This window comes from Tenuifilum sp. 4138str (genome assembly GCF_041102575.1).
Taxonomy (GTDB): domain Bacteria; phylum Bacteroidota; class Bacteroidia; order Bacteroidales; family Tenuifilaceae; genus Tenuifilum; species Tenuifilum osseticum.
Genome location: NZ_JBGCUE010000007.1, coordinates 115,344 through 173,014, shown reverse-complemented (window position 1 = coordinate 173,014; position 57,671 = coordinate 115,344). Strand labels below are relative to the sequence as shown.

The window sequence follows — 57,671 nt, the reverse complement described above, 5'->3', positions numbered from 1 at the left end:
TTTATACCCGTTCCTATTGCGGTAGCCCCCATGTTAACCTCTAGGAATAGCCGTACATTCTGATTCAAGCGCTCCACCTCCTCGGAAAGGGTAACCGCATATGCCTCAAACTCCTGACCAAGAGTCATGGGAACAGCATCCTGAAGCTGCGTTCTTCCCATTTTTATTACATGGGCAAACTCTTTTGCCTTTGCTCTAAACGATTCAATTAGGGATTCAAGAACTCTTACCAGTTTTTTGTTTGAGTTGATAAGCGCAATTTTAACAGCAGTAGGGTAAGCATCGTTGGTTGACTGCGACATGTTCACATGGTTCAGTGGATGGCAGTACTGATACTCCCCCTTTGAATATCCCAAATGTTCCAGTGCGCGGTTAGCAATAACCTCGTTGGCATTCATATTTGTGGAGGTGCCCGCCCCACCCTGAATCATATCAACCACAAACTGGTTGTGGAACTTCCCATTGGTTATTTCAGTGCAAGCTTTAATTATGGCGTCTTTAATGGTGGGTTCAAGTAAACCTAGTTCATGGTTTGCCTCGGCGGCAGCCTGTTTCACCATTGCAAGAGCATCAATTAAATCGGGGTAAAAGTTCAGGGTTACCCCGGAGATGTTAAAATTCTCCAAAGCCCTTAGGGTTTGTACTCCATAGTAGTACTCGGCAGGCACTTCCCTCTCTCCAAGCAAGTCGTGCTCAAGGCGGGTTGCACCTGATTCATACTGGCTAGCAGGGTTTACCATGCGGTTGTTGGCATACCTCATCCGCCGCTGCATAACCCTGGTAATATTGGTAAGTACCTTGAGGGCAATTGCAGGATTTGCATTCAAATCCTCAACCCTCAGGAGTAAAACCTTTGTTGGAGCTATAGCCCTTGCCGATGTAGAATGAGTAGATTCTGAGGCCAGAACCCCTTCGCCAAGGAAATCGCCCTTTGAGAATTGGGTTAGCTTAAGCTCAACTCCATAAGGATTGCTCTTAAAAAGTTCAACCTGCCCCTCATATATCACCAGAATGCCCTCGCGTTTATTATTCTCAATGAACAACATGCTTCCGGTAGGGAATTCCCTTTCAACAATCCCTTTGACAAGTGTATTTAGCTCCTGCTCACTCAATCCCCTGAAAAGTTCGATATTACTCAGAAAATCAACATAACTCTTTCGACTCATTTCCTTATTATTTAAGTTTCACCATAAAAAACTAACACAAAACTAAGTATGCTTGATTCTTTTTGTTCATGCAAAATACAAACATTTTACTTTTTATAATTGTTTAACATAAAAAAGAAAGGGCACTGCATGATAGCAGTACCCTACCAACCCATGAAAACAAAAACACTACTCTTTATTAACTGTTACATCAAATTCCACTTCGGTACTTTTTAATAAATGATTTTCAATAATTGCTTGTTCGTTAAAGTAAGTGATAATATGATCGAGCATAACTGCCTGCGATGAACCTGTTGCAGTGTGCTTGTAGATATTTGTGGCCAAAAGCTTAATCTGGTTCTGGTTGGCAATAAGTACCTGAATGGGGTCGAGTTCGCCAAGTTTAAATTTACCTTCAATCTTGCGCAGCTCTTCAAGGTTTGTGCTGATGTAGCCCATTAAATCGTTGTACGATTTGGTTGCCGGGTTATTTCTACGCGATACAATTGCAATTACCTGCATGGTTTGAGGGTCAATTACAGGAGCTCCGCTATTCCCATAGCAAGTAAGGCCATCGAGCAGAAGATACCTAACTCCCTGCTTATTGGAGAAAGCGGACGAAACTATTCCTGTTTTTATGGAAAGGTTTTGCCCTACTCCATTAAAACCAATAATTGCCACAGGCATGCCAATTGGGTAATTCCATCGTTCGCACAGCGACAGGCTTGGAATATCCTGAAATTCGGCAAAATCAATATTAAATACAGCGTAATCGGCTTGGTTATGGGTAAACCCAATCCTAAGGTCATCAATGAACTCTTTGTAATCCAAACGCATGGATGCCTTTGGGGTATTTGCGTCAGCCTCAACAAAACGGATTTCTACCTTTTGGGCGCCTTTTACGTAAAAGGCTTGCTCACAGGTTACAAGCGATTTATTGATCTTAAATCCACTCAACGTGTCAATGAGCACACCGTGCTCATTGTAAAAGTTCAGACAACAAACCGATGCTGAACATTTTTCCCAAACCTGACTGTACATGGTTTTTTAAATTTATAATGTTAAAGTTTTTACTAGCGTTACTACAAAAATTAGGGTGATGATGAAAAAAATGATGAACACCCCAATGTCAATTTTATTCTTTTTTACAAGTTTGAACATAGCATTATTGTTTTGCTCCTTGCCAAATATACGGTAGTTATCCTCGGAGAGTAACGTGTCAAACGTGTCAATAAATTTTTAAGAGAACCCTTTACAACCCGATTAATAGATATCTTTAAAATCCTTACATTTGAGACATCAAAAGCAGTTCGGCAATGGATTTACATAAACAGCTTATTGAAGCCGTTGAGAAGCGTTTTGGTAAAAAGATATCGTACCAACGCGACTGTAAAACCTTGTCGGAAAAAGTATTTGAGCATACACACGAGTATATTAGCCCGGCAACCCTCCGCCGGCTTTTTGGGTTCCTGAAAACGAATTCTAAACCAACACGTGTCACACTCGATATTCTTGCACGCTATTGCGGGTATAGCCACTGGCAAGACTTTGTTGAAAATCAGATTAAGGCGAGTGTTACCTCTAAAACAAACATACCGGAGCTTTGGAGTTTAATTACCACAAATACAATGGAGGTAAACCACCATAGCATTCGTTCAATACAAATAAAATCCGGAATCCCATTTGAAAAAACCGTAAGGCGAACATATCTGGAATCGTTGCTTAATCACTTTGTAAGTTCAAACTACACAGCATTGGCAATTGTGGCGCCAGGCGGTTATGGAAAATCTACTTTCATTGCCCACTGGTACTTAAATTACCCTAAAGTAAAAAAACAGCAAATAATACCCATCATCATTTCGGCATCAAAACTTGAAAACTATGCGTTTTCAGAGCTAAATATCGATGAATGGTTGTGGAGTCAAATTGGCATTAACGCATTTTCAATCCCGAATTTAAAAGATGAGCTCAAAAAACTACCTGGCACAATTGTATTCATAATTGATGCCCTTGATGAGGTTACCCTTACCGGTATTAAACTTGAAAGAACCCTTAAAGGAATACACGAGCTGGCCAAAGAATTTTCAGAATCGGCCAACACCAAGCTGATTATTACATCAAGATATGCCACATGGAAATCGCTGCAGGGTTACCTTATAAACCCAGAGGTTTGGCTGAATATTGATCAATCCAACTTTAACTCCGATAACGCAAATATTCCTCCCCTTTCGTACGATGAAATGCAAGCTGTTCTTGATAACACAGTGAACGAAGGGAAAAAGGAACGCTTGCTTATATTCGAGTTACCTGCTTTGTTACGCCAAACTATTTCGTACCCATTTTACCTACAACTTTTTATTAGCAGTTACGGTAAAGCAAACTACCAAACCCTTTCCGACCCATTGAATATCATCAACGAGTTTATCAAACAAAAAGTATTTGATTCAATTTACCCCGAAGAGAAAGCCGATATTTTGAATGCCATTGCCAAGGAATGGTTGGAAAATTCTGGTGCAATAAACAAGCAGCAGCTTAAAAAGCTTTACCCCATTAACCTAAAAACTGCAGGCAATTACTTTGATGCATACCATGATTTACTTTCGTTTGGAATTATTTCCGAAGAGAAAGTTTATACCGATTCACTAGGCTACTCAACTCTTGTTTCCATAAGTAATAATAATATATTAACCTCGCTAGTTGCCCAAAAACTAATTAAGGAGTACGGTTTAAGCGAGAAATTAATCACTGCAACAAAAAATCTCTTTTCACAAAATGAGATTTATCCAAAACTGATTGGCTACATCTTTAGCATTGGCTTTAATGAACGTAAGGCTGCATTTCTTGTGGATTTGTTCCAACTATTTTTACCCAACTACATCCCGGAACTCATCAATACACTTACGCTATGTTTTAAACGAGATGAATCACTGTTCAAGGAGTTATTACCTCACCTGCTCAGAAATAGAGAGGCAGAAAGGGAATTGTTGCTCATAAATCCCGATTTAAACGGCACTTCATCAACCTATAGAAAAATACTGGAACAGGTGCAACCCTCAAGCCCTTACTACAACGATTCAAAAGTAGCAATGGATTACTGCAACCTTATGGGTTTGGAAATCTCACATATCAATAATAGCAATGAGTGGCATAACAATTTTATAATGGCTGAGCAAAACTCAGCAAGAATTGCTGGTATGTGGTTCTGCCTTAATATCTTCTTCTCAACTGGCTCAAAAACCGAATTAATGGTAAAGAAAGCTTTGGAATTCTATAAAAGTATCAATTCCGCCAGTGCAAAGCTTGAGTTCAGGGAGTCGGTTTTACCCTTAGTTTTTATTGATAAGCGCTTTTTCCCACTACAAGATATTTTGATAGAACCCTTAAATCTCTCGGCACACCAAAAAGCGTTGGACTCTATCATTTATGAGTTCACTGACCTCACTAAAAATCGTAACCCTTTTACCCCGGAAAAGCATCATCAGCTCATGCAAAACTACAGCCAGCTCAATCCCAGCAGGAACCATTTTGCAATTGTACTCGGGGAGTTAGCCCGCTCAATATCATACTTTTACGAAAGTAACCTGAACGATGCACATACCTGTATAAGGAACTCCATTGAACTTTGTGGAATTTCGGGTTACCGCTTGCAGGAAATGGTGTTGATGAAAATACTTGGCCAAACCCTGATACGATTAGGCGAAACAAACCATGGAAAGTCGTTTATTTCGTATGCCGAAACTCTTTCGGAAAAATCGGGAGTTAAGGTATATTCCGAGTATTTTGTGTATGGTAGTTAATTAGCTCAACTATTGGGTAGCGTAAGTATTGCGATATTTTAAACCCATACTCCTCTCCAACCGAATCAAGAACCTGACTAAAAAGACAACCTACTGAACCGGTTACACCAATGGATAAATCGGATAGATTCTCAAATACCGCAAAGTGATACCGGTAAAGGGCTACAAACGCCTCCTTTACAATAGAGTATATATGCTGGTTATGGATATTCTCAAGAATAAAAGGAACGAACGATGCAAGGTACGCCGATGGGCGGGGTGCGCTATAAACCATATTGAGCACATGGCTTAGCTCAACATTGTACTGCTGCTCAAGGCTTTGGGCTATATCAGGATCGAGTGTTTTGTAAAGATAAGCACGAAGCAAAAGCCGTCCCATGTATGCTCCGCTACCCTCGTCACCCAGAACAAATCCAAGCGAGGGGGTTCGGTTATAAAGCCGTTCGCCATCGTAGTAGGCAATATTTGAGCCGGTTCCAAGGATTACAACAATGCCGGGTTGGCGCTTAAATAGCGCCCGGGCTGCCCCTAAAGCATCGGAAACTGCATGAATTTTGGCATTGCTAAAAAAAATGCCAAGATACCTTGCTACATCCTGCCCCCTTTCATGCACTCCACATCCGGAACCGTAAAAGAAAATCTCCTTTACCTGTTCTGGGTTGATCTGCTTGGGGTAGTTTTGATTTAATGCGCTTAAAAAATCTTCCTGCCTATTAAAGTATGGACTTAACCCAATGGTTTCGAAACTTGCAATGGGCTTGCCGTGTTCTAAGATTCTCCAATCGGTTTTTGTAGCTCCGCTATCGGCAATAATTATCATTTTATACTTTTTACTTTTACTTTTTTCAAAACTAAGAAATTCATCGGATTTACACCAATACCATCAACTCTGGCCGAGGTAAACCTAACCACTTTATCGTAGTACAAAGGTATAACTATGGCTTTTGATGTAACAATAGAATCGAGGCTATGGTAGTATGGTAATCGTTGGTCGTAACTGGTAAGCGACATTGCTTTCCGATAAAGCATTTCAAACTGCACACTGCTGAAATGGCTATAGTTTGGTCCATTAGGAGCAAAATTATCCGTAAGGAAACAAGCTAGGTAGTTTTCAGGATCGGGATAGTCAGCTATCCAAGACCCTCTGAAAACGGGTAGTTTCCCATTTGCAAGCATTTCGCGGTATGCTGCACCGGGTAGCACATCAATATTGAGTTTAATGCCTACCGTGCTGAGCTGGTTCTGAATAAACTCAAACAAATCGAGATAATCGTCGGTGGTTGAAACTGTTATTTCAGGTAAAGCGTTTTTACCGCTGTAACCCGCTTGCTCTAGCAATTGCATAGCCTGTAACGGGTTGTAAGCCAAACCGTAATTTACATCAGTAAAACCGGGCATGCCGGAAGGTACAAATCCACCATTAGCCGGATAGCCAAGGTTGCTCCGGAGGTAAAGCATCATTTTCTCTTTATCAAAACTCATAGCAATAGCTTTACGCACCCGTTCGTCGAGCAAAAATCTTTGGTTACCGGGGAGCTTTGCAGAGTCAATAAGTATCCCAATATACTCAGTATTTAAGTATGGGCCTGTAACCATTTTTACTTTATCGGAATACTTAGGGTTTAGCCTACCCGAGCGGGTGAGAATTTCATCCTTTGATGCTGCATTTACCCCTGAAAGAAAGTCGATTTTACCATTCACAAATTCCAGAAATTCCGATTGCTTATCGGGAATAAATGAAATGGATACAGCCTCGAGGTAAGGTAGGCGGTTACCTAGCTCATCAACCTCAAAGTAATTTGGGTTTTTGCGTAATACAAGTTTTTCCCCATCGCGCCAAAGCTTCAGGTAAAAGGGACCGGTGCCAACCGGGTTGTGGCCAAAATCCTTGCCATAAAACGAAACCGCTTCGTGAGGTACAACATAGCAGTAGGGCATGCACAACAACCCAAGAAAGGGAGGAAAAGGCTTTTTTAGCTTCAACACCAAAGTGCTATCGTTGGGGGCATAGCAACCATTCTCGTAGTTTGGGTTTTCCCTATCGAGCACACTTAACACCCACATTCCAGGCGAAGCTGTTGTGGGGTTGAGTATTCGGCCAAAGGAGTAAACAAAATCTTGGGCTGTAGCTCGTCGTCCTTTACCCGATTTGAAAACAGGCGAATCATGGAAATATACATCGTTGCGGAGGTAGAATGTGTAGGTTAAACCATCGGGGGAAATAGACCAACGCTTTGCAATGGAGGGTTCAACAGTAAGCGAATCGGAAAACTGAACAAGTCCGTTGAAAATTTGGCTCACCGGCCAAATTAATGCAAGGTTACGGGCATAGGCGGGATCAAGTGAGGTTATCCCTTTACTTTCGTTATACCTGAACACATTTGTAGATAACCTTTCAGTTTCATTGGAGCAGGATATAATCAATAAAGATGATATGAAACAGAATACTTTGGATAAAGACTGATTCATACTATAAATTTTTCACCCAAACCTACGAATTTTTAAGGAATTGTTTGGTGCCAGGGGGCATAAACCCATATAAAAATAAAGACGGAACCGAAAATACGGCTCCGTCCTTACACCCTAACTAACCTAAATCAACTAAACCTAACCAACTATTAACCCTAAAACCTATACTTGAAAAACTACTTTTATAACGCAAAAATACAACCATAGTTTCACAAAATTCAGGCCAAAAATGATGATATAAAACACCTTTTTTGAATGACTTGTATATACTGATATTCAGCAGTATATGTTATAAAACACATGTGGATTTTTAACGATTATTAACCCTTAAATTGGATATAAAATTTTGCAAGGCTGAAGCTGAATTTAACGATTCAACTGGGGGTAAACCTGCAAACTTACGGGCATAATTTACTTTATCAATTTCAAAACACTCCTCCTCAAACCCAAAAAGATATCTGAAAGCAATGGCTACTTTTAGGGTTGTTGGCCTACAGCGGATAGTTAGCTTAGAGTATCGACCCGGATGTATGTGAATGTAATATTCATCGTTTTGTCCTAATCGCATAACCCAGCGCGAACCATCGCTGAGATAAATGTTTTTGAACGTAACTTCAGGTAAGCCAAGCCAGTGTTTAAAATCATCAACATTGGCTACACCCAAATCCATAAAATATTTGTTAACCTCATTTACTATTGTGTAAACAGGTAGTTCACCAATGTAAAAATCGAGTAGAGTCCCTCCGATATACCCTAAAAAATGATCTAGGTTGATTCCTCCTTCCCCTCTGATTAGTTGAATTTGGTTGCATACAAAACCACAATGGTGCTTCCAGGGATTGAAAGCGATAGGTTTATGCTCCTGCACACACACCGCCTGTCCGTTTTGATATTTAACAGACATATTTTTAAGCAAACTATCTGTTGATTTGTTTACTTTGTGGCAAATTACAAAAATTATGAACAAGGTTATAACATTATCGCCCATATTTCGAGGATTAACTGAGGATGATGTAGCCCATCTTTTAAATGAAACACCCCATACCATTCGCTCATTCAGCAAAGGACAAACCATAGCCCAGCGAACCGAGGAGGTTCGAAGTTTGTGCATTGTAGTTGAGGGGAGTGTAAAGGGCGAGATGGTGGACTTTTCCGGTAAAATTCTTAAGATTGAGGAGATGCATGCTCCAATGCCAATTGCGCACGCCTTTCTTTTTGGCGAAAACAACCGATACCCTGTTGATGTTATTGCTCTGGAAGACTGCAAATTACTGTATATCCCTAAAGTTGAGTTTCTTGGGCTGATGCAGAAAAACGCACAGGTGCTAACCAATTACCTTAACTCCATATCAAACCGGGCTCAATTTCTGTCGAACAAGCTTTGGTTCCTATCATTTAAAACCATAAAGGAAAAAATAGCGCATTACCTGTTAAACCTATCAAAAAGCGAAGTTAGAACCACACTCATACTACCAAAATCGCATCAGGAATTGGCAGAGTTTTTTGGCGTAACGCGCCCTGCCCTGGCAAGGGTTTTTTCTGAGATGCAGGACGAGGGTATTATTCACATTAACCGTCGTGAAATAACCATTCTTAACCGTAACAAGTTGTTGGAAATGATAAAGTAGCTACCGGTAAAAATTTTTAGTAAAAGCACCATTGGGTCTTTTGCCATGAACAACCCATAACCAGAGAGCATAAGTAAATCCTAAACCATATCCGTAAAGCTGAACCCATGCCGCCACCACGCTCAATAATGCAACCGTGAGCGAATTCCCTTTTAACAAGGAGTCGAACATAATAGCAATTGAGTAAAGCAAGGGAAAAATTGAAATAACGGGGTAAGCCCATGATAGCAGAACTGCTACGCTCATTACAAATACAAACCCCGAGGGTAATAGGTGAACCAGTTTTAGTGAGTTTCTGTGAATAATGCTAAGGTTTATGCGAGCCATACCCGAGTTGAAAACCTGCTTAAAAAACTTACGGAAATCGGTTCTGCGTTTATGGTAAACAAATGCTTTAGGGAAAAGCCTACTCCTAAAACCCATCTCAAAAAGCCTGAGGCTTAAATCCACATCCTCCCCAAACCTCATATTTGAAAAACCGCCAACCGAATGGAATACTTCGGCATTTATGCCCATGTTAAAGCTACGAGGAGTAAAACGTTCCAGCTTTACCCTTCCCCCACGAATACCCCCTGTTGTAAAAAATGAGGTCATGGAGTAGCCAATTGCCTTTTGAACATCGGTAAACGAGGGGTGAGTAGCATCGGGGCCTCCAAAAAAATCGACATACTCTGCCGTAAGCTCCTCCTCAACACGGGTAAAGTAATTATTAGGGATTATGCAATCTGAGTCAAAAAAGATTAGGAATTCCCCCTTTGCCCTTTCGGCACCATAGTTTCGTGTTAGCCCGGGACCAGTGTTTTCCTTGAAAAAGTATTGAATTTTTAGTCTGGAGGCGAATTTGTTTACTACTTCGCTACAGGGAACCTTTGATCCATCCTCAACTACAATCACCTCAAAATCATCATATTCCTGATCTGCAAGACTTTGAAGTAACTCCTCAACCTCGCCAGGGCGATTATATACCGGTATGATAACAGAAAAACGCATAGTTTTTAACTTAAGTCACGAAGATACTACTATTATTTAACTTCGCATTCGTCACCAAAATTATGCCCTACACCATAAGAAAAATTTATTTAGACAATAAGTTTTCGCAAATGTTTAATTGAAGTATAAAAAAAATTTATCAAAAAGAACAATTTTTAAATTTTGTTAATATATTCGAATGTTTAAAAATCAATCTTTGGCATGAGGCAATTGAAGATAATTAAACAGGTTACTAATCGCGAGGCTGTCTCGCTTGACAAGTACCTTCATGAAATTGGCAAGGTTGATTTGCTCACAGCCGAAGAGGAGGTAACGCTTGCCAGGAAAATAAAAGAAGGCGACCAGGAAGCACTGGCAAAACTCGTAAAAGCCAATTTAAGATTTGTAGTGTCGGTGGCAAAGCAGTACCAGAACCAGGGGTTAAGCCTACCCGACCTGATTAACGAAGGGAATGTTGGATTAATTAAAGCTGCCCAGCGCTTTGATGAGACCAGGGGATTCAAATTCATATCGTACGCAGTGTGGTGGATCCGCCAATCAATACTGCAAGCTTTAGCCGAACAGGCAAGAATAGTTAAACTACCGCTGAATAAAATTGGTTCAATCAACAAAGTTAACAGGGCATTAGCAGAGCTGGAACAACGTTTTGAGCGCGAACCAACCATTGAGGAACTATCGGAACAGCTCGAGCTTGCCCCTGAGGATATTAAAGAGGCCTTACGTGGGAATAACAGGCACCTTTCAATGGATGCACCCCTCACCCAGGATGAGGACAGCAGTATGTACGACGTACTACTTTCACCCGATTCACCCATGCCCGATAAGGGATTGCTTAACGAAAGCCTGCGTCGTGAAATTGAGAGAGCATTGTCCACCCTTACTCCCCGCGAAGCAAACATTATTAGACTTTACTTTGGCTTAAATGGGAAACACCCACTTACCCTTGAGGAGATTGGCGAAGAGTTTGATCTAACCCGTGAGCGTGTCCGCCAGATAAAGGAAAAAGCGCTAAAAAGGCTAAAACAAACCACAAGGAGTAAGATACTCAAGAGCTACCTAGGCTAAGCAATATGCAACGACCCGCTAAGCGGGTCGCTTTCTTTTTTTGCTACCTTTGCACAAAATGTATGAAACATGGAACGTTTAGTAGCCCCATCGATGCTTTCGGCCGATTTTGCGAACCTGGCCTGCGATATCGAAATGGTAAACAAGAGCCAGGCCGACTGGTTTCATCTGGACATAATGGATGGTGTGTTTGTACCAAACATATCGTTCGGATTCCCTGTGGTTGAACGCATCAAAGCCTTGGCTACTAAGCCCCTTGATGTACATCTGATGATAATTGAGCCCGACCGTTACCTTGAGCGTTTCCGCGAGGCTGGCGCCGACTGGCTAACTGTTCACTACGAAGCTTGCACACACCTTAATAGGACTCTTTCACGTATCAGGGAACTTGGAATGAAGGCAGGCGTCTCGGTTAATCCACACACACCCGTTGAACTGCTAACCGATATTCTTGAATATGCCGATTTGGTTCTTATCATGTCAGTAAACCCCGGGTTTGGCGGACAAAAATTCATACCCAACAGCATTGCTAGAATTGAACGATTAAGAAAACTTATCGACCAAAAAGGGCTATCAACCCTGATAGAGGTTGATGGTGGCGTAGGTCCAAGCAACGCCCGTGAACTTTACCAAGCAGGGGCAAACGTGCTTGTAGCCGGAAACGCAGTTTTTAAGGCCGATAATCCGTTGGCAGCAATTGAGATGATAAAGAACGCCTAGCTAGTAAACCAAGTTTTTTCGCAATTCCACCAACTGTCTTATGTTTTTAAAGGCTTTTTTACTTTCATCAAAATTTAAAGTTTGATGACCATCGGATAGCGCTTTTTCTGGCGTTTTATGAATTTCAAGCAGCACTCCATCGGCGCCTGCCATTACTGAGGCTAGAGCCATGTTTTCAACGTAGTCTCTAACCCCAACACCATGCGAAGGATCGCAAAAGACTGGTAGATGACTTTTATCCTTGAGGTAAGGAATTGCATTAAGGTCTAGGGTGTTTCTGTATTCTTTTTCGAATGTTCGTATCCCCCTTTCACAAAGTATAATTTTTTCATTACCGCTCGAGAAAATATACTCTGCCGACGATAGAAGCTCAGAAAGTGTAGCGGACATTCCTCGTTTTAGCAACACAGGCTTATCAACTTTTCCTAACGCATCCAACAAGTTAAAATTCTGCATGTTGCGAGTTCCCACCTGAAAAATATCGGTGTAGGGGTACATCTCATCAATTTGGGAAACCTGCATGACCTCAGTAACCACTTTAATACTGTTGGCCTTACAATGATTTGAAAAAAGTTTTAATCCATCAATACCTAGCCCCCTAAAGGAATAGGGTGAACTGCGTGGTTTAAAAATTCCTCCACGCATAAGCTGGATGCCTTGCTGCTTTAAAAATTCTACAATGGTTATAACCTGCTCCTCGCTCTCAATGGCGCAAGGTCCAGCAACAATTGTAAAATCGTCACGCGAAATTTTTATTCCATTCCCCAAATCAATTTCAGTATCTTTAACTTTCCATTGCCTTGAAACTAATGGGTTAGGATCGGTTACTATGTGAACATCTTTAACACCAGGCTGGTTCCCAATTATACGAATATCAACTTCTGTTTTTCCAATGCACACCAAATATTCCTGATTAAAAGTGTTTACTCGGGTAACCTTGTATCCAGCATTTGTTAATTTCTCAACAATACTTTTAAGATGAGAATTGGTGCAGTTTTTTTCTAATTGAATTAGCATAACTTAATTAGTTATTACCTCTGATTTTACTTATAAATAATGCTGTGTTTCCTTCAATATTGTTGCCATTCCCAATACATTTGAGAAATGCACTTCCAATAATTGCACCATTACAGTATTGCGTAGCAATGTTAAAGGTTTGCTCATTGTGTATTCCAAATCCTACCAAAATGGGATTGCTGAGGTTTAAGGAGCTTATCCGCGACAAGTAAGCCCGATGAAGCTCAGAATAGTTTTCTTCTTTACCAGTAGTGGACAACGAACTAACGGCGTATATAAACCCTTTTGAAACACTGTCGATTAGCCGAATACGATTATCGGGGGTACTTGGCGTGATTAAGAAGATCAACGGCAACCTATAAGACTCAAAAATGTTCTGGTAGTTCTGTATGTATTCATCCAAGGGAATATCAGGTACAATAACTCCGCTTATTCCTAATTTGCTTGCTTCAGAACAGAATTTCTCAATACCGTATTTGAGAATTGGATTGAGGTAGCCCATCAAAACCAATGGGACTTGCACTTGATCTTTTATTGATGCCAGCTGGTTAAAGAGTACATTTATGGTCATCCCATTGGAAAGAGCAACTATACTTGTTTGCTGAATAACACTTCCATCAGCCAGAGGGTCAGAGAAAGGGATTCCAACCTCAATCATATCCACTCCGCTCTTTTGTAGAGCTAGAATAACCCTATTAGTGGAGTTTAACTCAGGAAACCCAGCAGTAAAATAAATTGAGAGAATTTTATTCTTTTTGCCGCGAAACATTTCGCTGATTTTACTCTTTTCCATACTTTTGTTCATAATATTCATTAAAAGTATTAAGATCCTTATCGCCTCGTCCCGATAGGTTAACCACAACAATATCGCTTTGCTTAAGGTTTAGCCTTGAAAGTGCAGCTAAAGCGTGGGACGATTCTAGTGCTGGAATAATTCCTTCGGTTTTGGCCAATTCAAACGCTGCATTTAAAGCTTCACTATCAGTCGCAAAAAGGTATTTTGCCCTTCCTGTAGTGTAAAGATGTGCATGAAGTGGGCCAACACCTGGATAATCAAGTCCAGCGGATAATGAGTGAGCTTCAAGTATTTGACCATCCTCATTTTGCATAAGTAAGGTTTTACACCCATGAATTATACCTTCGGAGCCTGTAGATATAGTTGCTGCTGTTTTTTTGGTTTCAATACCTTCACCAGCGGCTTCAACACCAATTAGGTTTACCTTGGAGTTTTCAATAAAATGGTAAAAAGCCCCTGCTGCATTGCTTCCGCCTCCAACACAGGCAACTATGTAGTTGGGGCTCTCAACACCCTCTTTTTCTTTAAGCTGATATTGAATTTCCCTACTTATTACCGATTGAAATTTTGCAACCATATCGGGATAAGGGTGCGGCCCTATGGTAGAGCCAATTACATAGTGGGTATCATGGGCATTATTAATCCAAAACCGGATGGCTTCATTTGTTGCATCCTTTAAAGTTTGACTGCCTGAGTATGCTGGAACAACTGTTGCTCCTAGCATCCTCATTCTTAAAACGTTAGGTTGTTGGCGCTGTATATCCTTAGCTCCCATAAATACTGTACATTTTAATCCCATAAGTGCACAAACAGTTGCTGTTGCCACACCATGTTGTCCCGCTCCTGTCTCAGCTATTATATGGATCTTGTTCAGCCGTTTTGCTAATAGAATTTGACCTATAACATTATTAAGTTTGTGAGCGCCGGTATGACACAAATCCTCACGTTTCAGGTAGATTTTTGCCCCCTTTATAGCAGAAAGATTTTTGGCAAGGTACAAGGGGGTTGGCCTACCTACATAATTTTTCAGCAATTCATCAAACTCCTTTTTAAAGTCATCGGAATCGATAATATTAAGGTAGTTCTGCTGTAGCTCATATATATTGGCATGGAGCATTTCTGGAATAAACGCCCCGCCAAATTTACCATAGTAGCCTTTACTGTTGGGTTGAAAGTTCATGCCTATTTAACTGTTTAATGAATTGTTCTAGTTTTCTGATATCTTTTAAACCTGGTTCTGATTCGAATCGGCTGTTAACGTCCACCGCATAAAGTTTTGGGAACTTCAGTTTATTCAAATACAAAGCATCCTTGGGGCCGATTCCTCCACTTAGGAAGAAAGGAGTAGTTAAATTATAATCTGAAATTACGCTATGATTAAATGGCACCCCATTCCCTCCGTATTCTTTTCCGTAAGTATCAAAAAGGAAGTAGTTGCAGCAACCTTCATAATCGCCTAAATTTGAAGGGATTGTTTGTTGTACCCTGAAAACTTTTATCACGGAAGCAAATGTTTGAACCTCTTTGCATTGCTCAGGACTCTCATCCCCGTGAAGCTGAATGTGAGTAAAACCATACTTTTGAACAATACTCTTTATTGTATGAGTATTCTCATTAACAAAAACGGCTACTTTCTTTATACTTACTGGAATTAATTCAAAGTTGATGTAACTCAACCTGTCGCTAACATCGCGCTGTGAACCAGAAAAGAAAATAAACCCAAGAAAATCAGGATGAAAATTCACTATTCTTGCAATGTTAGACTTATCGGTTATACCGCATATTTTAAGCTTCATACTTTCAGTATTGTGTTGAAAAGTTATTAATCATGCAAACCTGAGCTGGTCTTACTTGAGCTTAACTCTTTTACTTTGCTGATAAATTTCTCACACGCCTTTCCTGGATTCGGTTCTCGCATAAACCTCTCGCCAATTAAAAATCCCTGAAAACCCATTGTTTTCAATGTAAGCAACGATTCTGGGGAATCAATTCCGCTTTCAGCTATTTTTACCACGTGCTTTGGTATGAGCTGTACTAATAATTCCATATGATCAACGCTTACATTGAATGTTTTTAGGTTTCTGCTATTAATACCAATAATTTCAGCATCGGCTGGTAGTTTAGAAATACTTTGCCTTTCATGAATCTCGAAAAGTACTTGCATGCCTAATGATTTGGCTAGGGAAGAGAAGTTGGACAGCTGTTTTTTTGGAAGAATCTCGGTTATAAGCAGGATAGCATCAGCGCCAATGCTCTTAGCCTCAATAACTTGATACTCATCGACAATAAAATCCTTACGGAGGATTGGGCAAAAGTTAAACTTTCTTGCAATAGTTAAATCCATTGCCGATCCGCCAAAAAACATACTTTCAGTTAATACCGATAGGGCCGATGCCCCAGCCTGCATGTATAGCAGGCATACTTCATCCGGCTTTGCAAACTCGTTAATAATTCCCCTGGATGGCGATTTGCGCTTAAATTCAGCTATAACTCCTGATAGGTCAGGACGAAGAATGTATTTTTTAAGCGATAATGGCTGAGAATTAAAGTAAATGCTTCGTTCAAGCAATTTGGTTGGGTAAAGTTCCTTTTGCTCGGCAACCTGAATTTTTCTATTTGTAACAATTTCATTAAGAATACTCATAGCTATTGCATTGATATTAGTTTATTAAAACATTCTAAAGCTTTCCCAGACTCTAATGATTCCCTGGCATACAGGGTGGATTCTGCAAAAGGAAAACCCTTGTAACAGCTAATTGCCATTGCCGAGTTAGCAATTACCACATCAATTCTATTTTTATCGGCACTGTTACTGAGAACCGAAAGAAAAATCTTAGCCGATTTTTCAACGGTTTCTCCTCCTGCAATATTCTCTGGTGATATTTTGCAAAAACCTAGGCTTTCAGGTGTTAAGCAATCTTCGCCAGCCTTTGAAAATATTTTAGTAGAGCTGGTTAACGAAATCTCGTCGTAACCATCAAGGCTGTGAATAATTCTGTAATCGTTAAGATAGTTGCTTAGCAAATAACTGTAAATTCTAGCAACTTCAATACTAAAAACTCCGCTAACCTGATATTTTGGGCGAGATGGATTTAGCAAGGGGCCCAGCATGTTAAAAAAAGTTCTTACGCCAAGTTGACGCCTTACTGGGCCAACAGCCTTTAGCGCCGGATGAAACAGAGGCGCATGTAAAAAACAAACATTGGTATTGTCAATTTCCCTTTTTAACTTACCGGAATCGCTACTGAATTTATACCCAAAATACTCCATTACATTGGATGAACCCGAAACGGAGGTTGCCCCATAATTTCCATGCTTTACAACGGGAATTCCAGCACCTGCAACAACAAAAGCCGATGCCGTTGAAATGTTAAAAGTGTTTTTACCATCGCCACCCGTACCACAAAGATCTATTGTATGACCGTCATATATATCTACTTTGACTGAAAGATCCAGCAAAGCATCGCGAAACCCCTGTAACTCTTCCAAACTGATGCTTCGCATGATATAGGCAGTAAGCACTGCGGCCATTTGAGATTCATTGACGCTGCCATTTGCAATACCGTGCATTAAGTTTTGCGATTCGGTTCTACTAAGCTTTTGCGATTCAAATAGCTTAGTTAATATTTGTTTCATATCCACCTCCCCAATTTAAATTGAACCCTAAAATCTTTTTAACCAGTTAAAAATGATCTGTTTCCCCACGGGAGTTAGTATTGACTCAGGATGAAATTGAACACCACACACATCGAAATCTTTATGACCAATGGCCATGATTTGTCCGTTCTGATCTGTTGCCTCAATCCTTAAACAGCTGGGCAAATTGTTAGGGTTTACAACCCACGAATGGTATCTGCCTGCTTCAAATATTACAGGGATACCATCGAAAAGGTAATGCGGCGGATTGTTAACTATGATGCTGCTGGAAACACCATGGTAAACTTTTTCAAGATTAATAAGCGTACCACCAAACGACTCTGCTATAGCTTGCTCTCCAAGGCAAACCCCGAAGATTCTTTTAGTTGAATAATACCTTTTTATAATAGATAGCATGTTCCCTGCTTCAGAAGGAATTCCAGGTCCTGGTGATAGGATTATTCCATCGAAACGATTTACTTCATTCACCTCTATTTGATCGTTTCTAAAAACCTCAATTTGGTGTTCACCAAATTCTTCAACGTAATGAAGTAGGTTAAAAGTAAATGAGTCGTAGTTGTCGAGTAGTAATATTGATGCCATAAATGTTTGAATTTGAACATTAAGGTGATTGTTAAACAATTTTTTCTGCGTATTCTATTGCTCTTCTTAATGCCGAAATCTTTGAATTAACCTCGGCTAGTTCGCCTTTTGGCGATGAACCAATAACAACTCCTGCCCCAGCCTGATAGTAAAGGGTTCCATTGCTACTAATAAATGAACGAATAACTATTGCGTGATTAATGTCGCCATTTATTCCAATAAACCCAACTGCTCCACCATAAATTCCTCGAGGGGTAGGCTCAATGTTTCCTATTAACTGAATTGCTTTATGCTTTGGTGCTCCACTAAGAGTTCCTGCAGGGAAGGTTGATGCAAGTAATGAATAGGGTTTAGTATTTGGCTTAAGTTTTCCTTTAACACACGATACCAAATGAATTACATGTGAATAGCTTTGAACTTCGCGGAATTTATCAACGGTAACATCAACAGCATGCCTACTAAGGTCATTTCTGGCTAAATCAACAAGCATACAATGCTCAGAATTTTCCTTTGGGTTTTTTAATAACTCATCGGTTATTATCTTATCAAATTGAGCATCTCCACTACGAGCAGTTGTTCCAGCTATCGGGTTAATTGTTGCTACGCCATTAGTGACTTTAAGATGAGCTTCAGGAGATGAACCGAAGATGCGAAAATTCATGTAATCAAAATAGAACAAGTAAGGAGAAGGATTGATAGAACGCAATGCTCGGTATACATTGAAGTCGTCGCCACTATACTTCTTGCTGAATTGCCGGGAAAGCACAATCTGGAAAACATCACCTCTAGCACAATGTATTTTCCCTTTTTCAACCATTTCCATGTAGTAGTCATCATTCATGTTTGAATATTCCTCAGAGGTGGCTTGAAACGGAAATGTTGGGGTATTCTTATTTGAAAGTAATGATAGAAGCTTACTGGAAATCTCATCCACGTTTGGAGCAAGAAACTCGTAAAGAGTTAGAGTATTATTGAAATGGTTAAACTCGATTACCACCTGGTAAAAATCATACTTAATTAAAGGAAAAACTGCATTAGAAGTTTCAATATTAACATTATCGAATAGGTTAATGGAATCATAAGCGGTAAATCCAAAAAAGCCTGCATTTCCTACATCAGTATTATCAATTTTAAAACTTTGCAAAAACGAGTCAAAAAGCGCAGGAGGGAATTCATCCACAGTGTTGAATTCTGAACTTTCCAAAAGCACATAGGTTTTTGTTTTAGTTCCTGTAACCTCAATTCCAGCAAAAGGCTTTACACATATATATGAAAAAGCATCGCTCCTTTCACTGTAATCGGCACATTCCAGTAGAAGGCATTGTGGGTATACATCGCGCAACTTCAGGTATACTCCAATTGGGGTATATGTGTCTGCTGAAATTCTTCTCGATTTTACAGTTATTCTTGTTATTTTCATGGTTTAAACTATTAAATTAAAAAACTTAGGGGGCTTGCTGTGTTAAGCAAGCCCCCTAATATTAAGTTAATTCTTTTACTATCAGCACATAAGGACTAAAGCGGCTTAACACAGCATCTAATGAAACTGTGCCACCACCAAAGTTGTATGTTGCTATACAATACCATTTTTGTCATTATCCAGTGCAAATTAAAAAAAATAGTTTCTTTTTTGCAAGTTTTCACAAAATTATTCTATTTTTGTAAACAGAATCAGTTGGAAATGGCAAGATTAAACAACAACTACTTTTACAGCTACTACTTCTACTTTAGTAAGTGGGGGCTGGGTAATTGTTGTATATTATAAAAAGGTATAACCAGTTAACAATAAACCAGCCCCGCAATAGCGGGGCTTTTTTTATGAGTAAACGCACCTATATACTAGCCACTACAATGGTAACCTCATGTAAGGTTATGTTTTACTATTACTTTTTCTACTACCCCTAACCAGCGGGCTCAACTACACCATTTATTTAATGATATTAATTGAGCCCTGCCGGAAACAGGGCTTTTTAATTTAATAAAACTTAATGCAAATCAAATGCAACCAATAAAAGTAGCAATACAGGGTTTCAAGGGCGCTTTCCATCAGGATGCAGCAGAACTTTACTTCAATACACCTCTCGACCTGGTTGAATGCCTTACCTTCAAAGAGTTGGTTAACTCGGTTACCGAAGGACGAGCTGAAAAAGGTGTAATGGCTATTGAAAACTCATTAGTAGGAAGCATTCTGCAGAACTACACACTAATTCGAGAATCAGATTTAATCATTGAGGGAGAAGTTTTCCTGAGGATATCGCAGCACCTAATAGGCATAAGCGGTCAAAAGGTTGAGGATATAAAGGAGATTCACTCACATCCCATGGCAATTGCGCAATGCGATGATTTCATTCAGAGCATACCCCATTTAAAAGTATTTGCAACCCACGACACTGCCCTAAGTGCAAGGGATATTGCTTTGAACCAAATAAAAGGGGTTGCTGCCATAGCAAGCGAAAGAGCGGCAAGGGAATACGGATTGGAGGTGATTGCTAGTTCCATTGAATCGAACCATAATAACTATACCCGCTTTGTTGTCTTAGGTAAAACTACAAAACATTCCTATAGCTCTGCAAATAAAGCAAGTGTCGCATTTTCACTTGCCCACAAGGTTGGCAGCCTCCAAGCAGCGCTACAATCATTTTCCCGCTATGGCGTAAACCTAACCATGTTGCAATCGTTGCCACAAGTTGGCAACCCATGGGAATACTACTTCCATACCGATGCTGTTTTCCGTCATATCGACGATTTTGAGTTAGCCCTTGACTCATTAAAAACCATTGCTAACGAGGTTAAGGTTCTTGGAATATATACAACTGGCATCAAAACAAATTAATGATGGTATGGAACTAAAGAATTTAACCATTGCAGTTATTGGCTTAGGCCAAATTGGGGCTTCACTGGCAGCAGGATTAATGGGTAAGGTTAAAACCATCATTGGTTTTGACATTGAACCCATTAACGAAGAATTTTGCATGAACGCTGGTTTTATAGATACTTCCAATACACTGGAGGAGATTTGCCAAATGGCAGATGTTGTTGCAATAGCAACACCAGTTGACCAAGTAACGCAAATTGCATCAAGGATACTTAGTGCAAGTGTTAAGCCATTAGCTGTGTTCGATGTTGGATCTACAAAATCAATAATAAACATTGTACTCTCAACCCTTCCAGAACGGAGTAAATTTGTTTCGTCGCACCCTATGGCTGGAAGTGCAGAACAAGGTGCAGTAAATGCAAGCGCAAGCCTATTTAGGAATAAACTGGTTTACATATGCGATGAACACCTTTCTAGCAAGCAGGCGGTAGAATTAGTTACAGGGCTATGGGATTTACTGGGTGCAAGAGTTGAATTTATTGACTCCAACCAACACGACAAGCTAATGGCAAACGCATCGCACCTACCACAACTGGTGTCGTACGCCTTGGCAATTGCTTCAGTAAATAGAATTGGCTCTATAAATCAAACAATGGAGGCTGCATCCAGTGGATTTGATTCCATGACACGCTTGGCTAAAAGTAGCGCTAGCATGTGGCTACCCATAGTTAAGCAAAACAAGGAGAACATCCTCAGCGCAATTGTCGAGTTCCAGGAACAACTCAATCGGATTGAATTGGCAATTAGGCAAAACGACGACCAAACGTTACAATGGCTTATAGTTCAAGCAAATGGCATACGAAAAGCATTTGAAAATCAACAAAATCAAAACATACTAAACCATGGCAAACGAAAAGTTAAAAACTGAAGAAGGCACTAACCCATCAATCCAAAAAGATGCCAAGCCACTGATTATTGCAGGGCCTTGCAGTGCCGAGTCGCCACAACAACTGGTAGAAGTGGCTCAGGAACTTAAAAAGAATGGGTTTGTTAACTACATGCGGGCTGGAGTATGGAAGCCGCGCACAACCCCTAACTCATTTGAGGGCTATGGAACTGAAGCCCTAATCTGGCTTAACCAGGTAAAGCAGGAAACCGGTATGCCCTTTGCCACCGAGGTGGCAACCGAGAGGCATGTTTACGAGTGCCTGAAGTTCGGTGCCGATCTGCTATGGATTGGTGCACGCACCGTTTCCAATCCCTTTGCTATACAGGAAATTGCATCGGCTTTGAGGGGTGTTCAAATCCCGGTTCTGGTAAAAAATCCGTTAAGCCCCGACCTAAAGCTCTGGGAGGGTGCAATTAACCGACTAAGGCTGGCAGGAGTAAAAGAGGTTGGCGCCATACACCGGGGGTTTACCGTTTGGCACGCATCGCCTTTCCGAAACTTCCCAATGTGGGAGGTAGCCCTACAGCTAAAAGCTAACAATCCTGAGCTCAGGGTTATTTCAGACCCTAGCCATATCTCTGGCGATGCGCAGTATATTGAGCTACTCTCAAACCGCGCAATCAACCTTGGATTCGACGGGCTAATGGTTGAAGTACATCCAAACCCTAAGATAGCCCTTAGCGATGCCAAGCAACAGCTAACACCCAATCAATTTAACTTGTTGATTAGCAATATTTTTGAGGCAAAACAGGCTAATACAGAGCTAATGAATGAGCTAAGAGCTGAAATTGATGCCTTGGATGAATTACTTGTTTGGGCATTGTCAAACCGGATGGCGATAGCAACTGAAATAGCCCGCGTTAAAAGTGAAACGGGTCAAAAAATCATTCAACCCGACCGCTGGAACGAGGTATTAAACAGGGTGATTGGGAAGGGACATAAAATGGGGCTCAGAACTGATTTTGTGAAAAGACTTTTTAATAGCATCCATCGCGAATCGTTACAAACACAGGAAGCAATCACCCAAAACAGGACTGAAATGGTAAAATTTGGTTAACTTTGGCATAATCCTTAAATGCAAGAATGGAAACCATTTTAATTGAAGGCCAAAACGGTAAATCAACAATAATTGTTGACGAAAGATTTGAGGAAGTTACCAAATATCTTCCTAAAAAAAAGCATTTCATTATTACCGACAAAAACATTGAAAAGTATTATGCCACGGTGTTTCCAGAGGCACCCTTTTTCTCAATTAATCCGGGTGAACCATCAAAACAGTTAGGGTATATTGAGAGTATTTACCGCTGGTTGTTGGAGAACAACGCCGATCGTAATAGCTTTATACTGGGAATTGGAGGAGGTGTAGTTTGCGATATTGCTGGTTTTGTGGCTTCCACCTACATGCGTGGGGTTGAGTTTGGGTTTGTGTCAACCAGCTTACTTTCACAGGTTGATGCAAGTGTAGGCGGCAAAAATGGGGTTGACCTTGATGGATATAAGAATATTATTGGAACGTTTACCCAGCCCCGATTTGTGCTTTGCGATACTCGCTTGCTAAAAACATTGCCCCACGAGGAACTTGTGAATGGTTTCGCCGAGATGGTAAAGCATGCCCTAATCTCGGATATCAAACTTTTTGAACAGCTTGAGCACGACTGTATTGCTCTGCTTAACCTAAATCAACCTGAAATATCAAAACATATAGCGGAATCCATTAGAGTTAAAGCAAGCATTGTTACTGCCGATGAACGTGAAAGCGGAATTAGAAAGCTGCTCAATTTTGGCCATACATGGGGTCACGCCGTTGAAACACTAACCGGAATATCGCACGGTAAGGCGGTTAGCATTGGAATGGAGTTTGCCTGCAGGCTCTCCATGGAGAAAGGACTTATTAGCAACAGGGACTACCTGAGAATTATTAACCTGCTACAATCATTTGGACTCCCAACCTGCATGAACATTGAACCCAGTAGGGTATTCAAAACTCTGGTAAAGGACAAAAAGCGGAATGCCAACAGTATCGACTTTGTTCTTTTAATGGGAATTGGAGTCCCTAAAATTGAAACAATGGCATTAGAGGAACTAAAAAAGTTTGCAGAATAAAGGTTATGATGCATGAAAGCTATCCGCCCCGATATATGTGTTAGTATAGGAAATGTTGATTTCCATGCAATTAGCAATTTGCTACCCAAACTTTCGCTTGCCGAAATCAGGATTGATTTGCTCAATTTGAACAGGGATGAGCTAAAGCTGCTATTTGGCTTACACGATAACCTTATTGCAACCTACCGGCCTAAAGAGTCAGAATTCGATGTAATGCTTAATCTCCTTACTGATACTATTGGGTATGGCGCAGCCTGGGTTGATGTTGATATTGACACGCCTACTGAAATTATCAGGGAAATAACAGCTATAGCCCAAGCCGCTAACTGCAAGGTAATAATCTCATACCATAACTATACTGAAACCCCTACATATGCTAGGCTAAAAAAAATTACTGAGAATGCCCAAACCTATGATGTATCTTTAGTTAAAATAGCCTGTATGGCTAACAGTACTAGCGATTGCGCCCGCGTCCTTTCCCTTTATGAAGAAAATACCAGAATAGTTGCTTTTTGTATGGGGCAGGTTGGAACAATTACTCGCGTTGCGGCTCCATTACTAGGCGCCCCGTTCACCTATGCAGCATTACCCGGAAATCAAACTGCACCGGGTCAGCTTGACTATATATACTTAGAATCCCTACTTGACTCCCTAAAACCCCTATAGTATGGAAACCTACGCAGTTTTTGGTAATCCTATACTGCACAGCAAAAGCCCACAGCTATTCAATAGCGTTTTCAGGGGAATGGGTATCGATGCCAAATACACCAGGATTCGCCCCAGAAGTGCACATGACCTAACCAACATCATCCTAAACTATAGTATTAAAGGTGCTAATATTACCACACCCTTTAAGGAAGATGTTATCAAATACCTGAACCATGTTAGCGATGAAGTAGCCGAAATACACGGGGTAAATACCATAACCAACCAGAACGGCAAACTTACCGGTTACAATACCGATTGGAACGGTGTTGTAAATGCTTTGGTTAACGCAGGTGTTACCCTAATAGGTAGGAAAGTGCTGGTATTAGGTGCTGGTCCAGCTGCAACAGCTGCTGTATATGGACTGAAAAAAGCAGGTGCAGTGGTGCATATTGCCAACAGAACCACCCAAAAAGCCATTGAAATAGGTAAAAGACTAAACGTAAATTACATAGATTTTGACGAAGTTTCCCATAAACTCTCCTACTTTGAGGTAGTAGTTTCGGCTTTACTCCCTAACGCAAACCCTTTTTTGGGGGTTAACATACCCCGAAATCTAGTTCTACTCGATGCCAATTACCGCCCTTCGAGCCTAAGCGAGCAATTTATGAGCTTTGGGTGTAGGGTAATTTCAGGTAAGCAATGGCTTATCCATCAAGCAGTGGAGGCGTTTAAAATTTTTACTGGTAAAGCGCCTGATGTTGAAATCATGAGCGTAGCGGTAGAAAATGAGTTAACACTTAACTACCTGAAAGCCCAATGGATACAAAGGGTAGATAATAAAAAATTGTTTACTGATTACGATTTACTTATATCGGCAAGCAACGATAATGAATTTAAGCAATTCTTGGATGAAGAAATTAGTAAAACCTTCGGCAGTTAAAGGGACGGTTCAAGCGCCAGCATCGAAAAGCGTTGCCCAACGGGCAATTGCATTGGCAACCTTGGCCGAAGGACAATCGATAATTTACAATGCAGGCAACAGTAACGATTGCCTTGCCGCCATCGACACTTGTAAGAAACTTGGTGCCCATATAGTGGGCGATGGGAGCAAACTAACCATTACGGGAGGCCCCAAAAGCCCTAATGATACATTGCATTGTGGCGAATCGGGGTTAAGCATCAGGATGTTTGCTGCCATTGCATCCATATTCAATACGCCCGTAACCCTTACCGGTAGCGGCTCATTAACCAACCGCCCAATGAACATGGTTACCGATGGTTTAGCGCAGCTTGGCGTTAGGTGTACCACTAACAACGGGAAGTTACCAATTACTGTTCAGGGACCCATACAGGGTGGATACATTACTGTAGATGGCTCACAAAGTTCACAGGCACTTACCGGCTTACTCATGGCTTCGCCTTTTGCCCAAAACGATGTAACCATTAAGGTTGATAACTTGAATAGCAAACCATATATCGACCTTACCATAGAAACCATGAAGGCATTTGGCGTTAGGGTTGATGAACTGCCAGGCAACACTTACCGCATAGCCGTAAACCAGAAATATAAAGCCAGTAATTTTAACGTGGAGGGGGACTGGAGTGGAGCCGCATTCATGCTGGTGGCTGGGGCAATTGCAGGTGAGGTTGAGGTTATAAACATTAACCCAAAATCGTTACAAGCCGATAGGGCTATAGTTGAAGCCTTACTGAGTGCCGGAGCTTCGCTATCGATTCGTGAAAACAGCATAGTAGCCAAAAGAGCCAACCTGAAGGCTTTCGATTTTGATGCACGTAACTGTCCTGACCTTTTTCCGCCACTTGTGGCGCTTGCAGCTAACTGCAATGGACAGTCAAAAATACTTGGGGTAAACCGTTTACACGGAAAGGAATCGGACAGAGCGCTTACCCTACAGCAAGAGTTTGGGAAAATGGGCGTTAAAATTGAACTTGTTGGCAACCTGATGGTAGTAAATGGAACGAGTATCAAATCGGCAATTACATACTCGCATGGCGACCATCGCATTGCCATGGCATGTGCTGTTGCAGCACTTTCAGCAAACGGAGATGTTGAAATTGAGAATGCTGAGGCGGTAAACAAATCGTATCCAAACTTTTTTGACGATCTTTACAAAATGCAAGTCGATAATTTTTAGGGCAACCATATGAACACATTTGGTAGAATAGTCAGGGTCAGTATCTTTGGCGAATCGCATGGAGCCATGGTAGGTGTAACTATTGATGGCTTGCCACATGGAATAAAGCTAAATGCTGACGACTTTACAGACGATCTAGCCCGCCGTAGGGCTGGTGCAATAGGAACCACTCCCCGTGTTGAGGGCGATATACCCGAGATTGCTACTGGTTGGTTTAACGGCTACACTACAGGTGCCCCTTTAACAATACTCTTCAGGAATGAGAATACAAAATCGGGCGATTACGATAAGTTGAAAGATGTTCCCCGTCCCGGGCATTCCGATTTTGTTGCATACCATAAGTTTGACGGTTACAACGATTACCGCGGGGGCGGACATTTCTCGGGCCGACTAACCCTTGGGCTGGTTGCAGCCGGTGTGGTGGCCAAAAAGGTAATACCCCAGGTTAGCATTGAAGCAAGGCTCATTGAGGCAGGAGGCAAAACTAATATTGACGAAGCCATTGCCGAAGCCCAAAAGCAAAACGATTCCATAGGTGGAATTGTGGAATGCGTTGCCACGGGAATCCCCATAGGCCTCGGTGAACCATTTTTCGATTCAGCTGAATCGGTAATAAGCCATCTGGCGTTTTCCATTCCTGCCGTAAAAGGTATTGAGTTTGGCTCGGGTTTTGCAGCATCGCGTATGCGTGGTTCAGAACATAACGACCTGATTACTGACAGCTCTGGAAGCACAGCCACCAACCATGCCGGTGGAATAAATGGGGGTATTACTAACGGTAATCCATTGGTTTTCCGAATAGCAGTAAAACCCACATCAAGCATAGCAAAACCACAGCAAACCCTAAACCTTAAAACCAGAAAAACAGAATCACTAACAGTTCAGGGTAGGCATGATACCTGTATTGCGCTCAGGGTCCCTGTTGTTGCTGAAGCCATTACAGCAATTGCCCTTGCCGACTTACTGCTAACTGAACGGGCAAGAAAAAACCGGTGATATTCACCGGTTAAAAACGCGTTTACTACTCTTTCCCGCTGAGGTAGTCCTGTAGGTATGCGTATCGGGGAGTTAACTTGCCATCCTTTAGGACAGTTGCTCGCTCAATAACTCCCTCGCAATCGTCGCACAGTAAATGCGGTAGCACCTTATCAATAAGCAATCGGCCAAAAAACTCGCTGGCATCCCGTGGTAGCTCGCCGGGTAAATTATCAATTGACATAACGGTAACATTCATGCCACACGAAAATGCAGGTTCCTCCTTTCCGGTTGTTGGATTGAAGTCGAAGAAAGGATCGGCAATGGTTGAAGCCTTTATGGTTGAAGGTATTGGGCCGGGAATATCGCAACTTACATCGGCAATAATTGAAATCCTGAAATCGGGTTGCTTCATATCATCAACCGTGAAAAAGTGGGGCGAACGAAAATCCCAGTAATGGCAAGCAATAAACACATCGGCAGTATGAGCATAGGGTAAGAAAGTGCTTACGTGGTCGGCTGGGTTACTCACCCAGTTATCCCACTCAAAAGGTTTATCATCCTTGCGCTTGGCATAGTGCCATGGATCCAAACGGGTGTAAACCGGATGATCAAATTCCCTGGATAAGAACTCCTCGTGAGTAACCTCAACAACATTGGCTTGCCCAAGCACCTCCTGTGCTCCACCAGCCACCCTGCCTCCACCGGTAATAACAAACTTAAGTGCGGGCAACCTAATTTCACTCAAAACGCCTTTAAGCTCATTGTAATCGTGAAGCGTATGAGCAGGGGGTAACTCGCCCAACTTGTGTTTTAGGTAAATTGCCCTTAAGGCATTGTATGCTCCAACTACACCAGCCCAATGGCCAAAGGCCACTAAGCGCACCCCGTTCTTGTCAGTCAAATACTCGTAATCAATAACTGTATTGCTATTTTCGGCAAATGCCTGAATAAGTTTCTGATTATGCGGTTGTTTTTTAGCCACGTGGGCAAATTCCATGTATGTTTTACCCGGGATTATAGTTGGGATTTTAGTCTCCTTTACACCGATAAGTAAGTCGCAATCCGATAAATCATCCTGTAACTTTACCCCAACGCGTAGATATTCATCATCCTTATAGCACCTTAGCTCGCTGGGTTGAACCACCACATCAACGTTTTCAAACTTATTCATTACCTCAACAACCTGTTCAGGCGTTAGGGCAACCCGCCTATCGGGTGGCGTTTTGGTTTCCTTTAAAATACCAATCTTATAATGTTTAGGCATACGGCTTGGTTTTAACTTTTTTTAGCAAAAATTGAATTTTGCGAAACTAATAAAACGAAATCACATTTTAAAAATTTTTTATGGCGTTGTTAAAATTTTCACAATCGGGTTACATATTATCATAATAATAGTCAAATTACTTTCATATTATTACTGGGGCTTCAAGTAAAAAAGATGTATTTCAAACGTTTTCAGCACATTAACTCTCAAGTACTACTTTGCAAATTGTTGTAAAGCATGAAAAAAATCAGGTAATAGTATTAACTTTGCGTGGGCTTAAAAATTATTACTAACCATCATAACAATCAAACTGAAATGGGAAAAGAGAAAAAGTTCATTACATGTGATGGTAACTATGCTGCTGCGCATATAGCATATATGTTTAGCGAGGTTGCAGCTATTTACCCCATCACCCCATCATCCACCATGGCCGAGTATGTAGACGAGTGGTCGGCATTTGGTCGAAAGAACATATTTGGCGACACAGTAAAGGTGGTTGAAATGCAAAGCGAAGCTGGTGCTGCAGGAGCAGTGCATGGTTCGTTGCAATCAGGTGCATTAACATCAACCTTCACCGCATCGCAAGGGTTGTTGCTGATGATCCCCAACATGTATAAAATTTCGGGAGAGTTACTCCCGGGTGTATTCCACGTTTCTGCTCGTAGCATTGCAGCCCAGGCGTTGTCAATCTTTGGCGACCACAGCGACGTGATGAGCACTCGCCAGTGCGGTTTTGCCATGTTGGCTACCGGTGGTGTTCAGGAAGTGATGGACCTTGCCGGTGTGGCTCACCTGGCTGCCATCAAAACCAGAGTTCCTTTCCTTCACTTCTTCGATGGTTTCAGAACATCGCACGAGATTCAAAAGATCGAAGTTTTAGAGAACGACGATTTGGCTCCGCTCATCGACCAGAAAGCCCTACAGGCTTTCCGCGACAGGGCTCTCAACCCTGAACATCCTGTTACACGCGGTACAGCCCAAAACCCCGATATCTACTTCCAGACTCGTGAGGCTGCTAACAAGTTCTACGATGCCGTTCCCGATGTTGTGGAAGCATACATGCAGGAAATTACCAAGCTAACCGGTCGCGAGTACCACCCATTCAACTACTACGGTGACCCCAACGCTGAGAATATCATCATTGCAATGGGTTCAGTTACCGATACCCTTAAGGAAACCGTTGACTACCTGATGTCGAAAGGCGAAAAGGTTGGTGTGCTTATTGTTCACCTGTACCGTCCGTTCTCGGCAAAATACTTCTTCAAGGTTCTTCCCAAGAGCGTTAAGCGCATAGCAGTTCTTGACCGCACCAAGGAACCCGGTGCCAATGGCGATCCTTTATACCTTGATGTTAAGGATCTATTCTATAGCATGGAAAACGCTCCTCTTGTTGTTGGAGGCCGTTACGGCTTAAGCTCCAAGGACACAACTCCAGCTCAAATGATTGCTGTGTTTGAGAACCTTAAGATGAAAGAACCCAAGAACCAGTTCACCGTTGGTATTGTTGACGATGTAACCTTTAAGTCGTTACCTGTAGGCCAAGAAATCAACCTTTCACCAAAGGGTACATTCCAGGCTAAATTTTACGGCTTGGGCTCCGACGGTACTGTTGGTGCTAACAAGAACTCAATCAAGATTATTGGTGATAATACCCAAAAATACTGCCAGGCCTACTTTGCCTACGACTCAAAGAAATCGGGAGGTATTACCGTATCGCACCTGCGTTTTGGCGACCAGCCCATTCGCTCGCCCTACCTTGTAAACACCCCCGATTTTGTGGCTTGCCACGTTCAGGCTTACCTTGGTAAGTACGATATGCTCAAAGGGTTACAAAAGGGCGGTACCTTCCTGCTCAACACCATTTGGAGCATCGATGAGGTTAAGGAAAAATTACCAAACTCGGTAAAAAAATACCTTGCCCAGAATAACATCAACTTCTACATAATCAACGCAACGCAAATTGCAGAAGAGATAGGTTTAGGTAACCGCACCAACACCATAATGCAAAGCGCATTCTTTAAGATTGCCAACGTAATTCCTTACGAACTGGCAGTTAAGGAGATGAAGAAGGCCATTGAGAAATCATACGGCCGCAAGGGTGAAGAGGTGCTTAAAATGAACTACGCTGCTGTTGATAGGGGTGGTGATGTAATTAAAATTCAGGTTCCGGCAGAGTGGGCAAACCTTGAACCCGAGAAACAATCAGAGATTGCAGGCGCTCCCGAATTCATTAATAAAGTAGTGCTACCAATTAACCTACAAAAGGGCGACGATTTACCTGTAAGTGCTTTCATTGATCGTGAGGATGGTACTTTCCCTGCAGGCACCACCAAGTACGAGAAACGCGGTATTGCAGTTAATGTACCCGAATGGATACCCGAAAACTGTATCCAATGTAACCAGTGCTCATACGTTTGTCCCCATGCTGCTATCCGTCCGTTCCTACTAACCGATGAGGAACTAAAGAACGCTCCCGAAGGAACAAAGACCGTTCGTGGCAATGGCGGAATCAAGGATTACAACTTCCGCATTCAGGTAAGCGTACTTGACTGTACTGGTTGCGGTAACTGTGCCGATGTTTGTCCTGCCAAGACTAAAGCCCTTGTGATGAAACCCATCGAAACCCAGATGGCCGAAGCTGAACGCTTCGATTACATGCACGAAAAGGTGGGTTACAAGGATGTACTTGGTAAAGAGAAATCGGTAAAGAACAGCCAGTTTGCTCAGCCTCTATTTGAGTTCAGCGGAGCTTGTGCAGGCTGTGGTGAAACCCCATACATCAAGGCTATTACTCAACTTTATGGCGATAGAATGATTGTTGCTAACGCCACAGGTTGCTCATCTATCTATGGTGGTTCAGCTCCTTCAACACCATACACTGCCAACAAGGATGGCAAAGGTGTTGCTTGGGCTAACTCACTATTTGAGGACAATGCTGAGTACGGTTTTGGTATAGCAACTGGTGTGGCTAAGCTGCGCGAGCGCATAGCCCTGAAACTCCAGGAGGCCCTAAACGAGAACTTTGCTGCTGAAACTAAGGAAGCCATGAAAGAGTGGCTTGCCGGTAAAGACAATGCAGAGCAATCGCGTGTAGCATCGGCAAAACTCATTGCTGCACTTGAAAAAGAAAATAGCCCTATAGCAAAGGAACTGCTCAACCTGAAGCAGTACTTTGAAAAGAAATCGGTTTGGATATTTGGTGGCGATGGCTGGGCATATGATATTGGTTTTGGCGGTCTTGACCATGTACTTTCAACCGGTGAGGATGTTAATATTTTAGTAATGGATACCGAAGTGTACTCCAATACCGGTGGTCAGGCTTCAAAATCAACTCCTGCTGCTGCTGTAGCCAAGTTTGCTGCATCGGGTAAGCGCGTTCGCAAGAAAGACCTTGGCATGATGGCCATGTCGTACGGATACGTTTACGTTGCCCAGGTAGCCATGGGGGCTGACCATAACCAGTACTTCAAAGCCATTAAGGAAGCCGAAGCCTACCCCGGACCTTCGTTGATCATTGCTTACTCACCCTGTATCAACCATGGTATACGCAAGGGTATGGGCGCAACCCAGAATGAGGCCAAAATGGCCGTGAAGTCAGGCTACTGGCAGCTTTACCGTTACAACCCCATGCTTGAGGCTGAAGGAAAGAACCCCTTCCAGCTCGACTCCAAGGAGCCAGAATGGAACCTGTTCCAGGATTTCCTAAAAGGGGAAGTGCGCTACACATCGTTACTGCTCTCGTTCCCTCAACAAGCCGAGGAACTGTTCAAGGCCGCCGAGGAGAATGCTAAGTGGCGTTACAACACTTACAAAAAAATGGCTGGTAACGAGTAACCCGTTGATATGTATATAAAAAAAGCCGCCTTTGTGCGGCTTTTTTTTATTGTTAGCTCAAATGTTTTGATTATTTTCTTATTTTAGCATATATATTAATTTTAGTTAAAATAGTTTCCCGCAACCGGCATAAATGTCTAGGCTTCTAACCATACCATTTTTGCTTTTAGCAACCATCGCAATTGGCCAGTACGATCCTGTTTACCGTAACTTCACCGTAAACGATGGACTTGCTGGGAATGAGGTATTCCATGTGATTCAGGATTCAAAGGGCTACATCTGGATGGCAACCAGTACAGGCGTTAGCAGGTTCGACGGCTACTCTTTCAAAAATTTCGATGTGCAATCGGGGCTTGTGGATAATATTGTTTTTGAAATATACGAGGACTACAAGGGTCGAATTTGGTTTATCCCATACTCAGGAGCACTCTGCTACTATGAAAATGGCAAAATAATCCCCTACCCTCACAACAATAAGATACGGCAAAACATGCCAGCCAAATCAAAAGGGCCTATTAAGATGGCGTTCTATGTGGATACCCTTGATAATGTTTACATGGGAGTAAAAGAGTATGGCATTTTTCAAATTACACCAGAAGGTATTTTCCGAAAAATTGACGGTATTAACAGCGAAGGGTTAGCTGTTATAAATGAATTTAACGGAAAAAAATATTAATCTCAAATCCCGATAAACCTCTAAAGCAAGAGCTAATTATAAATTCGCCCAGTAAAACTACCCGAATACCAATAAATGCAGTATTTAACGGGAGCAACCCCGTTCATGCCTTTGGTCTAAAAGTTAACGATTCAACGCTTTACATCTCGCTCGATGAAACCATTTCGTGTTTTGTTAACAATAAGCTGAAATGGGTTGATAAACAAAATAAATCAACTATCTGGTTAAGCGCCAATGATGAATATATTATTTCAGCCGATTTCGATGGAGGTTTACGCTTGTCGCCATTATCAAACCAAAATGGATTAAACGCAAATAGGTTACTAAAGAAATTCCAAATAACTTCAGTTTTCAAGGACAAAGAGGAAGCATACTGGATTTCTACCATTGACAATGGCGTTTTATATATCCCAAATATCCATATACAAACCCTTACCACCCAAAATGGCTTAAGCGATAACAGGATAAAAGCTGTGTACGAGAAGGATGGCAATATATACCTTGGCTATCAGATGGGATGGGTTGACATGGTTACAAAAGATGGTAGAGTACAAAAAATACACTTACATAAAGCCCAGGGTAATGCCTCGTATGTCCGCTACTTTTTGGGCGATGAAGCTAACAATAGACTATGGATTTGCTCATTTGGACACCTTGGCTACATCCAAAACAATAAGTACCATTTGGTTGAATCAGAAACGTCTGTTTATCCACGGAGAATCATTAAAGGAAGAAAGGGTAATTATTACTGGGTGTCAACAGGCTACGGGATAGTTAAGATTCAGGACAATAAAGTGGTTTACCATTCCGGCGAAACTGGGTTTTCGGCTCTAATTCTTGGCATTGAGGAAGATAACAAGGGAAACGTTTGGTTCCTAACCTCAAATGGTCTTTGGAAGTACTCCAATAAGCTTTTTCAATACCTTGGCGATGAAGATCCGCTTTTAGCATACCCGGGCAATGCACTTTACTTTGACCCAAAAGAAGAAAAGCTTTGGATTGGGACAAATGGTGCCGGTATAGTTTTACTGGATAAGAAGGGGAAAACCTTCCAGATAACAAAAAACGACGGGTTGATTTCAAACTCAGTTTACACATTCTTTGCGCATAAAAATAGGATTTGGGTTGGCACCAGGCAGGGATTGTCAATTATTACAATTGAAGGTAATGGTTTTAATATACAAAACCTTACAACCAGCGATGGTTTAGTTAGTAACGATATTGTTTCGCTTTATGTAAACGATTCTATTGCATACGTTGGGACAACCAGCGGTTTGTCAATTCTGCCTACCGCTAGAATTAAACCTAACAGCTACAAACCTCAAACCTACATTACCTCAATTGAAATTAACGATAGTACTTACAGTTGGACACCCGGGAGTATAAACATTCCATATGGCACAAAGTATTTAAACATATCGTATGTAGGGCTATCGTATAAAAATATGGGAAAGGTTCTTTACAGGTCTCGTATTGTGGGACTTGACTCAAGCTGGGTTTATACCTCAGCTACTCAAAACCTATACACTTCATTTAAACCGGGTAAGTTTACTTTTGAGGTTGAGGCCCAGAATTCCAACGGAGTTTGGGGCACTCCAGCAACCCTTGCATTTACTGTTGATCCACCATACTGGCAAAGGATTTGGTTTATCATATTATTTACTTTACTTGCTAGCGGCTTTTTATACCTTATCTATTACATTCGGTTGTCAGAGCTGAAAAAACGTAATGAGCTTATTAGCAACATCAACCTATACAAGCAACAATCGTTACGCCAGCAAATGAACCCCCACTTCATCTTTAACACCCTCAACTCCATACAGTACTACATACTGGAGAAAGATACCATTAGCTCACATAAATACCTTACCAAGTTTGCCCGGTTAATGCGTTTTACGCTCGACAACTCCCTCCACTCTGCCATTCCGCTTCGCGATGAGCTAGAATCGCTTAGGCTTTACCTTGAGCTGGAAGCCCTCAGGCTTCAGGGGAAATTCACCTACGATATCGATTACCAGAACAATGAATCGGTTCTCGATATTAAAATCCCCACCCTGATGATACAACCCTTTGTGGAGAATGCCATTTGGCATGGTATTATGCTTAAACCGGACAAATCGGGCCATGTGCAGGTAACCATAAGCGATATGGAAACATCGGTACTTTGCACCATTGAGGACAATGGCGTAGGCAGGGAGCAAGCCCGTAAAATTCAAGAAACTACCAATAAGGCACACCGCTCAAGAGGCTTTCAGATTACCCAGCAACGCATTGACCTGTTGAACTCCATGTACGGCCAAAAGTTTAACATTCAAATAGTTGACCTTTACTCCCACGATGGCACGCCACAAGGAACAAGGGTTACCATTAACATCCCAAAAGGTCTTGAATCGTCATAGGATAAATAATTATTATCACTATAATTATCAGGCAATTCAAGAATATTCCACTACTATATTGAAGAAAAAGTACATATTTTATCTAAAAATCATCGGTAAAATGTAGCTTAACTATACTTACCATGCTAAATAATTACTTTTGCACGGTATAGCATAAGTTAACATTGGCATGAAAGTAACAGTCATTAAATACTCAAAGGTTTTTATCCTTGTTTTTACCTTACTGGGAACAATTACACTGGTTGGATGTAATGATGATAAGGCTCTTCCAAAGATTTCAGCAGTTGAAGTTTCAACCATTTACACCTATTCTGCCATTTGTAATGGCAAGGTACTGGACGATGGTGGAACGCAAGTGTTAAGCAAGGGTGTATGCTGGAACACCACCGGAAACCCAACCATTTCAGACTATAGGAATATTGATGGAAAGGGGATTGGTGAATTCACCAGCACAATAAAGGGTCTTGCCCCTAACACAACATACTACATAAAAGCTTATGCCACCAATGCCAACGGAACCACATACAGCAATAGTGTAAGCTTTAAAACCCAGCCAGAACTTGCAGCAATCTCCGATATTTCATTCACATCAGTAACTAAAACCGCAGCCCAATGCTCGGCAAGTATTATCTCGGCAGGAGGTGAAACGGTAACTGAAAGGGGATTCTGCTGGAGCAAATCACCTATGCCTACCATTGCCAATAACAAAGTTGCCCTTAATGGCGGCACTGGCTCCTTTTCGGCTACTTTAGAAAACCTGGAAAGTGGAACACAGTATTATATCCGTGCATACGCAATAACCAGTGCAGGAACATCGTACAGCGTTGAACGAACCTTTATCACCGCTTCCGAAAACCCAGCACTAGTTGACAACGACCACCTTTTACTTGGCAATCCAACAGGTGCAACCACCAATATTGTGAGTGCCAATAACTACCTAATGGTTAAACCCCAGTACTGTTTATCGTACAACAACTCAAAACGAACTGCCAACTGGGTGGCATGGCACCTAAACTCCAGCTGGCTGGGTAGCGTTTCGCGCCAGGATGATTTCAGGGCCGATTACACATTGCCCGACACATGGTACCGCGTAACCGAATCGGACTTTTACTATTCCCAGTACGGTTTCGACCGTGGGCATATGTGCCCCAGTGCCGACCGCACAAAAACAGTTGAGGATAACTCGGCAACCTTCCTGATGACTAACATGGTACCCCAATCACCTAACAATAACCAGATAGTGTGGGAGAACTTTGAAAGCTACTGCCGGAACTTGGCAAAAAGCGGTTCAGAGCTTTACATAATCAGTGGGCCTTACGGCGAGGGAGGAACCAGCAGCAAGGGCACTTTCACCATTCTAAAATCGGGCGTTGTGGTTCCAAGCCATGTATGGAAAATTGCGCTTGTGCTCCCCAATGGTAACAACGACATATCGCGCATTAACACCTCAACAAGGGTTATTGCAGTGGTTATTCCTAACAATCAGGAGTGTTCAAAGTACCAGTGGACATACTACCGGGTAAGTGTCGATTCCGTTGAGAACCTAACCGGTTACAATTTTTTCACAAACATACCTACCGATATTCAGGACGCCCTTGAGGCAAAGGTGGATAACCAATAAGCCATGGCTCCATTAATAGCAAAAACCTCAATACTGGTGTGCGTTCCCTAGTGCATTCCACAAAAATAAGCGAACGCGACAGGAAGTCATGCTCGAGCAAGGGGAAGCATTCATCACAAAGCGAAGGGTACAGCAGCTCGCCCTCTAAAACGTAACAAAACCCACCCAAAACAGGCGGGTTTCGCATTTATGTTGCTAGCACGGATTACAAATCCGCGCTAGCAGGGGGAATAGCTTCCATCTTTTCCGCCCAAGTAACCGACTTTTAGGACGGTTTTAGGATTACTCACAGTTTGTTTGTTTTTTATAGGTGTTCGTGAATGCGCTGCATTTGCCAACGCTCAAAAAAAACAAAATAAATTCGTACTTCGTGGATAGGTTTGTGCAGTATAAAAAAGACAAATACTAAATGGCTAATAAACCGATTAACAGACGGAAAGAATCAAAACCAGTTGCCAACGCGCGGTTTAGTTAATAAGGGGTTCAGTGGTTTTTGGAGTGTAGTGAGACGTTCCAAAATTAACTGTAACTTGACTGAGGAAAATCCCGCATTCCCTTACTAACCATACCGCCAACCGTTACCGACAATGCCAAAAAACTCATCCTAAAACAAAACGATAGTATAAATTAAAAGTTTTTTTAAGCTGTAGTGAACAATCTTTCATAATATATGTTTCAACATATTATGTTTGTACTTTTATTTATGAGAAAAATGGATATATACACATAAAACACAATAAAAAAGGTTCCGTTAACTTTTTTGACTCAAAAACAACAAACAAAATAGCCTTATGGAAAAAATCAAAATAGAAATGTATTACACGCTTACATGCCCCAACTGTAAGACGTTGAAGAAAATGTTGAAGGATATTTTACCCGAATTTGGTGATAGGTTTGAGTTGAAAACGACCTTGGCAAACGGGCCTGTTGGCATGGTACGGTCAATGAAATTAGGAATACATTCAGTACCCACATTGCTGATAAATAATGAAATCGTATTTAGAAGTGTTCCTACAAAGCAAGAATTAATCAATAAACTCAATTCATATTAACACAATGAAATTTAAGACAATGGGAAAAACGAAAAAACTCAGATGCCCACTTGGAGTACCGGGTGGAATTATTGCAGCCTTAATAGGTATAGTTGGGATTGTGTTGAATATTGTAAACTTCGACACGTTTAATCTGCTTATTTCAATTGCCTTGCTATTATTAGCATTGCCATTTGTGCGTGTGACAATGATGGTTCACGGTGCTAACGACCGCTTAGATGCAATTGAAGAACAATTAAAATCAAACAAATAAAAAGGAGGATATATTATGTTAAAAATTGGAATAATTTTAGGAAGTACCCGTCCAGGTCGCAACGCAGAACAAGTTGCCAAATGGGTATATGAATTGGCTTCAAAAAGAAATGATGCGGAATATGAGATAGTGGACATAAAAGCTTACAACTTGCCGCTGCTTGACGAACCGTATCCTGCATCAATGGGTCAATATCAAAATGAACACACAAAAGCCTGGGCAGAAAAAATCAAATCGCTCGATGCCTTTATTTTTGTAACCGGTGAGTATAACCACTCCCTACCCGGTGCTTTAAAAAATGCCCTTGATTACTTATTTGCAGAATGGAACAACAAAGCTGCAGGATTTGTTAGCTACGGTTCGGCAGGTGGTGCAAGAGCAGTTGAACATCTTCGATTGATAATGGGCGAACTTCAGGTTGCTGATGTACGGACGCAGGTACTGCTTTCACTGTTTACCGACTTTGAAAATTTCAGTGTGTTTAAACCCGCTGAATTGCATGAGCAAAATCTACATGCTATGCTTGATCAGCTCATTAGCTGGGGGACTGCGCTTAAAAGTTTAAGGAAATAGTATCTATGGCAAGGTTGCCGGTTTATTTTATTCCTCACGGAGGTGGCCCCTGGCATGTTATGAACGATGCCTTTGACGACCCCGTGGGGTATGGCCACCTAAAGGAATATCTTGAAAAGTTGGGGAGGCAATTCAGCCAAGAAATAAAAGCAATTCTTGTCATTTCAGCCCATTGGGAAGAAGATGTCCCAACCGTTCACTTTGGGTCCAATCCGCCTTTACTTTATGATTACTATGGTTTCCCCGAATCAACATATCATTTAAACTGGCCTGCACCTGGCAACCCTGAATTGGCTGATCAGATTGAAAACCTGATTCGGGCAAGCGGTTTTACAACAAAAAGAGAATACCATCGCGGCTTCGACCACGGAACCTTTGTGCCGCTGATGGTTGCATTTCCTAAAGCCCATATCCCTGTGGTTCAACTTTCATTAGTAAAAACGCTTGAGCCGGCAACCCATATCAAACTGGGGAAAGCCCTTGAACCTCTGCGTAACGAAGGCGTGCTGATTATCGGCTCGGGAATGAGTTATCACAACATGCGTGGGTTTATGTCCCAAAATTCAAATACAAGCGATAATGCACAAAAATTTGATGACTGGCTGACAAAAACGGTTTTAAACAACGACATAAATGCGAGAAATCAAGCATTAAAAAATTGGCAAAAGGCTCCTGCTGCCATGGAATGCCACCCGAGAAGTGAGCACTTGGTGCCTTTGTTTGTAGCAGCCGGAGCAGCAGGAAACGACACAGGAAACATAGATTACAGCGGTACACTTATGGGGGTGAAAATTTCAGGATATAAGTTCGGATAACATTAAATCAAGAAAATATGAATGACATAAAAAACAAGTGGGATGAACGATATGCTCAAAAAGAATATGTTTACGGCAAAGAACCCAATGAGTTTTTTAAACAGGAATTAGCAAAACACAAGCCCGGAAAAATTTTACTTCCGGCCGAAGGCGAAGGCAGGAATGCTGTATATGCCGCAAAATTGGGTTGGGAGGTTTATGCTTTCGACAGCAGTTCCGAGGCTATAAAAAAAGCTCAGCAATTAGCTTCCGAAAACAATGTAGAAATTCATTACACCCTCTCTTCTTTTGAAGAGGCTGATTATCCCGATGATTTTTTCGATCTGATTGGTTTGTTTTACGCGCATACTTTGTCAAGAGCTGACAATCATAAAAAACTTATTCGTTTTTTAAAGCCCAAAGGGACTATTATTTTGGAGGGATTTTCCAAAGAACAAATTCATTACAACAGCGGAGGACCAAGTAAAATTGAAATGCTCTTTTCTGAAGAAGAACTTCAAAGTGATTTTGCCGATTTAACGGAATTAATAACAGAAAAGATGGAGATCCAATTGAATGAAGGGAAGCAACATAATGGAAAAGCTTCGGTAATTCGATTAATAGGACTGAAATGAGAGAAAGTAGTTTGTTAAAAGACCGAAAGCTGTATGTGATTTTCGGCATTACACTGATTGCTGTAATGGGTGTTGCAAGTATAACCCCTGCCATGCCACAAATGGCTGATGCACTCAATTTAAGCAAAACACGCATAGGGCTTCTCATTAGTGCATTTACACTACCGGGTATATTCTTAACACCACTTGCCGGAATATACGCCGATCGCAAGGGAAGAAAAAAAATTCTTGTTCCCTCCTTGTTTATTTTTGCCATAGCAGGTTTTGCAATATTTTTCATTCGCGATTTTTATATTATCCTTTTATTAAGGGTTTTGCAGGGTATTGGTGCTGCATCACTTGGCTCTCTGAATGTAACGTTGATTGGTGATTTTTTCAAAGGGAAACAACGACCTGCTGCCATGGGGTATAATGCAAGTGTTTTGAGTTTATCCACAGCGAGCTATCCGCTTATTGGTGGGGCACTGGCCGGATTTGCTTGGTATTATCCTTTTGTTTTACCCTTATTGGCTATACCTGTAGGATTTTTTGTGATTTTTGGTATGGAAGAACCCGAATTTGATGTATCTCAAAATTTAAAAGAATATTTTCAGGCGATTTCAAAAAGCATTTTAAAAAAAGAAGTTATTGCTATTTTTATTTTAAGTGTAATAACCTTCATTATTCTTTACGGGGCGTTTTTAACTTATATCCCATTTCTGCTGAAACAAAAATTTAATTTATCGGCACCTGGTATTGGACTCATGTTGTCATTAAGTTCAATTACATCAGCAATTTTTGCAACGCAAATAGGGAAACTTACCAACAAGTTTGGCAGTTTATTTTTGTTAAAAACGGCTTTTTTTCTCTATTTAATGGTCTTATTGTTAGTACCTAATATAACGAGTCTATATCTTTTTATATCGATTGTATTAATTTTTGGCAGCGCACAAGCATTAAATATGCCGAGTTTACAAACGGTTTTAGCAAATCTTGCCCCCGACAACCAACGAGGTGCATTTATGTCATTGAATGGCATGGTTTTACGATTAGGACAAACACTTGGACCTATTATTATTGGAATCGGTTTTACTATAAGCGGTTTAAGTGGCGCCTATTATTTGGGTGCTTTTATTGCCATACTTGGCCTATTGGTTTTATTTACCATGCTTACGGAAGAGAAAATGAAACAGAAGTGAAAATATAATCAGGCTCCTCATGCAATTGGAGTATTTGTCAATATTTAGAATCAATAAAGTTTAATCATTTAAAACAAAAAAATTATGACACCAAAAGTTGAAAAGATTCACAAAATTGCCGGATGGGTAATTGCCGGTTTATTAACAGCACTTTACTTGTTTAGTGCTAGTGGAAAATTGTTTCTTCATCCAGAACAAATGGAACAAATGAATTTAGGTGACTGGCGGATAATTATCGCTTTGGGCGAAATCACCTCTGCCCTATTATATTTGTTTCCAAAAACAAATAGATTTGGAACGCTTTTACTCAGTTCCTACATGGGCGGAGCCATTATTATTCACATGACAGGGGGTATGAGTATTATAATGCCAAGTGCTGTTCTTATTTTAGTTTGGGTTGGTTTTTATTTAAGAACACCTGATTTTTTTAAGATAAAATAAAATGAAAATTGAAGACGAAATAAAAGGAAGATTTCGGAACGAATATCACAAAGGATTGATAAATCTAACCTATACTGCAAAACAATTGAGTTATGAGTTCTATCAATCACTTAAAAAACATGGACTTACCGAACAACAATACAATGTGCTTAGAATATTGCGGGGTTTTCGTTCCGAGGCCCCGCTTTCTATCGGTTTTATCAAAGAACGTATGCTCGATAAAGATTCTGATGTTAGCCGAATTGTTGACCGGTTATTTGAAAAAGGATTGGTAAGCAGAAAAGAAAACCCTGCCGACAGACGACAAAAATCAGTTGAAATAACAGCACAAGGACTGGAGCTTCTCGATAAAATGTATAGTTGTGAAATGAAAGCAGATACCTTGCTTGGTAATTTAACGATTGAAGAAGTTAATATATTGAATCAATTGCTGGATAAAATTAGAGAAAAAAAAAATAAAGCACATGGCGGTAGTGCATTTGGCAGATAGTTCTAATTTCTAGGGTGTTGCATCTAATAAACGTTGTAACGGCTTGACAAGTTCGTGCTTCGAATTGCTAAACGACACCATACATGCGACCTTTACCATCAATAAAGTCAAAAACCAATTTGTGTTATAAATGACTGACAGATAGAAGAAATTGAATTTTAAGAAGTTGCAAATAAAAAATTTTTTTTATTTTAAGATGATTTAGAAGCTACAGTTTAGGGTTCTACTGTTTTTTTTTTTTAATCAAAAACTAAAATGAATTTTTAGAACATATCAAAGCAAAATTAATATGGAAAGAAAAACAATTACAACACTCGCAAAGCTCAAATTTTAGGCTGAAGCACATTTACAAACGCCCAATAATTTGTTTGGGCTAAACAATTCGGGGGGCATATGCTGAGGAGTGAAAACCCATCGCCATAGATGCTTCGGGAAATGTCTATACCACCGGATATTTTGGGGGAACAGCCGATTTTGACCCGGTTAGCGGAACCTTTAACCGCATTTCAACAATAAAAATATAAGGTATCTTTATGTATAATTTTTCAGTAAGTTATAAAACGTTGAATCAGATTTCCATACAACTGTTACGAAACAAATGAAAACACAAAGTATTAATAATTATAGACTATCCAAACACTGAATATACGGCATATAGCAAAGTTATTTACTGTATAAACGCTTGTTCTAGCTCAATTTTCTTAACCCTTGTTGTATTGCATTATCTCATCACATAAACTAGCAAAAAAGTATTTTTTTAAATTTGTTTATATTATATACATATATTTGAACAAAGGCAAAAATATAATTAAGATGAAACAAGCCATGCTAAAACCTTTAACACACAGGAAGATGAGTATAAATGGCGTGTTCCATTTGACCTTGAAAAATCAATTATAAACACATGAAATCTAAATTATTAACGGTACTTACTTTAATCAGTATCAACAGCATTGTCAACGCCCAAGTGCAAAAAGGCGGCGACATTGACGGCGAAGCGGCTGGTAACTGGTCAGGCTATTCCGTGAGCATGCCCGATGCCAATACCGTGGCCATTGGGGCCCCATATAATGCCGGAAACGGCACTAGTGCCGGCCATGTACGCATCTACACCTGGAACGGCACCACTTGGGTGCAAAAAGGCGCAGACATTGACGGCGAAGCGGCTGGTGACTGATCAGGCTATTCCGTGAGCATGCCCGATGCCAATACCTTGGCCATTGGGGCTTATGCTAATGACGGAAACGGCACCGATGCCGGCCATATACGCATTTACACCTGGAACGGCACCACTTGGGTGCAAAAAGGCGCAGACATTGACGGCGAAGCAGCTGGTGACTGGTCAGGCTATTCCGTGAGCATGCCCGATGCCAATACCTTGGCCATTGGGGCTCTTGGTAATGACGGAAATGGCACAGATGCTGGCCATGTACGCATTTACACCTGGAACGGCACCAGTTGGGTGCAAAAACTCGCAGACATTGACGGCGAAGCAGCTAATGACTATTCAGGCACTTCCGTGAGCATGCCCGATGCCAATACCGTGGCCATTGGGGCTGATGGTAATGCCGGAAACGGAAGCTATGCCGGACATGTACGGGTATTTGATATAAGTTCTTCTACTTCCACTATTTCACCCACTGCCGCCAACATCAATTTATACCCCAACCCAACCAACGAACAGTTTACCATAGATGTAGGAAGCTTAACCGGAACAATCCAATTAAAAGTAGTCAGTGTTGAAGGAAAAGAAGTGTTAAACACGACCATTCAAAATAAGCAAACGGTAGTAACAACAAAAAAATGGGAAAAAGGGATATATATTGTTCAAATCATTAACAGCAATAGGCTTACAACAATTAAACTAATTAAACAGTAAGTAATTAATTAAATAATAAGCTTTCCCAATGTCTGTTCGAATAGAGCAAGCTTTTGAATTATAACAAGTTAAATTAGAAAAGCTTAAATTTGAGTTCTTAAAAAGCAATCATGAGCAAATGTAAAGAATATAAACAATTTAGCCTTACAGATATTGCTGATGAGGGGTAGATTTAAGCTGTAAATGCAACTTTTTTGTTAAACAATAATTCCTCTAGTTTCTCTTTTGGGGTTAAAAACCCTAAACGCTTTCTGGGCCTTTTGTTTAGCAGCCTCTCCACCCACAAGACCTGTTCGTGAGAGATGGTATCCAAACAGGTTTTCTTGGGGAAGAACTGGCGGATCAGCCCGTTGGCGTTCTCGTTAGCCCCTCTCTCCCAGGAATGGTATGGTTTGGCAAGGTAAAATAAAATTCCCAGATCTTTGGCTATAGCCTCATTCTCAGCAAACTCCTTGCCGTTGTCAGCGGTGATGGTGTGCAGCCAGGGCTTCCAGTGCAAGAGGACCTTGAGGGCTTTTCCCACCAGCTCGGCAGCGTTTTTACCCTCCAGCTTCCGGATCCAGAGGTAACCGGAAAGCCGGTCGATGATGGTCAACAGCGCCCCCCGGTGGTTTGCCCCGATGACGGTGTCCACCTCTAGGTCACCAAAGCGAACCCTGGCATCCACCTCGGGCGGCCGCTCGCTGATGTCCCTGCGGTTGCGAATGCACCCCCTGTTATCGGTGTACCTGCCCGTGAGCCTACGGTAGGGCTTGCCCCGTCGCAGGTACTCGTGCAGTGTTGCGCCTGACCTCCCGGGTTCCCGTGATCTTGCTCACCCCGATGGTCATGGCTATTTCACTTTTCCTATACCCCGCCTCTAGCATTTGTGAAATTGTGTACCTTTGCTCCTGTGTTAGGTGTCTCATCCTGCAACTTATTTCTGGGGTGATTTAGGGGGCGAAGATAGCCACTTAACCGTCAGGAACGAAGGGGGATAGCTCAAAACCTTTCTCCCCGTTCTTGAAAAAGTTAGTTTTTTCTCTTACGCTCCTAAATTAATTCCCCTAAAAGTTGCGTTTACAATGAAAATCTAAGAATGCAAAAAACAAAAACACCCTAAAATTTGATGTTTTAGGGTGTTTTGAATTTTTTTGAATCAGTTTTTGTGGAGCTGGAGGGAATCGAACCCTCGTCCAAACAAGGAACCAGTTTGCTTTCTACATGCTTAGCCTTTCTTGGTTGTCGGGATTGGCCAGGTGAAAGGCGACCGAACCAATCCTTAACCTTTGGTTGTTTCATTGGGGTTTAAAGGTGTCGCCCCAACTATCCCCGTTTGATCGGTGCCCCATATGCCGGAAACAACAGGGCGTAATTTCCGGCGGGACATCTCGTCCCCGCACATCCTTGGCGCAGGGATTAAGCCTTAACTCCTGGAGTTATTAGGCAGCGAGAGCGTAGTTAGTTTCGCCGTTTATTGGTTTGTGCCCGGGATTAACGAGCCGGCCTCACGACGCTCGGCATGCTTACAAACCCATTCTACTTGCTGTCAAAACCACGTCAGCCCCCTGGCTGATTGAACTGCAAATATAATGCTTTTAAGTAAACTTATTTTACGACTATGGATAATATTTGTTTCATAAATTGTCTGTGCTAAATTGTATAGCGATAGTCAAATAATAGAACACAGATAACACTGATTGGCTCGATTTACGCAGATCGGCTATAAACCTAATACCGCCCACTCCGTACACTATGGATGAAATGCTTCGCTTCGATCGGATTGACTAAGGACTTTTTCGTAAATCGTTGTTCGTTTTTCGTTTTTCGTTTGTTTATTGTCATGCTGAGCTAGTCGAAGCATCTCTTTATACAATCATTCCCATATTCACTTTTTTGGTTGTATGTTAATCGCTCTTTGGCATGCTCTTCAGTGGCGATGCAACGCATCACCCTTGCTCTTTGGAAAAAGAATTGCGTGCATCGCTATACGTGGGGGAGTCGTAATTGAGTTACAAATGTTTAGCCCCTACGGGGCTGGAAAGGTTGTTCGTTGTTCGTGAAAAACGACCTCACCCCAACCATTTCCCCAAAGAGGGAATAGAGCGGAAGAAGTTTGTATTGGCATAAAAGCCTGACCCGACAATGGGTCGGGGGTGGAACGTGGCGGTTGGTTAAGTAAGCGATACCACATGAGTCATGCCGCAGGCGTGGCGAATAGTATCGCGTGGCAGTTCCACCCACGGGGCACCCATCGGGACGGGCTTTTCAGCCTTGATTTTCTTTGGTTCTTTCTTGTATCAAGACAAGAAAGAACGGATATGTCGCTCTTTGGCATGCTTTATTGTTGCGATGCAACGTTTCAGTGTTGCTCTTTGGTAGATGCATTGCGTGCATCGCTATACGCGTGGGAGTCGTACTGGAGTTACAAATGTTTAGCCCCTACGGGGCTGGAAAGGTTGTTCGTTGTTTATGAACCTATTGTCATGTTGAGCACTAGCGAAACATCTCATTAGGTCGGTCAGAGATCCTTCGCTGCGCTCAGGATGACAAGAAGAGTTGATAGTTGATGGTTGATAGTGAAAAAAAAGCATTTCACGAAACACTAAAAACCAAACACTACTCTCCATCTTCCCTGTACACTGCACACTGTACACTGCACACTGTACACTATTCAATAGATCCTTCGCTTTGCTCAGGATGACAAGCAGAGTTGACAGTTGATAGTTGATGGTTGATAGTGAAAAAAGCATTTCACGAAACACTAAAAACCAAACACTACTCTCCATCTTCCCTGTACACTGCATACTATACACTGCACACTATTCAATAGAAGCTTCGCTGTGCTCAGGATGACAACAAAAGGAGTGTTTGTTTTTATCAACTAAACGACCTTGGTTTAGCAGATTTCATTTTACCCTTACCTCAACCCTATAGTCGTCAATAAGGAACTCACCCTTACGCTTGTTCCAGAATCCCGTTCTGATAGTAAGTTCAGGGGTTACCTCAATGTTGTGCAGGATTATGTTGAAGCTAACGTCGTGCCACTCATCGGGGTTGGCCGTATCGGGGGTATTTACCTCAAAAACCCTTTCATACATAGAATCCCCATTGGAAATGGCCTCGACAAAATACCTTAGGTTCTCATCGGAGGTTTTTCGGAACTGACGGTACGATACCTTTAACTCAATGGGCTGGACGGGCTGGATGGAGTCGAGTTTAAGGGCGCTAACCAGGTAATTCTCTTTCCTTTTGGGTATACGGAAATACGCTGTACGATTAATCTTTGAGGTTGACACAGTGGCGGTATCGGTAGGCGTTGCTGTATCAAAATCGTACCTAACAAGGGTAATAAAAGTTTTATTTGCGCCCGAAACAATCTTATGATTTTCACTTACGGTTAGGGTGTCGGGGTTGGTACGCTCCAGCAAAGCAACCTGGTAAGGTTTGCCAAAGGCATATACCGGTGTTTCGGGGTTAAATACCTGTATCAATCTGAATTGGGCAGAGGTAAGCAACGAATCGAGGTCGATTTTGTTCACTGCACCCAGTGCAACATCGTAAATAAACAAATCGCCATTCTGCATCGAATTAAGCTCAGCAGTGTTCTTTACCTCAATGCAGCTACTACACTTTGGGTTCTTATTGAGGTAGTAGAATAAAGTTGGGTTAGTAAAGTAAATCCTTTTATCGCTTAAACCATTTTCCTTAATGTAGCTGGCAGCATCGGATAAAGCCCAATCGGTTGACGAGATTGAAACGGGATAGTTCTGAATGGCAAAAGGTATATGAATGATTGATGCAAAACCCAGTATAAGTGCACCTATACGCACTGCCTCGCTCTTGAAGATAATGAAAAACATTTTGGCAAAAAGGTATAAACCACGGGTAGCCATTACAGCCATAAATGGAACAATTGCAGCCATGTAGCGCGATAAACCCTGCGAATTGCCCATACCCTGCCACCATGCAAATGAGTGGGCCAAAAAATAGATTACAAATGGTAAAACCACAAGCACAAACTCTTGCGAGTACTCCCTCCGCTCACGTAGGTATAACCATAATCCGGCCACCAAACCGGTTACAAAGAATATCTCGTTGGGTATTCCAAAAAATCCGGGGCTGCGAACAATAAACTGGGTAAAAGAGCCATGTCCAAATATACTATCGCTCCAAAGCGTTACCCCATCAAATAGCCAGAAAAGGTTCTTACCAAGCATCAATCCTATTAAGCTATATAGCACGGTTGCACTAAAAAGAAGCGGCAAATACTTAGCCCTGCGCCAGCGTAAAAAATAGATTGCGTAAACTGGCAATAGGATAAAACCATCGAGACGGATAAGTGGCAATAGCGATATAACTATTGCTCCTGCTAAGAATTTATCCTTAATCAGAAGGAATGTCCCAAGTATCGCGAAAAAGGCAAACATGATTTCGGTTGTGCCCCCATAGAATGTCATCATAAAAACGGGAGTAAAGCTACATATAACCAATGCCAGCAGCGGGGTTTTCATTTTCAGTTCCTTGGCTACCCTGTACGCAAAGTACCCCGATAGTATACCCAGAATGATATTCATTAGCTGGAGCGATTTAAAGCCAAGCAAGGCAAAGGGTGCAGCAAGTAATGTAAAAAGAGGGTTTGCCCAAGAATTTAATAGGTTTTCGGGGTTAGCAAATGCCCAGCGGGCAAACTGGTAGTGCATAACAGAGTACGATCCGCCAGAATAGCCATTGCTGAGAACCAGAACTGCCATGTTGATAACAAGTATAACCGCTATAAGCGCATACATCAGTCGCCTTTCGCTAACCTCGCTCAAGGATTGAATGAAACGGTTAAAGTTCATGCTAGTAAGGTTTAGTTACTGTTGTTTAAGCAAATAGTAAAAATAGAAAACACGAATTGAAACATCGAATACCGGCATAAAAATAACATTAATATTTAAACCCAAATGCCATGAATTAGCAAATTCAACCGGGTTAATTTCTTGAGGAATGAGCTGGAATGAGCCGGAATGAGTTGGAATATGAGGAAGTTAAACGTGAACCGTGAACCGGAAGAATTAAGAATATGGCGGAGTTAGAGGAAGTTAGAGGAAGTTAGAGGGAGTTAGGACTAGTGAAAAGTTAAAAGTTAAAAGAAAAATTGAGGATATGAGGGGGTTGGAGAGCTTTATGTTCGTGAACCGTGAACCGTGAACCGTGAACCGTTAAAAGTTAAAAGTCTGTTTTGTGCCGGAATGAGTCGAAATAGACGGAATAAGATGATGTTAGAAGAAGTTAGAGGTAATGTGAACAGTTAATTCTAAATATCATAGATTAACTAACTTAACCGGGCTAAAAAATCGGAACGCAGCAATATTTTAGAGAGATTCGTCAATTGAAAAATTCAATTGACGAATCTCGATTAAACGTCGGCAAGTTACCTGTAAAACTCCGATGTTTTGCGCCATTGGGGATAAATGTTTCCATTTACTAAACGGTTACCCACCTCGTAGAATAGCACCGCATCGTCAACCAAACCATCTAACCTATCGTGCTGCGGGTTATACTCGTCGGAGGGTTTATGGTAAACGTTTTGCCAGTAATCCTTAATTAGCTCAAGAGTTTTTTCTTTCCCCAACTCAGCTTGATGCGTATACCCTTTAGCAAAAATTGCAGGAACACCGGCTTTAAGAAATGGTAACTGGTCGGACCGGTAAAACATTCCATTTTCGGGATTTGGGTCAAGGGCAATGTAGCGGTCGTGTTCCTCTGCAACCACCTGTAAAAGGCTATCGAGATTCGAGTGTCCGTAACCGGTTACGGTTACATCCTTGAACTTTCCGAGGAAAAGAACCACATCGTAGTTTATGCAGGCTATAGCCTTTGTTATATCGAACGGGCAATGCTTAACAAAGTACTCCGAGCCAAACAGTCCCGACTCCTCAGCGGTAGGCGCAAGGAAGATAATTGAGCGTCTGGGCGCATCGGCCTGCTTAAATGCCTTAGCAATGGATAGCATCCATGCTATTGCGGCAGCATTATCCGATGCTCCATTGTAGATGGAATCGCCATTTAGTGGGCGCCCAACCCCAAGGTGATCCCAGTGAGCGGTATATACAATAAACTCATCGGGTTTCTCAGCCCCCTTAATGTAACCTGCGACATTCTTTGATACTGAACGCTCTACACTATTACTTAAGCTTAGAGACAATGTTGCGTTTAGGTTTATAGGTTTAAAATCCTTACTGGTAGCCTGTTTCTTTATCGCCTCGTAGCTATAGCCACAGCGACTGAATAGTTGCTCGGCGGCCTCACGGGTTATCCAGCCATTAAGAGTGCACGCCGGAGTATCGAGTTCTTTACTATCAACGTAAAGTATTGGGCTGTTGCTCTTGCTACCTGCAACCGCCCATGGGTAACCAGCAGGGCCATCCTCATGAACAATTATGCAGCCAAGCGCTCCTTGGCGTTCGGCTTCCTCAAACTTATAGCGCCAGCGTCCGTAATAGGTCATGGCATAGCCAGTAAAAAGCGATGAGTCAAGCAGGTAGTAACCGGGGTCGTTCACCAAAACCACAATAATCTTGCCCTTTACATCAATATCCCTGAAATCGTTCCAGCCATACTCTGGTGCGTTTATTCCAAAACCCAAAAATAGCAAGGGTGCTTTGGATATTTCAACCTTTGCCCGAGTGGTTGGACTCCACAGGCAGATATCGTCATCAACCTTAAGGCTAAGCTTACCGCTTGCCAGGCTTACATCAACCTGTGCGGGCAAATGAGTTGTAATGGAAACCATGGGAACATCCTGAAAATATGTATCACCAATAGCGGGCACAAGCCCTAAGTCCTTCATCCTGTTTTGAATGTACGCGGTCGCTCTTACTTCGCCCACGGTAAATGGCGCACGTCCCATCATGCTATCGGCCGAAAGCACCATTATATCGTGCTCCACATCGCCGTAGGATATGGCATTTGTGTCCAGTGTATTGCTGCTATTGCAACCTGATAGGACAGATAGAAGCAGTACCAAAGGAAATAGTTTTCGCATGGCATTAGTAGTTTTGAACAAAAGTAAAAATTAATTTATCCCTAGTCTTTTAATTTGACTAAAAAAAGAAGTAAAGTAAAAATCATAGGTTGATATTTAACCAAATGCTAACTTTAGAGTCAAAATTGTGTAACCTAACCCAAAGCACCATGAAACGAATTGTAAAACCAATCTGTCTTGCTGCAATGGCAATAATTATTGGCGGTTCGGGCTGCACCGATACCGAAAAACAAGTTAAGGAACCTCTAAAGATTGACGTATCGTTAACCCAGGAGGAAAAGGACAAGGGCCTTCTCACACCTGAGATCATGTGGAAATTCGGACGTATTGGGAGTTCGGTCATCTCGCCCGATGGCAAACTACTTGCCTACACCACAACCTACTACAACCTACAGGAGAATAAGGGAGTAACAAATATCTACCTAATTCCTACCGAGGGTGGCGAGCCAGTAAAGCTGACCGATGAGCAAGGCTCGGAATCGAATATTCAGTGGAGTGCCGATGGCCAAGCCATACGCTTCCTGTCCACCCGCAGTGGCTCCTCGCAAATTTGGGAAGTTAAAATCGATGGAACCGGCCTCAAACAGCTTACCAACTTCGATTTTGATATTAACGGCTTCGCCTTTTCGCCCGATGGCAAAAAAATAGTGTATACCAAGGATGTGAAGATGGTTGACCAGACCGAGGATATACATCCGGACATGCCAAAGGCCAAGGTACGGATAATTGATGATTTGATGTATCGCCACTGGGATTACTGGGAAGATGGCAAGTTTAGCCACCTGTTTGTTGCCGATTATACTGAAAATGGGGTAGAAAATGCCATTGATATCAACGAAGGTGAAAAGTGGGATACCCCCATGGCTACCGATTTCGACATGGATGAAGTGCAGTGGAGCCCAAGCGGCGATAAGATTGTTTACGCCTCAAAGAAACTTTATGGGAAGGACTACGCCATGAGCACCAACTCCGATATCTACCTGTACGATCTTAAAACCCGAATCACCACAAACCTAACTGATGGCAATCCCGGTTACGACCGCTACCCACGATTCTCTCCTAACGGAGTTTTCATCAGCTGGTGGAGTATGGCCACCCCTCTTTACGAATCGGATCAGAAAAGGCTTTATATTCTCAACACCAATAACAACAAGAAAACCTATCTTACCGAGGGTTTTGACCAGAATGTTGAGTACTACGTTTGGGACAACGATAGCCGAAATATTTACTTTACTAGTGGGATTAAGGGTACTGAACAGCTCTACAAGATTGATGTTGCCACATCAAAAATCACCCAGCTCACTACCGGCAAGCACGACTATACCAGTTGCCAGTTCTCCAACGGCGTACTTACTGCAAGCCGCATGAGCATGAGCATGGCCACCGAGCTTTACCGGATTGATGAGCAAACCGGCGAGGCCACTCAGCTAACCTTTACCAATAAGCATATTTACGACCATATTAAGATGGGCGAAGTTCGTGAACGCTGGGTTACCACAACCGATGGGAAAAAGATGCTTGTTTGGGTAATCCTTCCTCCCGATTTCGACTCCACAAAGAAGTATCCCGCCCTACTTTACTGCCAGGGTGGCCCGCAGAGCACCGTAAGCCAGTTCTGGAGCTATCGCTGGAACTTCCAGATTATGGCAGCCAATGGTTACGTTGTGGTGGCTCCTAACCGCCGTGGTGTTCCATCGTTTGGGCAGGAATGGAACCGCCAAATCTCTGGCGATTACAGCGGACAAAACATTAAGGATTACCTAAGCGCCATTGATGATGTTAAGAAAGAACCTTGGGTTAATGAGGATAAGCTGGGTTGTGTAGGCGCAAGCTACGGTGGTTACTCAGTGTTTTACCTTGCCGGACACCACCAGAAACGCTTTAAAGCGTTTATTGCCCACTGCGGCATGTTTAACCTGGAATCGTTCTACCCCCAAACCGAGGAACTATTCTTCCCCACCTTCGACCTTGGCGGCGCGCCATGGGAAACCGATAACAAAGTAGCACAGCGAAGCTACGCCAACTCGCCCCATAAGTTCGTTAAAAACTGGGATACTCCTATTATGATTATAGTGGGTGAGCATGATTACCGTATTCCTTACACCCAAAGCCTCGAAGCATTTGGGGCTGCGCAACTACTCGGCGTACCAAGTAAACTGCTATTCTTCCCCAACGGCACCCATTTTGTTACAAAACCACAGGAAGCCGTTGTTTGGCAACGCGAGTTTTTTGGCTGGCTCGATAAGTGGTTAAAGTAAATACTGAATCAAATCCATAATAAAACGGGAGTTCCTTAAGGGTTACTCCCGTTTTTTTTATATTTACATCATGTAAATATTTGAAATGCACCGGAACAGGAAACAAATTTATTGGTTTGTAGTAGTTCTCACGGTATTCTTTATCGTATTTTGCTCAATATCGTTAGTTAACCATTACCTATTCCGAACCTACGCTCTGGATTTGGGCATGTTTAATCAGGCCTTAAGGAATGTTGCACAACTTCAAAAACCTACATTTACTCTTGGTATAGCAGGAGAGGAAATCCCTTTCCTTGCAACGCACTTCTCTCCAATTATTTTTCTGTTTACTCCCCTATACTTTATCTTCGGAAATTATACCTTACTGATAGTGCAAATTGTTGCAATTCTTTTTGGGGGAGCTGGTATATTCCTATACTCCAAACACCGAATGAACAGCGATAACGTTACACCAATAGTATCGCTTATTCACTTTTTAAGCATGTGGGGTATTTATTCCGCACTTACGTATGATTTTCATAGCAATGTTTTAGGCGCAATGCTGGTTCCATGGCTATTCCTATTTTATGAACGAAAACAGTACAAGCATGCATTTATAGTTGTAATTCTGGCTATTTTAACCTTTGAGACCATGACCATATGGTTTGCTTTTATTATTGCCACTCTTGCCATAAGCAGCTACAACCGAAAAAAGTTAGTTCAGGTTGATATACCACTTTTTGCATTTTGTGTTCTATCGGCAATAATTATTATTTGGGTAGCCATGCCATTGCTGCAAAGCACTAGCACCAACCTGCAATTCGAAAGATACCGATGGCTTGGAGAAACGCCAATGCAAGTAGTTTTAAACCTGATTCTTTCACCTATCAATCTCTTTAAAGTTCTTTTCACTAACACAACTAGCGACGTGGCTTACGATTACATCAAGTTGGAATTTCATATTATGGTTTTGGTGTCAGGTGGAATACTTTTCCTTTTAAGACCACGCTTCCTTTTCATGCTCATCCCCATTTACATGCTAAAGATGATCCCTAATGACTACAACTTTTGGGGAATCAACAACCAGTATTCCATTGAGTTTGTTCCAATACTAAGTATAGCCGCTATTTCTACAATATCGGAGATTAAGATAAATTATCGGTTACCCTTTGCAATTGCCCTTGCAATTGTTACAGCAGCGGCCACAGCTTTTACAATGGAAAATAGAGTTTCAAAGTGGTACGATGGGATTAACACACGTTTCTATAGTAAACAACACTACCAAACCGAGTTCAACATAAAAAGAATTAATGAAGTTATCAGGATTACCGATGGTTGTAAAGCCGTATCGGCGAGTTCAAGGCTTGCACCACATCTTAATGCACGCAAAATATACTCCTATCCTTTTGTAAAGGATGCTGAATATATTTTGCTTCTACCGAAAAGCAACACATGGCCATTAAGCGCCGATGACTTTAAAAAATCGATCGATACTTTAAGCCAAAGCCAGCATTTTACTAAGGTTTATTCCGACAACGATTTACTGATATTCAAAAGAAACGAGCGTAAGGCTATTCGTTAATTTTATTAAGAACTAACGAAATTTTTTCCTCAAGGGTCAACTCACCAGGTATCCAGTTAATGGTAAACCCCTTACGTTCCATCCCCCGGAACCAGGTCATTTGCCTTTTAGCAAATTGCCGTATGGCAATGTAAAGCTTTTCAAACATTTCGTCGTAGGAATGTTTTCCAATCAGATATTCGGTAATATACTTGTATTCAAGCCCATAGTAAATAAGATCGTCGGGAGTGAGACCTGCATTCAAGAGCGCCTTCACCTCATCAATCATGCCAGCATTTAAGCGCTGAGCAAGACGCTCCCTGATACGTTTCATCTCTGCAGCACGCTGGTGTTTCACACCAAAAATTATGCTCCTAATTTGCGGGAATGGCTTAGGATCAACAGGTTGACGTTGGTAGTACTCCTCTATCTCAATCGCCCTGATTGTCCTTTTACGGGTATCCAAATCGGTGGTATTATGCAATTTTTTGTACGATGCAAGAATGGTAGCCAGCTCTTCATCTGTCTTAGCTTCCAGCTCTTGTCGGAGTTCGGGATTTTCAGGAACTGGCAATAGTTTATACCCTCGCAGCACCGCATCGATATAAAGACCACTTCCACCACAAAGTATTGGTAGGCGGTTGCGTTTTTTTATATCGTTGTATGCATCAATAAAATGCTGTTGATACTCAAAGACGTTAAACTTATAGCCCGCATCAACAATATCAATAAGATGGTAAGGGATTAACCTCCCTTCAACAATATAATCGTCCAAATCCTTTCCGGTTCCTATGGTCATACCCCTATATACCTGTCGGGAATCGGCGCTAATTATTTCGCCATTTACCCGGGCGGCCAGGTGAGCAGCGAGTTGGGTTTTACCACTTGCCGTTGGGCCAACTATGGCAACTAAATCATATTTACTATCCAACATCTACACAACAGTAGTTAAGCAGGTAAAAATAGCTAAATTTGCAAACCTAAAGGTTGTGAGCAATGGTAAAGTTACGCCACCCTAATCCGACAAGCAAGCTGAATGAGCTAAACCGTTTGGTATGGTTTGGTTTATTACTTCTAGTTTCGGGTACAGCAGCCATACTAATTGCAACCAACTTCTTTAGCCAGCCACTACTAACCGCAAAAAACTATATGCTACTTGCAATTATTGCTATTCTGCTAATACTTTACGTTTACCGGCTAGTAGGAATTACCCGTAAACCACGTAAAACCCCTGAAACACATGGAAAACAAGAATAACATAGTTATAAAAAACAAAAAGGCCACGTTTCAGTATGAGATTATTGAAACCTTCACCGCAGGAATAGTACTGAAAGGGACCGAAATAAAATCGATAAGAATGGGTAAAGCCAGCTTTGTGGACTCTTACTGCCACTTTATAGGCGAAGAGCTTTGGATTAAAGGACTCCACATAGCCGAGTATGCCTGGGGTACATACAATAACCACGACCCCAAGCAGGAGCGTAAACTACTGCTCACCCGAAAGGAACTCATTAAGCTGAAACGACGTTCGGAGGAGAAAGGGTTAACCATCATTGCCCTAAAGCTATTCATTAACCAGCGTGGGCTTGCAAAGGTTGACATTGCCCTTGCACGCGGTAAACAGTTACATGACAAGCGCGAAGACCTTAAACATAAAGATGCCCGGCGCGAAATGGACCGGGCTATGAAACGTTAAATCGCCAAACAAATGATACTATTTCAGTAAGCTTAATCCCTCCTTAGCGCTTGCGCTTGTAGGGTCGTAAAGTAATGCCTTTTGGAAAAGTATCTTGGCTTCCTTTGTTTTCCCTAACTGGTAATTAGTCCAACCCAGCATTAGCACGCTGTAATAGTCAAAGGGGTATAGATTTACTACCTTTTCAAAGTAAGTGTAAGCCTTTTTAAAATCCTTATTCTCATAGCTTATCATACCCATTCGATACAACACAAGGGTATTATTAGGGTCAATGGAAAGTATCTTGTTATACTGCTCAACTACTGAACCCCAATTACCCATTGCTGATGCGGGGAGTACAATTCCCAATCGGGGTTCAATGGCATAGGGCATAAGCTCTATAGCTTTTGAGTAGTAGCCTACCGATTCGCTAAATTGACCTTGCAGGTATGTTAACCATCCCAACCTTAAATTAACCTCATACGATTTTTCATCGTACATGGCCTTTAGGGGTTTTGCAGCATCGGCATACTTGCCTTCCTTTTCCTTAGCATAGCTTTCAGTGAATGCTACTGATAGTTT

At 41.7% G+C, this 57,671-nt stretch carries 51 protein-coding genes, 1 other RNA gene and 1 pseudogene (2 of these 53 cut by a window edge); 30 read left to right on the top strand and 23 right to left on the bottom strand.

Annotation, left to right across the window (positions count from 1 at the left end; genetic code table 11):
* From aspA to AB6811_RS08600, 3 genes and pseudogenes are all read right to left on the bottom strand, one after another.
* Window positions 1-740, bottom strand: the 5' portion of a protein-coding gene (gene aspA, locus AB6811_RS08610) for an aspartate ammonia-lyase (RefSeq protein WP_369490047.1). 694 nt of this gene lie to the left of the window's left edge; the window shows 740 of its 1,434 coding nt (coding positions 1-740); it begins with the start codon at window positions 738-740; the stop codon falls past the left edge of the window.
* A 93-nt stretch (window positions 741-833) separates the two neighbouring features.
* Window positions 834-1,166 (bottom strand): annotated as a pseudogene (locus AB6811_RS08605) (cyclic nucleotide-binding domain-containing protein); the annotation flags it as partial.
* Between the two features lie 168 nt (window positions 1,167-1,334).
* Window positions 1,335-2,186, bottom strand: coding sequence for a S1 family peptidase (locus tag AB6811_RS08600; RefSeq protein WP_369490040.1), 852 nt, complete (start codon window positions 2,184-2,186; stop codon window positions 1,335-1,337).
* Window positions 2,187-2,461: 275 nt separating this feature from the next.
* On the opposite strand from AB6811_RS08600, the gene AB6811_RS08595 reads away from it, so the two are divergent.
* Window positions 2,462-4,942: an NACHT domain-containing protein gene (locus AB6811_RS08595; RefSeq protein ID WP_369490039.1), complete on the top strand. Its 2,481-nt coding sequence runs from the start codon at window positions 2,462-2,464 to the stop codon at window positions 4,940-4,942.
* Here the strand turns inward: AB6811_RS08595 and AB6811_RS08590 are convergent.
* From AB6811_RS08590 to AB6811_RS08580, 3 genes are all read right to left on the bottom strand, one after another.
* Window positions 4,905-5,762, bottom strand: coding sequence for a BadF/BadG/BcrA/BcrD ATPase family protein (locus AB6811_RS08590; RefSeq protein WP_369490038.1), 858 nt, complete (start codon window positions 5,760-5,762; stop codon window positions 4,905-4,907). The two genes, AB6811_RS08595 and AB6811_RS08590, sit on opposite strands and share 38 nt — an antisense overlap.
* Complete coding sequence (locus AB6811_RS08585) at window positions 5,759-7,411, bottom strand: ABC transporter substrate-binding protein (RefSeq protein ID WP_369490037.1); 1,653 nt, start codon at window positions 7,409-7,411, stop codon at window positions 5,759-5,761. Before AB6811_RS08585 ends, AB6811_RS08590 begins: the two co-directional genes overlap by 4 nt.
* Window positions 7,412-7,721: 310 nt before the next feature.
* Window positions 7,722-8,315 (bottom strand): hypothetical protein, encoded by a 594-nt coding sequence (locus AB6811_RS08580; protein ID WP_369490036.1) that lies wholly within the window; start codon window positions 8,313-8,315, stop codon window positions 7,722-7,724.
* 55 nt (window positions 8,316-8,370) lie between these two features.
* On the opposite strand from AB6811_RS08580, the gene AB6811_RS08575 reads away from it, so the two are divergent.
* On the top strand, window positions 8,371-9,039 hold the full coding sequence (locus AB6811_RS08575; RefSeq protein WP_369490035.1) for a Crp/Fnr family transcriptional regulator: 669 nt from the start codon (window positions 8,371-8,373) through the stop codon (window positions 9,037-9,039).
* Here the strand turns inward: AB6811_RS08575 and AB6811_RS08570 are convergent, their stop codons facing one another.
* A complete protein-coding gene (locus tag AB6811_RS08570; protein ID WP_369490034.1) occupies window positions 9,040-10,029 on the bottom strand; it encodes a glycosyltransferase in 990 nt (329 codons plus the stop codon).
* Between the two features lie 201 nt (window positions 10,030-10,230).
* Here AB6811_RS08570 and AB6811_RS08565 point away from each other — a divergent pair, with 201 nt between their 5' ends.
* Entirely contained in the window at window positions 10,231-11,094 is an 864-nt protein-coding gene (locus AB6811_RS08565; RefSeq protein ID WP_369490033.1) for a sigma-70 family RNA polymerase sigma factor, read from the top strand.
* Window positions 11,095-11,163: 69 nt separating this feature from the next.
* Window positions 11,164-11,814: a ribulose-phosphate 3-epimerase gene (rpe, locus tag AB6811_RS08560; RefSeq protein WP_369490032.1), complete on the top strand. Its 651-nt coding sequence runs from the start codon at window positions 11,164-11,166 to the stop codon at window positions 11,812-11,814.
* Here rpe and aroF read toward each other — a convergent pair whose 3' ends face one another.
* The 8 genes from aroF to AB6811_RS08520 are packed head-to-tail and all read right to left on the bottom strand — an operon-like array spanning window position 11,815 to window position 19,286.
* Window positions 11,815-12,831 carry a 3-deoxy-7-phosphoheptulonate synthase gene (aroF, locus tag AB6811_RS08555; RefSeq protein WP_369490031.1) on the bottom strand — a complete coding sequence of 339 codons (1,017 nt, stop codon included), beginning with the start codon at window positions 12,829-12,831 and terminating at the stop codon, window positions 11,815-11,817. It abuts the gene before it with no gap.
* A 7-nt stretch (window positions 12,832-12,838) separates the two neighbouring features.
* Entirely contained in the window at window positions 12,839-13,624 is a 786-nt protein-coding gene (gene trpA / locus AB6811_RS08550) for a tryptophan synthase subunit alpha (RefSeq protein WP_369490030.1), read from the bottom strand.
* Window positions 13,611-14,807: a tryptophan synthase subunit beta gene (trpB, locus tag AB6811_RS08545; protein ID WP_369490029.1), complete on the bottom strand. Its 1,197-nt coding sequence runs from the start codon at window positions 14,805-14,807 to the stop codon at window positions 13,611-13,613. The genes trpA and trpB overlap by 14 nt, the downstream gene beginning before the upstream one ends.
* On the bottom strand, window positions 14,785-15,423 hold the full coding sequence (locus AB6811_RS08540; protein WP_369490028.1) for a phosphoribosylanthranilate isomerase: 639 nt from the start codon (window positions 15,421-15,423) through the stop codon (window positions 14,785-14,787). Before AB6811_RS08540 ends, trpB begins: the two co-directional genes overlap by 23 nt.
* Before the next feature lie 26 nt (window positions 15,424-15,449).
* Window positions 15,450-16,271 (bottom strand): indole-3-glycerol phosphate synthase TrpC, encoded by an 822-nt coding sequence (gene trpC / locus AB6811_RS08535; protein WP_369490027.1) that lies wholly within the window; start codon window positions 16,269-16,271, stop codon window positions 15,450-15,452.
* Window positions 16,272-16,273: 2 nt separating this feature from the next.
* Window positions 16,274-17,263, bottom strand: a complete 990-nt coding sequence (gene trpD, locus AB6811_RS08530) for an anthranilate phosphoribosyltransferase (RefSeq protein ID WP_369490026.1) — start codon at window positions 17,261-17,263, stop codon at window positions 16,274-16,276.
* Between the two features lie 27 nt (window positions 17,264-17,290).
* The gene (locus tag AB6811_RS08525) at window positions 17,291-17,866 is read right to left on the bottom strand and encodes an anthranilate synthase component II (RefSeq protein WP_369490025.1); all 576 of its coding nucleotides are present in this window, start codon (window positions 17,864-17,866) and stop codon (window positions 17,291-17,293) included.
* Between the two features lie 31 nt (window positions 17,867-17,897).
* On the bottom strand, window positions 17,898-19,286 hold the full coding sequence (locus AB6811_RS08520; RefSeq protein WP_369490024.1) for an anthranilate synthase component I family protein: 1,389 nt from the start codon (window positions 19,284-19,286) through the stop codon (window positions 17,898-17,900).
* A 579-nt stretch (window positions 19,287-19,865) separates the two neighbouring features.
* Between AB6811_RS08520 and AB6811_RS08515 the strand changes: the two genes are divergently transcribed.
* From AB6811_RS08515 to AB6811_RS08480, 8 genes are read left to right on the top strand one after another with little or no spacing between them, the layout of a single operon-like run.
* Entirely contained in the window at window positions 19,866-20,699 is an 834-nt protein-coding gene (locus AB6811_RS08515) for a prephenate dehydratase (RefSeq protein ID WP_369490023.1), read from the top strand.
* Window positions 20,700-20,706: 7 nt separating this feature from the next.
* Complete coding sequence (locus AB6811_RS08510; RefSeq protein ID WP_369490022.1) at window positions 20,707-21,609, top strand: prephenate dehydrogenase; 903 nt, start codon at window positions 20,707-20,709, stop codon at window positions 21,607-21,609.
* Window positions 21,584-22,687 (top strand): chorismate mutase, encoded by a 1,104-nt coding sequence (locus tag AB6811_RS08505; RefSeq protein WP_369490021.1) that lies wholly within the window; start codon window positions 21,584-21,586, stop codon window positions 22,685-22,687. Before AB6811_RS08510 ends, AB6811_RS08505 begins: the two co-directional genes overlap by 26 nt.
* Before the next feature lie 26 nt (window positions 22,688-22,713).
* The gene (gene aroB / locus AB6811_RS08500; RefSeq protein ID WP_369490020.1) at window positions 22,714-23,733 is read left to right on the top strand and encodes a 3-dehydroquinate synthase; all 1,020 of its coding nucleotides are present in this window, start codon (window positions 22,714-22,716) and stop codon (window positions 23,731-23,733) included.
* Window positions 23,734-23,745: 12 nt separating this feature from the next.
* On the top strand, window positions 23,746-24,399 hold the full coding sequence (locus AB6811_RS08495; RefSeq protein ID WP_321623073.1) for a type I 3-dehydroquinate dehydratase: 654 nt from the start codon (window positions 23,746-23,748) through the stop codon (window positions 24,397-24,399).
* 1 nt (window position 24,400) lies between these two features.
* The gene (locus AB6811_RS08490; RefSeq protein ID WP_321623074.1) at window positions 24,401-25,321 is read left to right on the top strand and encodes a shikimate dehydrogenase family protein; all 921 of its coding nucleotides are present in this window, start codon (window positions 24,401-24,403) and stop codon (window positions 25,319-25,321) included.
* Window positions 25,290-26,537 (top strand): 3-phosphoshikimate 1-carboxyvinyltransferase, encoded by a 1,248-nt coding sequence (gene aroA, locus AB6811_RS08485; RefSeq protein WP_369490019.1) that lies wholly within the window; start codon window positions 25,290-25,292, stop codon window positions 26,535-26,537. Before AB6811_RS08490 ends, aroA begins: the two co-directional genes overlap by 32 nt.
* A 9-nt stretch (window positions 26,538-26,546) precedes the next feature.
* Window positions 26,547-27,533: a chorismate synthase gene (locus AB6811_RS08480; protein ID WP_369490018.1), complete on the top strand. Its 987-nt coding sequence runs from the start codon at window positions 26,547-26,549 to the stop codon at window positions 27,531-27,533.
* Window positions 27,534-27,558: 25 nt separating this feature from the next.
* On the opposite strand, the gene AB6811_RS08475 is transcribed toward AB6811_RS08480, so the two are convergent.
* The gene (locus AB6811_RS08475; protein ID WP_369490017.1) at window positions 27,559-28,779 is read right to left on the bottom strand and encodes an NAD(P)-dependent oxidoreductase; all 1,221 of its coding nucleotides are present in this window, start codon (window positions 28,777-28,779) and stop codon (window positions 27,559-27,561) included.
* A gap of 315 nt (window positions 28,780-29,094) precedes the next feature.
* Here AB6811_RS08475 and nifJ point away from each other — a divergent pair, with 315 nt between their 5' ends.
* The 14 genes from nifJ (at window position 29,095) to AB6811_RS08405 (ending at window position 44,604) form a co-directional block, all read left to right on the top strand.
* Window positions 29,095-32,613, top strand: coding sequence for a pyruvate:ferredoxin (flavodoxin) oxidoreductase (gene nifJ, locus AB6811_RS08470; RefSeq protein ID WP_369490016.1), 3,519 nt, complete (start codon window positions 29,095-29,097; stop codon window positions 32,611-32,613).
* A 133-nt stretch (window positions 32,614-32,746) separates the two neighbouring features.
* Window positions 32,747-33,289 carry a ligand-binding sensor domain-containing protein gene (locus AB6811_RS08465; protein WP_369490015.1) on the top strand — a complete coding sequence of 181 codons (543 nt, stop codon included), beginning with the start codon at window positions 32,747-32,749 and terminating at the stop codon, window positions 33,287-33,289.
* Window positions 33,290-33,567: 278 nt separating this feature from the next.
* Entirely contained in the window at window positions 33,568-35,688 is a 2,121-nt protein-coding gene (locus AB6811_RS08460) for a sensor histidine kinase (RefSeq protein WP_369490014.1), read from the top strand.
* Between the two features lie 169 nt (window positions 35,689-35,857).
* Entirely contained in the window at window positions 35,858-37,309 is a 1,452-nt protein-coding gene (locus tag AB6811_RS08455) for a DNA/RNA non-specific endonuclease (protein ID WP_288019266.1), read from the top strand.
* Between the two features lie 791 nt (window positions 37,310-38,100).
* Window positions 38,101-38,361 carry a thioredoxin family protein gene (locus tag AB6811_RS08450; RefSeq protein ID WP_369490013.1) on the top strand — a complete coding sequence of 87 codons (261 nt, stop codon included), beginning with the start codon at window positions 38,101-38,103 and terminating at the stop codon, window positions 38,359-38,361.
* Between the two features lie 4 nt (window positions 38,362-38,365).
* Window positions 38,366-38,614 (top strand): hypothetical protein, encoded by a 249-nt coding sequence (locus AB6811_RS08445; protein WP_288019264.1) that lies wholly within the window; start codon window positions 38,366-38,368, stop codon window positions 38,612-38,614.
* Window positions 38,615-38,629: 15 nt separating this feature from the next.
* Entirely contained in the window at window positions 38,630-39,187 is a 558-nt protein-coding gene (locus tag AB6811_RS08440) for an NADPH-dependent FMN reductase (RefSeq protein WP_369490012.1), read from the top strand.
* Between the two features lie 5 nt (window positions 39,188-39,192).
* Window positions 39,193-40,002: a DODA-type extradiol aromatic ring-opening family dioxygenase gene (locus tag AB6811_RS08435; protein ID WP_369490011.1), complete on the top strand. Its 810-nt coding sequence runs from the start codon at window positions 39,193-39,195 to the stop codon at window positions 40,000-40,002.
* Between the two features lie 17 nt (window positions 40,003-40,019).
* Window positions 40,020-40,616, top strand: a complete 597-nt coding sequence (locus AB6811_RS08430; protein ID WP_369490010.1) for a class I SAM-dependent methyltransferase — start codon at window positions 40,020-40,022, stop codon at window positions 40,614-40,616.
* Complete coding sequence (locus AB6811_RS08425; protein ID WP_369490009.1) at window positions 40,613-41,794, top strand: MFS transporter; 1,182 nt, start codon at window positions 40,613-40,615, stop codon at window positions 41,792-41,794. Before AB6811_RS08430 ends, AB6811_RS08425 begins: the two co-directional genes overlap by 4 nt.
* Before the next feature lie 84 nt (window positions 41,795-41,878).
* Complete coding sequence (locus AB6811_RS08420) at window positions 41,879-42,235, top strand: DoxX family protein (RefSeq protein ID WP_369490008.1); 357 nt, start codon at window positions 41,879-41,881, stop codon at window positions 42,233-42,235.
* Between the two features lies 1 nt (window position 42,236).
* Window positions 42,237-42,725 carry a MarR family winged helix-turn-helix transcriptional regulator gene (locus AB6811_RS08415; protein WP_369490007.1) on the top strand — a complete coding sequence of 163 codons (489 nt, stop codon included), beginning with the start codon at window positions 42,237-42,239 and terminating at the stop codon, window positions 42,723-42,725.
* A gap of 904 nt (window positions 42,726-43,629) precedes the next feature.
* Window positions 43,630-43,902 carry a hypothetical protein gene (locus AB6811_RS08410; protein ID WP_369490006.1) on the top strand — a complete coding sequence of 91 codons (273 nt, stop codon included), beginning with the start codon at window positions 43,630-43,632 and terminating at the stop codon, window positions 43,900-43,902.
* A gap of 18 nt (window positions 43,903-43,920) precedes the next feature.
* Window positions 43,921-44,604, top strand: coding sequence for a T9SS type A sorting domain-containing protein (locus AB6811_RS08405; RefSeq protein WP_369490005.1), 684 nt, complete (start codon window positions 43,921-43,923; stop codon window positions 44,602-44,604).
* 172 nt (window positions 44,605-44,776) lie between these two features.
* Here the strand turns inward: AB6811_RS08405 and AB6811_RS08400 are convergent, their stop codons facing one another.
* The 5 genes from AB6811_RS08400 to AB6811_RS08385 all read right to left on the bottom strand — a co-directional run bounded on the left by AB6811_RS08400 (window position 44,777) and on the right by AB6811_RS08385 (window position 51,616).
* Window positions 44,777-45,370, bottom strand: a complete 594-nt coding sequence (locus AB6811_RS08400) for an IS30 family transposase (protein WP_439655719.1) — start codon at window positions 45,368-45,370, stop codon at window positions 44,777-44,779.
* Complete coding sequence (locus AB6811_RS13795; protein ID WP_439655718.1) at window positions 45,345-45,470, bottom strand: hypothetical protein; 126 nt, start codon at window positions 45,468-45,470, stop codon at window positions 45,345-45,347. Before AB6811_RS13795 ends, AB6811_RS08400 begins: the two co-directional genes overlap by 26 nt.
* 279 nt (window positions 45,471-45,749) lie before the next feature.
* Window positions 45,750-46,151, bottom strand: a transfer-messenger RNA (tmRNA) gene (ssrA, locus tag AB6811_RS08395).
* 1,341 nt (window positions 46,152-47,492) lie between these two features.
* A complete protein-coding gene (locus AB6811_RS08390; protein WP_369490004.1) occupies window positions 47,493-49,427 on the bottom strand; it encodes a glycosyltransferase family protein in 1,935 nt (644 codons plus the stop codon).
* A gap of 575 nt (window positions 49,428-50,002) precedes the next feature.
* Window positions 50,003-51,616, bottom strand: a complete 1,614-nt coding sequence (locus tag AB6811_RS08385; RefSeq protein ID WP_369490003.1) for a M28 family peptidase — start codon at window positions 51,614-51,616, stop codon at window positions 50,003-50,005.
* 149 nt (window positions 51,617-51,765) lie between these two features.
* Here AB6811_RS08385 and dpp5 point away from each other — a divergent pair, with 149 nt between their 5' ends.
* Together dpp5 and AB6811_RS08375 are read left to right on the top strand one after the other, a co-directional pair.
* Entirely contained in the window at window positions 51,766-53,874 is a 2,109-nt protein-coding gene (gene dpp5 / locus AB6811_RS08380; RefSeq protein WP_369490002.1) for a dipeptidyl-peptidase Dpp5, read from the top strand.
* 85 nt (window positions 53,875-53,959) lie between these two features.
* Complete coding sequence (locus AB6811_RS08375) at window positions 53,960-55,435, top strand: DUF2079 domain-containing protein (RefSeq protein ID WP_369490001.1); 1,476 nt, start codon at window positions 53,960-53,962, stop codon at window positions 55,433-55,435.
* Here AB6811_RS08375 and miaA read toward each other — a convergent pair.
* The gene (gene miaA / locus AB6811_RS08370) at window positions 55,425-56,348 is read right to left on the bottom strand and encodes a tRNA (adenosine(37)-N6)-dimethylallyltransferase MiaA (RefSeq protein WP_369490000.1); all 924 of its coding nucleotides are present in this window, start codon (window positions 56,346-56,348) and stop codon (window positions 55,425-55,427) included. The genes AB6811_RS08375 and miaA overlap by 11 nt on opposite strands.
* Window positions 56,349-56,410: 62 nt before the next feature.
* Between miaA and AB6811_RS08365 the strand changes: the two genes are divergently transcribed.
* On the top strand, window positions 56,411-56,671 hold the full coding sequence (locus tag AB6811_RS08365; RefSeq protein WP_369489999.1) for a hypothetical protein: 261 nt from the start codon (window positions 56,411-56,413) through the stop codon (window positions 56,669-56,671).
* Window positions 56,655-57,110 carry an SsrA-binding protein SmpB gene (smpB, locus tag AB6811_RS08360; RefSeq protein ID WP_369489998.1) on the top strand — a complete coding sequence of 152 codons (456 nt, stop codon included), beginning with the start codon at window positions 56,655-56,657 and terminating at the stop codon, window positions 57,108-57,110. The genes AB6811_RS08365 and smpB overlap by 17 nt, the downstream gene beginning before the upstream one ends.
* A gap of 18 nt (window positions 57,111-57,128) precedes the next feature.
* Here smpB and AB6811_RS08355 read toward each other — a convergent pair whose 3' ends face one another.
* Window positions 57,129-57,671: the 3' portion of a tetratricopeptide repeat protein gene (locus tag AB6811_RS08355; RefSeq protein ID WP_369489997.1), read on the bottom strand. It continues 48 nt past the right edge of the window; only the last 543 of its 591 coding nucleotides appear in the window; the start codon falls outside the window, past its right edge; its stop codon occupies window positions 57,129-57,131.

Coding starts and splice junctions, on each gene's coding strand:
- AB6811_RS08415 (WP_369490007.1), top strand. CDS start 42,237: ATGAAAATTGAAGACGAAATAAAAGGAAGATTTCGGAACGAATATCAC.
- AB6811_RS08600 (WP_369490040.1), bottom strand. CDS start 2,186: ATGTACAGTCAGGTTTGGGAAAAATGTTCAGCATCGGTTTGTTGTCTG.
- AB6811_RS08430 (WP_369490010.1), top strand. CDS start 40,020: ATGAATGACATAAAAAACAAGTGGGATGAACGATATGCTCAAAAAGAA.
- AB6811_RS08445 (WP_288019264.1), top strand. CDS start 38,366: ATGAAATTTAAGACAATGGGAAAAACGAAAAAACTCAGATGCCCACTT.
- AB6811_RS08590 (WP_369490038.1), bottom strand. CDS start 5,762: ATGATAATTATTGCCGATAGCGGAGCTACAAAAACCGATTGGAGAATC.
- aroB (WP_369490020.1), top strand. CDS start 22,714: ATGGAAACCATTTTAATTGAAGGCCAAAACGGTAAATCAACAATAATT.
- AB6811_RS08580 (WP_369490036.1), bottom strand. CDS start 8,315: ATGTCTGTTAAATATCAAAACGGACAGGCGGTGTGTGTGCAGGAGCAT.
- AB6811_RS08365 (WP_369489999.1), top strand. CDS start 56,411: ATGGTAAAGTTACGCCACCCTAATCCGACAAGCAAGCTGAATGAGCTA.
- rpe (WP_369490032.1), top strand. CDS start 11,164: ATGGAACGTTTAGTAGCCCCATCGATGCTTTCGGCCGATTTTGCGAAC.
- AB6811_RS08480 (WP_369490018.1), top strand. CDS start 26,547: ATGAACACATTTGGTAGAATAGTCAGGGTCAGTATCTTTGGCGAATCG.
- AB6811_RS08435 (WP_369490011.1), top strand. CDS start 39,193: ATGGCAAGGTTGCCGGTTTATTTTATTCCTCACGGAGGTGGCCCCTGG.
- smpB (WP_369489998.1), top strand. CDS start 56,655: ATGGAAAACAAGAATAACATAGTTATAAAAAACAAAAAGGCCACGTTT.
- trpC (WP_369490027.1), bottom strand. CDS start 16,271: ATGAGTATTCTTAATGAAATTGTTACAAATAGAAAAATTCAGGTTGCC.
- AB6811_RS08570 (WP_369490034.1), bottom strand. CDS start 10,029: ATGCGTTTTTCTGTTATCATACCGGTATATAATCGCCCTGGCGAGGTT.
- AB6811_RS08465 (WP_369490015.1), top strand. CDS start 32,747: ATGTCTAGGCTTCTAACCATACCATTTTTGCTTTTAGCAACCATCGCA.
- AB6811_RS08385 (WP_369490003.1), bottom strand. CDS start 51,616: ATGCGAAAACTATTTCCTTTGGTACTGCTTCTATCTGTCCTATCAGGT.
- AB6811_RS08375 (WP_369490001.1), top strand. CDS start 53,960: ATGCACCGGAACAGGAAACAAATTTATTGGTTTGTAGTAGTTCTCACG.
- dpp5 (WP_369490002.1), top strand. CDS start 51,766: ATGAAACGAATTGTAAAACCAATCTGTCTTGCTGCAATGGCAATAATT.
- AB6811_RS08490 (WP_321623074.1), top strand. CDS start 24,401: ATGGAAACCTACGCAGTTTTTGGTAATCCTATACTGCACAGCAAAAGC.
- AB6811_RS08515 (WP_369490023.1), top strand. CDS start 19,866: ATGCAACCAATAAAAGTAGCAATACAGGGTTTCAAGGGCGCTTTCCAT.
- AB6811_RS08525 (WP_369490025.1), bottom strand. CDS start 17,866: ATGGCATCAATATTACTACTCGACAACTACGACTCATTTACTTTTAAC.
- AB6811_RS08520 (WP_369490024.1), bottom strand. CDS start 19,286: ATGAAAATAACAAGAATAACTGTAAAATCGAGAAGAATTTCAGCAGAC.
- AB6811_RS08450 (WP_369490013.1), top strand. CDS start 38,101: ATGGAAAAAATCAAAATAGAAATGTATTACACGCTTACATGCCCCAAC.
- AB6811_RS08440 (WP_369490012.1), top strand. CDS start 38,630: ATGTTAAAAATTGGAATAATTTTAGGAAGTACCCGTCCAGGTCGCAAC.
- AB6811_RS08455 (WP_288019266.1), top strand. CDS start 35,858: ATGAAAGTAACAGTCATTAAATACTCAAAGGTTTTTATCCTTGTTTTT.
- nifJ (WP_369490016.1), top strand. CDS start 29,095: ATGGGAAAAGAGAAAAAGTTCATTACATGTGATGGTAACTATGCTGCT.
- trpD (WP_369490026.1), bottom strand. CDS start 17,263: ATGAAACAAATATTAACTAAGCTATTTGAATCGCAAAAGCTTAGTAGA.
- AB6811_RS13795 (WP_439655718.1), bottom strand. CDS start 45,470: ATGCTAGAGGCGGGGTATAGGAAAAGTGAAATAGCCATGACCATCGGG.
- AB6811_RS08405 (WP_369490005.1), top strand. CDS start 43,921: ATGCCCGATGCCAATACCTTGGCCATTGGGGCTTATGCTAATGACGGA.
- AB6811_RS08475 (WP_369490017.1), bottom strand. CDS start 28,779: ATGCCTAAACATTATAAGATTGGTATTTTAAAGGAAACCAAAACGCCA.
- AB6811_RS08420 (WP_369490008.1), top strand. CDS start 41,879: ATGACACCAAAAGTTGAAAAGATTCACAAAATTGCCGGATGGGTAATT.
- AB6811_RS08565 (WP_369490033.1), top strand. CDS start 10,231: ATGAGGCAATTGAAGATAATTAAACAGGTTACTAATCGCGAGGCTGTC.
- AB6811_RS08595 (WP_369490039.1), top strand. CDS start 2,462: ATGGATTTACATAAACAGCTTATTGAAGCCGTTGAGAAGCGTTTTGGT.
- miaA (WP_369490000.1), bottom strand. CDS start 56,348: ATGTTGGATAGTAAATATGATTTAGTTGCCATAGTTGGCCCAACGGCA.
- trpB (WP_369490029.1), bottom strand. CDS start 14,807: ATGAACTTTCAACCCAACAGTAAAGGCTACTATGGTAAATTTGGCGGG.
- aroA (WP_369490019.1), top strand. CDS start 25,290: ATGAAGAAATTAGTAAAACCTTCGGCAGTTAAAGGGACGGTTCAAGCG.
- AB6811_RS08575 (WP_369490035.1), top strand. CDS start 8,371: ATGAACAAGGTTATAACATTATCGCCCATATTTCGAGGATTAACTGAG.
- aroF (WP_369490031.1), bottom strand. CDS start 12,831: ATGCTAATTCAATTAGAAAAAAACTGCACCAATTCTCATCTTAAAAGT.
- AB6811_RS08585 (WP_369490037.1), bottom strand. CDS start 7,411: ATGAATCAGTCTTTATCCAAAGTATTCTGTTTCATATCATCTTTATTG.
- trpA (WP_369490030.1), bottom strand. CDS start 13,624: ATGGAAAAGAGTAAAATCAGCGAAATGTTTCGCGGCAAAAAGAATAAA.
- AB6811_RS08540 (WP_369490028.1), bottom strand. CDS start 15,423: ATGAAGCTTAAAATATGCGGTATAACCGATAAGTCTAACATTGCAAGA.
- AB6811_RS08510 (WP_369490022.1), top strand. CDS start 20,707: ATGGAACTAAAGAATTTAACCATTGCAGTTATTGGCTTAGGCCAAATT.
- AB6811_RS08495 (WP_321623073.1), top strand. CDS start 23,746: ATGAAAGCTATCCGCCCCGATATATGTGTTAGTATAGGAAATGTTGAT.
- AB6811_RS08505 (WP_369490021.1), top strand. CDS start 21,584: ATGGCAAACGAAAAGTTAAAAACTGAAGAAGGCACTAACCCATCAATC.
- AB6811_RS08390 (WP_369490004.1), bottom strand. CDS start 49,427: ATGAACTTTAACCGTTTCATTCAATCCTTGAGCGAGGTTAGCGAAAGG.
- AB6811_RS08410 (WP_369490006.1), top strand. CDS start 43,630: ATGAAATCTAAATTATTAACGGTACTTACTTTAATCAGTATCAACAGC.
- AB6811_RS08425 (WP_369490009.1), top strand. CDS start 40,613: ATGAGAGAAAGTAGTTTGTTAAAAGACCGAAAGCTGTATGTGATTTTC.